This window comes from Pseudomonas juntendi, from assembly GCF_009932375.1.
Classification (GTDB): Bacteria; Pseudomonadota; Gammaproteobacteria; order Pseudomonadales; family Pseudomonadaceae; genus Aquipseudomonas; species Aquipseudomonas juntendi.
The window spans coordinates 1-56,056 of record NZ_BLJG01000049.1 but is presented as its reverse complement, the minus strand read 5'-3'; the positions used below and the strand labels follow the sequence as shown (position 1 = coordinate 56,056).

General features: G+C 59.7%; 52 protein-coding genes, 1 tRNA gene and 4 pseudogenes (1 of these 57 cut by a window edge). 25 read left to right on the top strand and 32 right to left on the bottom strand.

What is annotated here, in order from left to right; all coding sequences use genetic code 11:
- A protein-coding gene (locus tag GYA94_RS07860) for a TolC family protein (RefSeq protein WP_161892070.1) crosses the window boundary here: on the top strand, positions 1-418 show its 3' portion. 1,058 nt of this gene lie to the left of the window's left edge; the window shows 418 of its 1,476 coding nt (coding positions 1,059-1,476); the start codon falls outside the window, past its left edge; the stop codon is at positions 416-418.
- 118 nt (positions 419-536) lie between these two features.
- Here the strand turns inward: GYA94_RS07860 and GYA94_RS07855 are convergent, their stop codons facing one another.
- The 3 genes from GYA94_RS07855 to GYA94_RS07845 form a co-directional block, all read right to left on the bottom strand.
- On the bottom strand, positions 537-1,832 hold the full coding sequence (locus GYA94_RS07855) for an NAD(P)/FAD-dependent oxidoreductase (RefSeq protein WP_161892069.1): 1,296 nt from the start codon (positions 1,830-1,832) through the stop codon (positions 537-539).
- Positions 1,833-1,916: 84 nt separating this feature from the next.
- Complete coding sequence (locus tag GYA94_RS07850) at positions 1,917-2,090, bottom strand: DUF3094 family protein (protein WP_033744188.1); 174 nt, start codon at positions 2,088-2,090, stop codon at positions 1,917-1,919.
- Positions 2,091-2,223: 133 nt separating this feature from the next.
- Entirely contained in the window at positions 2,224-2,853 is a 630-nt protein-coding gene (locus GYA94_RS07845; protein ID WP_009683003.1) for a DUF1780 domain-containing protein, read from the bottom strand.
- Between the two features lie 131 nt (positions 2,854-2,984).
- On the opposite strand from GYA94_RS07845, the gene GYA94_RS07840 reads away from it, so the two are divergent.
- Positions 2,985-3,668 carry an energy-coupling factor ABC transporter permease gene (locus tag GYA94_RS07840; protein ID WP_054903879.1) on the top strand — a complete coding sequence of 228 codons (684 nt, stop codon included), beginning with the start codon at positions 2,985-2,987 and terminating at the stop codon, positions 3,666-3,668.
- A gap of 50 nt (positions 3,669-3,718) precedes the next feature.
- Here the strand turns inward: GYA94_RS07840 and yacG are convergent, their stop codons facing one another.
- From yacG to GYA94_RS07820, 4 genes are read right to left on the bottom strand one after another with little or no spacing between them, the layout of a single operon-like run.
- On the bottom strand, positions 3,719-3,919 hold the full coding sequence (gene yacG / locus GYA94_RS07835; protein WP_009683001.1) for a DNA gyrase inhibitor YacG: 201 nt from the start codon (positions 3,917-3,919) through the stop codon (positions 3,719-3,721).
- The gene (coaE, locus tag GYA94_RS07830; RefSeq protein WP_161892068.1) at positions 3,916-4,539 is read right to left on the bottom strand and encodes a dephospho-CoA kinase; all 624 of its coding nucleotides are present in this window, start codon (positions 4,537-4,539) and stop codon (positions 3,916-3,918) included. The genes yacG and coaE overlap by 4 nt, the downstream gene beginning before the upstream one ends.
- Positions 4,539-5,405 (bottom strand): prepilin peptidase, encoded by an 867-nt coding sequence (locus GYA94_RS07825; protein WP_161892067.1) that lies wholly within the window; start codon positions 5,403-5,405, stop codon positions 4,539-4,541. The genes coaE and GYA94_RS07825 overlap by 1 nt, the downstream gene beginning before the upstream one ends.
- Positions 5,406-5,407: 2 nt before the next feature.
- Positions 5,408-6,616, bottom strand: coding sequence for a type II secretion system F family protein (locus GYA94_RS07820; RefSeq protein ID WP_161892066.1), 1,209 nt, complete (start codon positions 6,614-6,616; stop codon positions 5,408-5,410).
- 215 nt (positions 6,617-6,831) lie between these two features.
- Between GYA94_RS07820 and GYA94_RS07815 the strand changes: the two genes are divergently transcribed.
- Positions 6,832-7,242 carry a pilin gene (locus GYA94_RS07815; protein WP_029884908.1) on the top strand — a complete coding sequence of 137 codons (411 nt, stop codon included), beginning with the start codon at positions 6,832-6,834 and terminating at the stop codon, positions 7,240-7,242.
- A 71-nt stretch (positions 7,243-7,313) separates the two neighbouring features.
- Positions 7,314-7,389, top strand: a tRNA-Thr gene (locus GYA94_RS07810).
- A 1,103-nt stretch (positions 7,390-8,492) separates the two neighbouring features.
- Here the strand turns inward: GYA94_RS07810 and GYA94_RS07805 are convergent.
- The 9 genes from GYA94_RS07805 to GYA94_RS07765 all read right to left on the bottom strand — a co-directional run bounded on the left by GYA94_RS07805 (position 8,493) and on the right by GYA94_RS07765 (position 14,965).
- Positions 8,493-8,810, bottom strand: coding sequence for a phage head closure protein (locus GYA94_RS07805; protein WP_161892065.1), 318 nt, complete (start codon positions 8,808-8,810; stop codon positions 8,493-8,495).
- Complete coding sequence (locus GYA94_RS07800) at positions 8,810-9,091, bottom strand: head-tail connector protein (RefSeq protein ID WP_161892064.1); 282 nt, start codon at positions 9,089-9,091, stop codon at positions 8,810-8,812. Before GYA94_RS07800 ends, GYA94_RS07805 begins: the two co-directional genes overlap by 1 nt.
- Positions 9,088-10,584 carry a terminase large subunit gene (locus GYA94_RS07795; RefSeq protein WP_161892063.1) on the bottom strand — a complete coding sequence of 499 codons (1,497 nt, stop codon included), beginning with the start codon at positions 10,582-10,584 and terminating at the stop codon, positions 9,088-9,090. Before GYA94_RS07795 ends, GYA94_RS07800 begins: the two co-directional genes overlap by 4 nt.
- The gene (locus GYA94_RS07790; protein WP_161892062.1) at positions 10,581-11,036 is read right to left on the bottom strand and encodes a phage terminase small subunit, hendrixvirinae-type; all 456 of its coding nucleotides are present in this window, start codon (positions 11,034-11,036) and stop codon (positions 10,581-10,583) included. The genes GYA94_RS07795 and GYA94_RS07790 overlap by 4 nt, the downstream gene beginning before the upstream one ends.
- Before the next feature lie 45 nt (positions 11,037-11,081).
- Positions 11,082-11,345 carry an HNH endonuclease signature motif containing protein gene (locus GYA94_RS28560; RefSeq protein ID WP_369008865.1) on the bottom strand — a complete coding sequence of 88 codons (264 nt, stop codon included), beginning with the start codon at positions 11,343-11,345 and terminating at the stop codon, positions 11,082-11,084.
- A 77-nt stretch (positions 11,346-11,422) separates the two neighbouring features.
- The gene (locus tag GYA94_RS07780) at positions 11,423-12,655 is read right to left on the bottom strand and encodes a phage portal protein (RefSeq protein ID WP_255326906.1); all 1,233 of its coding nucleotides are present in this window, start codon (positions 12,653-12,655) and stop codon (positions 11,423-11,425) included.
- The gene (locus GYA94_RS07775) at positions 12,652-13,173 is read right to left on the bottom strand and encodes an HK97 family phage prohead protease (protein ID WP_161892060.1); all 522 of its coding nucleotides are present in this window, start codon (positions 13,171-13,173) and stop codon (positions 12,652-12,654) included. Before GYA94_RS07775 ends, GYA94_RS07780 begins: the two co-directional genes overlap by 4 nt.
- A complete protein-coding gene (locus GYA94_RS07770) occupies positions 13,173-13,760 on the bottom strand; it encodes a tail assembly protein (protein WP_161892059.1) in 588 nt (195 codons plus the stop codon). The genes GYA94_RS07775 and GYA94_RS07770 overlap by 1 nt, the downstream gene beginning before the upstream one ends.
- Positions 13,761-13,762: 2 nt before the next feature.
- Positions 13,763-14,965, bottom strand: coding sequence for a phage major capsid protein (locus GYA94_RS07765; protein WP_161892058.1), 1,203 nt, complete (start codon positions 14,963-14,965; stop codon positions 13,763-13,765).
- Positions 14,966-15,114: 149 nt separating this feature from the next.
- On the opposite strand from GYA94_RS07765, the gene GYA94_RS07760 reads away from it, so the two are divergent.
- On the top strand, positions 15,115-15,333 hold the full coding sequence (locus GYA94_RS07760) for a hypothetical protein (RefSeq protein ID WP_161892057.1): 219 nt from the start codon (positions 15,115-15,117) through the stop codon (positions 15,331-15,333).
- A gap of 193 nt (positions 15,334-15,526) precedes the next feature.
- Here the strand turns inward: GYA94_RS07760 and GYA94_RS07755 are convergent, their stop codons facing one another.
- The 5 genes from GYA94_RS07755 to GYA94_RS07740 all read right to left on the bottom strand — a co-directional run bounded on the left by GYA94_RS07755 (position 15,527) and on the right by GYA94_RS07740 (position 16,853).
- Positions 15,527-15,928: a helix-turn-helix domain-containing protein gene (locus GYA94_RS07755; RefSeq protein ID WP_161892056.1), complete on the bottom strand. Its 402-nt coding sequence runs from the start codon at positions 15,926-15,928 to the stop codon at positions 15,527-15,529.
- Positions 15,929-15,996: 68 nt separating this feature from the next.
- Complete coding sequence (locus GYA94_RS07750) at positions 15,997-16,320, bottom strand: hypothetical protein (protein ID WP_161892055.1); 324 nt, start codon at positions 16,318-16,320, stop codon at positions 15,997-15,999.
- Complete coding sequence (locus GYA94_RS07745; protein WP_161892054.1) at positions 16,317-16,529, bottom strand: hypothetical protein; 213 nt, start codon at positions 16,527-16,529, stop codon at positions 16,317-16,319. Before GYA94_RS07745 ends, GYA94_RS07750 begins: the two co-directional genes overlap by 4 nt.
- Positions 16,522-16,656 carry a hypothetical protein gene (locus GYA94_RS28125; protein ID WP_255326905.1) on the bottom strand — a complete coding sequence of 45 codons (135 nt, stop codon included), beginning with the start codon at positions 16,654-16,656 and terminating at the stop codon, positions 16,522-16,524. Before GYA94_RS28125 ends, GYA94_RS07745 begins: the two co-directional genes overlap by 8 nt.
- Complete coding sequence (locus GYA94_RS07740; protein ID WP_161892053.1) at positions 16,653-16,853, bottom strand: helix-turn-helix domain-containing protein; 201 nt, start codon at positions 16,851-16,853, stop codon at positions 16,653-16,655. Before GYA94_RS07740 ends, GYA94_RS28125 begins: the two co-directional genes overlap by 4 nt.
- Before the next feature lie 150 nt (positions 16,854-17,003).
- Here GYA94_RS07740 and GYA94_RS07735 point away from each other — a divergent pair, with 150 nt between their 5' ends.
- Entirely contained in the window at positions 17,004-17,720 is a 717-nt protein-coding gene (locus GYA94_RS07735; protein WP_161892052.1) for a hypothetical protein, read from the top strand.
- Here the strand turns inward: GYA94_RS07735 and GYA94_RS07730 are convergent.
- The gene (locus GYA94_RS07730; RefSeq protein WP_161892051.1) at positions 17,689-18,900 is read right to left on the bottom strand and encodes a site-specific integrase; all 1,212 of its coding nucleotides are present in this window, start codon (positions 18,898-18,900) and stop codon (positions 17,689-17,691) included. The genes GYA94_RS07735 and GYA94_RS07730 overlap by 32 nt on opposite strands.
- A gap of 517 nt (positions 18,901-19,417) precedes the next feature.
- Here GYA94_RS07730 and GYA94_RS07725 point away from each other — a divergent pair.
- The 3 genes and pseudogenes from GYA94_RS07725 (at position 19,418) to GYA94_RS07715 (ending at position 22,839) form a co-directional block, all read left to right on the top strand.
- Positions 19,418-20,722: pseudogene (locus GYA94_RS07725) on the top strand (tyrosine-type recombinase/integrase).
- Between the two features lie 893 nt (positions 20,723-21,615).
- A pseudogene (locus GYA94_RS07720) lies at positions 21,616-22,208 on the top strand (site-specific integrase); the annotation flags it as partial.
- 319 nt (positions 22,209-22,527) lie between these two features.
- Positions 22,528-22,839 carry a hypothetical protein gene (locus GYA94_RS07715; RefSeq protein WP_144187525.1) on the top strand — a complete coding sequence of 104 codons (312 nt, stop codon included), beginning with the start codon at positions 22,528-22,530 and terminating at the stop codon, positions 22,837-22,839.
- Between the two features lie 385 nt (positions 22,840-23,224).
- On the opposite strand, the gene GYA94_RS07710 is transcribed toward GYA94_RS07715, so the two are convergent.
- The 3 genes from GYA94_RS07710 to GYA94_RS07700 all read right to left on the bottom strand — a co-directional run bounded on the left by GYA94_RS07710 (position 23,225) and on the right by GYA94_RS07700 (position 29,784).
- Positions 23,225-24,949 (bottom strand): ATP-dependent nuclease, encoded by a 1,725-nt coding sequence (locus GYA94_RS07710; protein WP_161892050.1) that lies wholly within the window; start codon positions 24,947-24,949, stop codon positions 23,225-23,227.
- Between the two features lie 630 nt (positions 24,950-25,579).
- On the bottom strand, positions 25,580-27,991 hold the full coding sequence (locus GYA94_RS07705; RefSeq protein ID WP_161892049.1) for a DUF262 domain-containing protein: 2,412 nt from the start codon (positions 27,989-27,991) through the stop codon (positions 25,580-25,582).
- On the bottom strand, positions 27,988-29,784 hold the full coding sequence (locus tag GYA94_RS07700) for a DUF262 domain-containing protein (protein WP_161892048.1): 1,797 nt from the start codon (positions 29,782-29,784) through the stop codon (positions 27,988-27,990). The genes GYA94_RS07705 and GYA94_RS07700 overlap by 4 nt, the downstream gene beginning before the upstream one ends.
- Positions 29,785-30,557: 773 nt before the next feature.
- Here GYA94_RS07700 and GYA94_RS07695 point away from each other — a divergent pair.
- The 9 genes and pseudogenes from GYA94_RS07695 to GYA94_RS07665 form a co-directional block, all read left to right on the top strand.
- Positions 30,558-30,707 (top strand): annotated as a pseudogene (locus tag GYA94_RS07695) (Fic family protein); the annotation flags it as partial.
- Between the two features lie 455 nt (positions 30,708-31,162).
- Positions 31,163-31,390 (top strand): hypothetical protein, encoded by a 228-nt coding sequence (locus GYA94_RS07690; RefSeq protein ID WP_054903892.1) that lies wholly within the window; start codon positions 31,163-31,165, stop codon positions 31,388-31,390.
- A gap of 455 nt (positions 31,391-31,845) precedes the next feature.
- On the top strand, positions 31,846-32,310 hold the full coding sequence (locus GYA94_RS07685) for a helix-turn-helix domain-containing protein (protein WP_125854783.1): 465 nt from the start codon (positions 31,846-31,848) through the stop codon (positions 32,308-32,310).
- A pseudogene (locus GYA94_RS28120) lies at positions 32,310-32,540 on the top strand (PIN domain-containing protein); the annotation flags it as partial. The gene GYA94_RS07685 and the pseudogene GYA94_RS28120, both read left to right, overlap by 1 nt.
- Positions 32,541-32,926: 386 nt before the next feature.
- Positions 32,927-33,154, top strand: coding sequence for a hypothetical protein (locus GYA94_RS07680; RefSeq protein ID WP_054903892.1), 228 nt, complete (start codon positions 32,927-32,929; stop codon positions 33,152-33,154).
- Between the two features lie 304 nt (positions 33,155-33,458).
- Positions 33,459-33,914, top strand: coding sequence for a GFA family protein (locus GYA94_RS07675; protein WP_161892047.1), 456 nt, complete (start codon positions 33,459-33,461; stop codon positions 33,912-33,914).
- A gap of 354 nt (positions 33,915-34,268) precedes the next feature.
- Positions 34,269-34,397 (top strand): hypothetical protein, encoded by a 129-nt coding sequence (locus tag GYA94_RS28115; protein ID WP_255326904.1) that lies wholly within the window; start codon positions 34,269-34,271, stop codon positions 34,395-34,397.
- Positions 34,390-34,617 (top strand): hypothetical protein, encoded by a 228-nt coding sequence (locus GYA94_RS07670; RefSeq protein WP_161892046.1) that lies wholly within the window; start codon positions 34,390-34,392, stop codon positions 34,615-34,617. Before GYA94_RS28115 ends, GYA94_RS07670 begins: the two co-directional genes overlap by 8 nt.
- A 400-nt stretch (positions 34,618-35,017) precedes the next feature.
- Positions 35,018-35,716, top strand: coding sequence for a hypothetical protein (locus GYA94_RS07665; RefSeq protein WP_009686076.1), 699 nt, complete (start codon positions 35,018-35,020; stop codon positions 35,714-35,716).
- 47 nt (positions 35,717-35,763) lie between these two features.
- Here the strand turns inward: GYA94_RS07665 and GYA94_RS07660 are convergent, their stop codons facing one another.
- Both GYA94_RS07660 and GYA94_RS07655 read right to left on the bottom strand, forming a co-directional pair.
- Positions 35,764-37,149: a GntP family permease gene (locus GYA94_RS07660; protein ID WP_161892045.1), complete on the bottom strand. Its 1,386-nt coding sequence runs from the start codon at positions 37,147-37,149 to the stop codon at positions 35,764-35,766.
- 229 nt (positions 37,150-37,378) lie between these two features.
- A complete protein-coding gene (locus tag GYA94_RS07655) occupies positions 37,379-38,854 on the bottom strand; it encodes a PAS domain S-box protein (protein WP_009686078.1) in 1,476 nt (491 codons plus the stop codon).
- A gap of 204 nt (positions 38,855-39,058) precedes the next feature.
- Between GYA94_RS07655 and GYA94_RS07650 the strand changes: the two genes are divergently transcribed.
- Together GYA94_RS07650 and GYA94_RS07645 are read left to right on the top strand one after the other, a co-directional pair.
- Complete coding sequence (locus GYA94_RS07650; RefSeq protein ID WP_009686079.1) at positions 39,059-40,045, top strand: hypothetical protein; 987 nt, start codon at positions 39,059-39,061, stop codon at positions 40,043-40,045.
- Between the two features lie 76 nt (positions 40,046-40,121).
- Positions 40,122-40,301 (top strand): CsbD family protein, encoded by a 180-nt coding sequence (locus GYA94_RS07645; RefSeq protein ID WP_029884902.1) that lies wholly within the window; start codon positions 40,122-40,124, stop codon positions 40,299-40,301.
- Positions 40,302-40,377: 76 nt separating this feature from the next.
- Here GYA94_RS07645 and GYA94_RS07640 read toward each other — a convergent pair whose 3' ends face one another.
- Both GYA94_RS07640 and GYA94_RS07635 read right to left on the bottom strand, forming a co-directional pair.
- Positions 40,378-41,199: an amino acid ABC transporter permease gene (locus GYA94_RS07640; RefSeq protein ID WP_161892044.1), complete on the bottom strand. Its 822-nt coding sequence runs from the start codon at positions 41,197-41,199 to the stop codon at positions 40,378-40,380.
- Positions 41,196-42,017 (bottom strand): ABC transporter substrate-binding protein, encoded by an 822-nt coding sequence (locus GYA94_RS07635; protein ID WP_009686082.1) that lies wholly within the window; start codon positions 42,015-42,017, stop codon positions 41,196-41,198. Before GYA94_RS07635 ends, GYA94_RS07640 begins: the two co-directional genes overlap by 4 nt.
- 118 nt (positions 42,018-42,135) lie before the next feature.
- Here GYA94_RS07635 and GYA94_RS07630 point away from each other — a divergent pair, with 118 nt between their 5' ends.
- Both GYA94_RS07630 and GYA94_RS07625 read left to right on the top strand, forming a co-directional pair.
- Positions 42,136-43,020 carry a homocysteine S-methyltransferase family protein gene (locus tag GYA94_RS07630; protein WP_174824174.1) on the top strand — a complete coding sequence of 295 codons (885 nt, stop codon included), beginning with the start codon at positions 42,136-42,138 and terminating at the stop codon, positions 43,018-43,020.
- A 164-nt stretch (positions 43,021-43,184) separates the two neighbouring features.
- Entirely contained in the window at positions 43,185-45,158 is a 1,974-nt protein-coding gene (locus GYA94_RS07625) for a BCCT family transporter (protein ID WP_161892042.1), read from the top strand.
- 6 nt (positions 45,159-45,164) lie between these two features.
- On the opposite strand, the gene GYA94_RS07620 is transcribed toward GYA94_RS07625, so the two are convergent.
- The 3 genes from GYA94_RS07620 to GYA94_RS07610 form a co-directional block, all read right to left on the bottom strand.
- The gene (locus GYA94_RS07620) at positions 45,165-46,121 is read right to left on the bottom strand and encodes an arsenic resistance protein (protein WP_161892041.1); all 957 of its coding nucleotides are present in this window, start codon (positions 46,119-46,121) and stop codon (positions 45,165-45,167) included.
- 319 nt (positions 46,122-46,440) lie between these two features.
- Positions 46,441-47,694: a serine hydroxymethyltransferase gene (glyA, locus tag GYA94_RS07615; protein WP_009686086.1), complete on the bottom strand. Its 1,254-nt coding sequence runs from the start codon at positions 47,692-47,694 to the stop codon at positions 46,441-46,443.
- A gap of 370 nt (positions 47,695-48,064) precedes the next feature.
- Positions 48,065-51,895 (bottom strand): sensor domain-containing protein, encoded by a 3,831-nt coding sequence (locus tag GYA94_RS07610; RefSeq protein ID WP_161892040.1) that lies wholly within the window; start codon positions 51,893-51,895, stop codon positions 48,065-48,067.
- A 248-nt stretch (positions 51,896-52,143) separates the two neighbouring features.
- Here GYA94_RS07610 and GYA94_RS07605 point away from each other — a divergent pair, with 248 nt between their 5' ends.
- From GYA94_RS07605 to gdhA, 3 genes are all read left to right on the top strand, one after another.
- Positions 52,144-52,548 carry a hypothetical protein gene (locus GYA94_RS07605; protein WP_161892039.1) on the top strand — a complete coding sequence of 135 codons (405 nt, stop codon included), beginning with the start codon at positions 52,144-52,146 and terminating at the stop codon, positions 52,546-52,548.
- 238 nt (positions 52,549-52,786) lie between these two features.
- Positions 52,787-54,454 carry an energy-dependent translational throttle protein EttA gene (ettA, locus tag GYA94_RS07600; protein WP_054913280.1) on the top strand — a complete coding sequence of 556 codons (1,668 nt, stop codon included), beginning with the start codon at positions 52,787-52,789 and terminating at the stop codon, positions 54,452-54,454.
- Positions 54,455-54,684: 230 nt separating this feature from the next.
- The gene (gene gdhA / locus GYA94_RS07595) at positions 54,685-56,025 is read left to right on the top strand and encodes an NADP-specific glutamate dehydrogenase (protein WP_161892038.1); all 1,341 of its coding nucleotides are present in this window, start codon (positions 54,685-54,687) and stop codon (positions 56,023-56,025) included.
- Positions 56,026-56,056: the final 31 nt, after the last annotated feature.

Here is a 56,056-nt window from a genome sequence, read left to right as displayed (position 1 = left end):
TTCGGCCCCCACAGCCATCAAGGTTGCCGAAGCCGGTGAAGACGTGGCCGCCGCGCGGCGCCAGGCGATGTCGATGGCGGTGCTTGCGCAGTTGTATGTGGCCAACGCCAACTACCAGGAGTCGGTGCGGCAGTTCCGTACCAGTGAGGAGCTGGCCACGCTCGATGGCGAGATTGCCGGCCAGTTGCGCAACCGCTTCCAGACCCAGAACATCGGTGAGCTGGAGCTGATCCAGGGCGAGTTGAACAACCTGCAGACGCAGTTGAAGCGCGACCTTGCCTACGCAGAACTACGCAACGCCTACGCGCAACTGTATGTAAGTTCGGGCACCGACCTGCTGCCGGATACCTTGCCGGACAGCAACCTGCAGACCATCGCCACGGCGTTGCAGAACGGCGAGGCGAACTGGAACCACTGATCGCTGTAGGAGCGGCCTTGTGTCGCGATGGGCTGCACAGCAGCCCCGGGGATACCGGCCAAAATCCGGCCCCCGGGGCCACCGCACCAAGCAAGGGCTACACCTGCAAATCGCCCATTCAGTGCAATTTCAACCGCGGCTCGGTACCCCGGCCAATCTTGCTGCCCAACATCATCAATGCCGTACGGAAGAACCCGTACAACGCCATCTGGTGCATGCGGTACAGCGACACATAGAACATCCGCGCCAGCCAGCCTTCCAGCTTCACGCTGCCCATCAGGTTACCCATCAGGTTGCCCACCGCGGAGAAGCGCGACAGAGAAACCAGCGAGCCGTAGTCCTTGTAGGCATAAGTGGGCAGCGGCTTGTTCTCCAGCCGCGCTTTAAGGCTTTGCGCCAGCATCGACGCCTGCTGGTGCGCCGCTTGCGCCCGTGGCGGTACATTGCGGTCGCTGTCTGGCTGCGGGCACGCCGCACAGTCGCCAAAGGCGAAAATGTTGTCGTCGCGGGTGGTTTGCAGGGTAGGGCGTACCACCAGCTGGTTGATGCGGTTGGTTTCCAGGCCATCGATGTCCTTGAGGAAACCGGGCGCACGGATACCGGCCGCCCACACCTTCAAACTGGCCTGGATCACCTCGCCGTCCTTGGTTTTCAGGCCGTCTTCGGTGACTTCGCTGACAGCGGCGTTGGTCATGACCTTGATCCCGAGTTTTTCCAGGGTCTTGTGCACCGGTACGCTGATGCGCTCCGGTAGCGCCGGCAGAACGCGCGGGCCGGCCTCGATGATGGTGATGTGCATGTCCTTGGGCTGGATGCGGTCCAGGCCATAGGCCGCCAGCTCGTGGGCCGCGTGGTGCAGCTCGGCCGCCAGCTCCACACCGGTGGCGCCCGCACCCACAATGGCTACGCTGATTTTCTCGCTGGCCACGTCGCCGGCGTGGGCGCGCAGGTAGTGGTTGAGCAGTTGCTGGTGGAAGCGCTCGGCTTGCTTGCGGGTGTCCAGGAACAGGCAGTGCTGCGCCGCGCCCAGGGTGCCGAAGTCGTTGGTATTGGAGCCCACGGCAATGACCAGGGTGTCGTAGCCCAGGGTACGTGCAGGCAACAGCTCGCGCCCCTCTTCGTCCAGGGTGGCGGCCAGTTGGATCTGCTTGCCCTCACGGTCCAGGCCGCTCATGCGCCCCAGCTGGAAGTTGAAGTGGTTCCACTTGGCCTGGGCCACGTAGTTCAGTTCGTCTTCCGAGGAGTTCAGCGAGCCGGCGGCCACTTCGTGCAGCAGTGGCTTCCAGATGTGCGTGAGGTTGGTGTCGACCAGGGTGACGTCGGCCTGCTTGCGCTTGCCCAGGCTTTTACCCAGGCGGGTCGCCAGTTCCAGGCCGCCGGCGCCGCCGCCGACAATCACGATGCGATGAGTCATGGGGATATCTCATAAGGTTTACGGAATGCTTGCCCTTTGGGGGCGGCCGCAAACTGCACGAGGGGAGGGCGAGCGCAAGGCAGCTCATAGCACCAGTCCACTCAGCAGGCGGCTGACAAGGCCCAACCCGATGGTCACGGCCACCACCAGCACAAGGAGCAGCCATGGCCGGAAGGGCCGGCGCTCGACTTGGTGCTGGGGGGCTCGCAGATACTCATCGACACGACGCTGATCTTCCGGGTTCAGGCGGCTGGTCATGGTAGGGCCTCGTCAGGTAGACGTAAGAGACTGCACAAACGCTACAGCGTTCGTGCAAGCGCTTGAAACAAATGATAATGCTTTCTATCCCTGGCGCCGAGTGTACGCCATCGCAAACACTCGCTGCACAGGATCAAAGACTGATGCCAACGTCGAAGACGATGCTGCGCCCCAGGTTGCTGCGCAGGAAATCCGGCGCATCGGGGTGGGCGAACAGCACGCGGGCAAAGGTTGGCCCGACCAGCGACAGCGAGCGCCAGCCCTGGCGCAGGTATTCGGTGGGCGGCGGGAAGTGGGTGTTCAGGTCCAGCACCTCGCGCTTTAGGCTGGAAAACGCAATGATGTCCAGCTCGTTCAGCTCCAGCCCGCGCTCGCGATAATTGCGCGCCTTCTTGCGCAAGGTGGGCGCCAGCCGCCCGAGCAGTTCGGTGGCACTGATGCGCCGTGGGCGGGCTTCGCGGCGCACCAGTTGCGCCAGGGAAAATGCACTGCGCCGGCGCTGCAGCTCTTCGCGCCATTCATCATTCAGGCGGCGGCCCTCGTCGAGCACGAAAAACACCTCGAAGGCGGCGTCGCGAAACAGCACGTCGGGCGGCTCTTGCCCGGCCGGGGTGAAGTCTTCGCTGCGGTAGGGAATGTTCAGCCCCTGCAACAGGCGCTGGCACACCCACCGCTCCCGCTCCCACTTGCGGGCGTTGGAGAGGAAGGCATTGGCTTGTTCGGCCTGAATGGTCAGCAGGCGCAGGTAGTCGGAGTCATCCATGCACACAAGCTTAGCCGTTAATCGATGACAGCAAGAGGCGCGCATGCGGCCGCAGGCCGTCCGCTGCAGAGGGGCCGGGAAGTTTGCGTGTACACTGCCCTTATCCACAAGCCGGCAAGGGGCATTATTCAGTGATCAGCGCACAGGTGTTGTCTGGCACCACCCTGAGCCTTGGCTGGCTGGGTTACGTGCCGCTGCTGGCCTGGGCCGCCAGCCAGGTTCGCTGGGTGGAACTGCTTGCCGACCGGCGCCGCCAGCACCTGCTGTTTGGCACGGTGTTCTGCCTGTTCGCGTTGTGGCTGGTAAGGCGCGATTTCGATACCGGCGTGGCGTACCACTTCATCGGCATGACGGCGGTTACCCTGTTGCTGGACTGGCCACTGGCCGTGCTGGGCGGTTTCATGGCCCAGCTTGGCCTGCTGGTGCTGGGGCGCCAGGACCTGGCGGCGTTGGGGGTCAATGGTCTGTTGCTGGTGGGTTTGCCGGTGCTGATCACCGAGGTGTGCGCCCTTGTGGTGGAGCGGGCACAACCGCGAAACCTGTTCGTTTACATCTTCTGCTCAGGGTTTTTCCCTGCCGCACTCACGGTGCTGGTCTGCGTGCCGGTGGCGCTAGGGCTATTGTGGCTGGACGGGCGCTTTGCGCTGCCAGAGTGGCTTGGCGACTTTGTCGGTTACCTGTGGCTGATGATGTTCCCCGAAGCGTTCATCAACGGCATGGTGATCAGTGCGCTGGTGGTGTTTTGCCCGGACTGGCTGGAAACCTTCAACCGCACGCGGTATTTGCAGGCGCCGTGGAAGGACGATGAGCACTGAGCCCGCAGGCTAGGCCGGTGCATCATCGCCTGGCCGGCAGGTGGATCAGTTCAATGCCGCGACTCCAGGTCGCCTGAATACAGCTCGTCCTCGGACTCCTGCGCCCCAGGAATCTTGTGTTCCTCCGCAGCCCAGGCACCCAGGTCGATCAGCTTGCAGCGGTCTGAGCAGAACGGCCGGAACGCGCTTTTCTCGGTCCATTCCACAGGTGCGCCACAGGTCGGGCAATCGACGGTCAATGGCTGGCTCATGGCTGGCCTCCTTTCAAAGTCAGGTAAAAGTGGTGCAGGCGGTCAATCTGCTCATGCAGCGCGGCGAGGTCGCCGTCATTGACCAGCACATCGTCGGCATGGCGCAAGCGTTCCTCACGGGCCAGTTGGGCCTTCAGGATCGCCTGCACCTGCTCGGTACTGGTGTTGTCCCGGGCCAGGGTACGCGCCACTTGCAGCGCCTGCGGCGCATCGATCACCAGCACGCGCTGGGTCTTGTGGTGCTGCCCCGACTCGATCAGCAGCGGCGATACATAAATCGCATACGGCGACTCTGCCTTGGCCAGGTAGCTGAAAATCTCTTGCCCGATCAGCGGGTGCAGCAGTTGCTCCAGCCATTTGCGCTGCGCGGGGTCGGCGAAAATCAGCTGGCGCAGCGCGGCACGGTCGAGCTGGCCATCGGCCTGCAGCACCCCCGCGCCAAAGCGCTCGACAATGCTGGCCAGGGCCGGGCGGCCAGGCTCGACCACCCAGCGCGCAGCCTGGTCGGCGTCGACCAGGTGCACGCCAAGCTCGACGAAGCGCCCGGCGGCGGCGCTTTTGCCGCTGCCAATGCCGCCAGTCAGGCCGAGAATCCAGGGGGTAAACGCCGCAGTGGTCATCAGTATCCCAGCAGTTGCAGGTAAGAGGCGTATATTTCATCACCCCAGAGCACGGCAATCCACCCCGCAATGGCCAGATAAGGGCCAAACGGCATCGCCGTGCCTAGTGCGTGCCGGTGCAAATGCAACAAGCTCAGGCCCACCAGCGCCCCGACCACCGACGACAGCAGCAGCGTCAACGGCAGCACCTGCCAGCCACCCCAGGCGCCGATCAGCGCCATCAGCTTGAAGTCGCCATAACCCATGCCTTCCTTGCCGGTGACCAGCTTGAACAGCCAGTACACCGACCACAGGCAGAGGTAACCCGCCACCGCCCCCCATACCGCACTGCCCAGCGGTACATAAACGGCAAAGGCGTTGACGATCAGCCCCAGCCACAGCATCGGCAGCACCAGTACGTCCGGCAGCAGTTGGTGATCGGCATCGATCAGGCTCAGGGCCAGCAGGCACCAGGTCAACGGCAATGCCAGCAATGCCTCGGCTGACGCACCAAAACGCCAGGCCACCAGCAGCGACAGCAGCGCACTGGCCACTTCCACCAGTGGGTAACGCGGGCTGATGCGGGCCTTGCAGGCAGAGCAGCGCCCACGCAAGGCCATGTAGCTGAGCACTGGAATGTTTTGCCACGGGCGAATCGGGTGTGCGCACTGCGGGCAGCGCGAAGCGGGCAGGCACAGGTCGAAGCGCGGGTGCTGCGTAGTCGGCAGCCCCAGAACCTGCTGCGCTTCACGCTGCCATTGGCGCTCCAGCATGATCGGCAGGCGGTACACCAGCACATTCAGAAAGCTGCCTGCCAGCAGGCCGAGCACGCTCGCCAGGGTGTAGAAGTACGCCGGCTGTTCAGCCAGCAAGGTCCATAAAGTCATGTTCAGATCAAGCTACCCAACTGGAAGATCGGCAGGTACATCGCCACTACCAGGCCACCCACCAGCAATCCCAGGACCAGCACGATGGCCGGCTCCAGCAAGCTGGTCAACTGGTCCAGCGCCTGGCTGACCTGTTCCTCATAATGGCTGGCGGCTTTGTCCAGCATCGTGTCCAGCGTGCCGCTGGCTTCACCGATGGCCGTCAGTTGCACCAGCAAGGGTGGAAACAGCGGCTCACCCGCCATCGCCTGGTTCAGCCCCTGCCCATTGGCCATACCCTGGCGCAAGCGCAGCACCGCCTGTTCGTGCAACTGGCCCCCGGTTACCCGCGCCACCGTACCCAGGGCATCCAGCAAGGGCACCCCGGCCGCATAAGCGGTTGCCAGGCTACGCGCAAAGCGCGCCAACGCCGCCTGCCCCAGCAGCGTGCCGAATACCGGCAAGCCCAACACCAGGCGCCCGAGCCACAACCGCGCAGGCGCATGCCGGCGGCACAGCTGGCGCCCGGTAAAACCTAGCACCAGGCCCAGCGCCAGCAACATCGGCGCAAACCGGCCGAACCCTGTGGACAAGTCGATCACCCACTGGGTAAATGCCGGCAATTGCGCGCCCATGCCTGCGAACATGTCCTCGAACCTGGGTATTACCTCCAGCAACAGCACCGCCGACACGCCCAGCCCGGTCAGCAACAGCAGCAACGGGTAGACCATCGCCTTGCGCACCTTCTTCTGCAGCGCCCGCCGCAGTTCCAGCATGCCTGCCAGCTGCTCCAGCTGCCGGTCCAGCGTGCCCGACTGTTCGCCCACCCGTACCAGGTTGCAGTACAGCGCATCGAACCAGCCCGGGTGGCGTTGCAACGCATTTGCCAGCCCCAGGCCCGCAGCTACATCCTGTTTCAATCTAACCAGCAGCGCAGCCAGGGCGGCACCACAGCCACTGCGCCCCATCACCTCGAACGCCTGCAACAGCGGCACCCCGGCCTTGAGCAAGGTCGCCAACTGCCTGCTGAAACCCGCCGGGTCCGCTTTTTCCCGCCGCTTTGGCAGCTTGAGGCCAAGCCCGCTGGCCGGCCGCAAACTGGCCACGTTGATGCCTTGGCGAATCAACCCGGCACGTACATGGGCCGGGCTGGGCCCAGGCGTTTGGCCACTGACCGGCGCGCCATTGGCGTCGGTGCCGTGCCAGCTGTAGAGGGGGGTGGTAGTGGTCATGCGAAGGTCCTTTTGTTGCCCGTGCGACAAGCCTGGAAACAGCTTGCCGCGCCTATGCCAGGGCGCGCGTCCATGATGCTCACTAGAGTAGTTCAGCGATGATGCAGCCCAAGCAGGCAGGGGTGACAAAAGGTGACTGTTCAGGCCTACTGCGCCGCTGTCGCTTGGGGCGAGATTGACCCTAACGAGTACGCGTATCAAAAAGGAAACTGTTCATGAAAGGGCAACGCGGTATCACCCTGATCGAACTGATGATCGTTGTGGCGATCATCGGCATTCTGGCGACCATCGCCTTACCGATGTACACCAACCACCAGGCCCGCTCCAAGGCCGCGGCCGGCTTGCTGGAAATCAGCGCCCTGAAAACGGCGATGGACCTGCGCCTGAACGACGGCAAGGATGTAGCCGGCGTAGCCGAACTGGGCGGCCAGCCGGCAACGGCGCATTGCGCGATCACCGCCAACGGCAAGGCGGCCGATAGCAGCGGCAGCCTGGTTTGCACCCTGGTGGACGCACCGGCCACCGTACTGGGCAAGGCCCTGACGTTGACCCGCTCGGCAACGGGCTGGGCGTGCACCACCGACATCGAAGAAGACCTGGCGCCGAAGGGCTGCAAGGGGGCCTGAGGGCAGGGCAATAAAGTAGTGGAAACAGGGGTTTGCGTAACGGGTGCGAGCAGTGGTACGTTGCGCTACACGCCGGTGTAGCTCAGTCGGTAGAGCAGCGCACTCGTAACGCGAAGGTCGTAGGTTCGATTCCTATCCCCGGCACCAGAAAAATCAAGGCATCCAGCCGAATTACCGTGACAGCAGCGAGCGGTGTGACAGCAGGGTGACAGCAAAGCGCAGCCCCGTACAGAGGCGATCTGGCGGGGCTTTTTCGTGGGCGCCACAAAATGGCGGTGTCGGGTTTCGTGGCGCGGGGTTTTACGAACACCTCGTAAAACCTGCCGGGCGCCGGTTTTAGATACCCGGAATTCCGGGTATCTGACCGATGCATCGCCCAGTGCGTCGAACCTGCGATTTGCCGGTTTGGTCAGGCGGTCTTGGTACGATTTGAAATCGAGCCAAGATGGGGTGATCGCTAACCAGCGGATTTCGCGGTTTTGACTTCGTACGGCGTTCGTACGAAATGAGGTTGGTACGGAAAGCGTCCCGACCTACTACGAAATTTTCGTAGTGGAACCCAGGCGGAACCCAGTTGGTTTTGTGCGGACGAACTTCGGATGCCAGGCGTACGCTTGGCCAAAAGAACGTTTGGCGTTGTTTTGCCGAACAACTCCCGGACAAGAACGCCGGACAAGGAATCGGCTCCAGCCCAGGCGCCATACGGCTTGCAGCGATATCTAACTACGTGTGTCGCGAACCCATACACAGAGCCAGAATCGAGAGCCGATTGGTGTTCATGAAGGCACAATATCAGGGCACAAGGTTTTCGCTCCAGGCCATGCGCCATGCGGCCTGTAGCGTATTCAAACTACGTGCGTTGCAAACCCCATGTGGATTTGAAATCTGGATGGCTCAGAACCGAGCCATGACCCAGAACTGGACCATCCAGAAATGCCCTCGGTTTTCAGGACATCTCATTCAGATGAATGAAATGCGGGATTTTCCCGGATTACCTGACCCGTCAGATCGACGGGGTAGGCTTCCTCAAATTGAGGGAGTTGTGGCTTCCTGCAATGCAGGGAGTTGAGACTTCCACCAACGGTGGGAGTTGGCGGTCAATTCTGTCAGCCTGCCAGAATTGTCTTACCCCGCTGGGGGATCACATTGGATGTGACCCCTTCAACCCCCAGCGGGGGTCGGACGCCTCAATTTTGAGGAGGCGGGGTAGCGGATCGCTAGGGCATGGGGATCGGGAAACGCTACCCCCTTCAATCCCGGCCAGTCTTGCACATGAGTTCGATCCGTCGGCGGCGAGCGTCTGGCAGCACGGCGGTGATTTCGTACACCTTCTCCCCTTCGCGTATGCGCCAGCTCGATACCATGTCGTCGCGGTACCGGATGCGGATGCGGAACACGGTCTGCGACTGAGGCGCCTGGGCGGCGATGAACTCGCTGCCGCTGATGCTCTCGATATCGGCCCACTCCCGGCTTACTGGCTCCCAGGTGCGAATGAAACCGCCACCGGGTGTTCTGGTGTCCACCGGGCGCTCAATCGTCACTGGGTAGCGCAGCTTACCGGCCAGCATCACAGCACCGCCATCGAGCGATACGGAGCCAGCAGCATGGAATAGGCAGTGCCCTCGGTCAGCGTGCGGTCGCCCTGGCGCTCCCGATTCTCGTACAGGTCGCCCACCAACAGCAGCACGGCGGCCTTGACCGGAGCGGGCATCGGATCGGGTAAGCCGTCTCCCAGAAAGTTGCTGACGTGAGTTTCGGCGGCAGCGATCAAGCCTAGGATGTGGCCGTCTTCCTCGTCGTGATCGACGCGCATGTGCAGTTTGGCTTCTTCAAGGGTCACGGTAGTCATACGAAAAATACCTCGGTATCAAGATCGGCGGGGGCCTCGGCCACCTGGGCGGCGCCGAACGCCATAGCCAGGGCCTGCAGGCCGTCGATGCGGCCGGTGCGGCGGCTCTTGTCCAGCTTGCGATTGCCGCTGGGGTCTTTCACCGCCACCGCGTTGGCAGCGCACAGGGTCAGTACGGGGTGGCCACCGTGGGCGACGCGGCCATTCAGCAGCTCCGCCTCCAGAGCGTCGAGGGCTGGCGCCATGTCGCGGAAACCTTGCCCGTGGGGCACCAGCGGCAGCTCCAAGCCCAGCCGCTCCAATTCCTTCTTGAGCACGTCGATGCGCCAGCGGTCATAGGCGATTGCCGCCACCTCGCAGTCGCTCAGAATCTCGGCCATGTCCAGGGCCACCGCTTCCAGATCAACCGTGGCCCCAGGCGTAGTGCGGATGTAACCCTGGCGCACCCACATGTCATACGGGGCGCGGTCCTTCTGCGCTCGGTCGAACAGGCCCTGCTCGGGCGTCCAGAAGTACGGTCGCACCTGCCACACGCCGTCCACCCTGCCGATCAGCACCAGCGCCGTCAGGTCGGTTCGGGCCGACAGGTCGAGGCCCGCGTACACCAGGCCCTCGAAAGGGTCAGGCGCGGTGTCGCAGGCCATCCACACGTCAGGGCTGATGAAAGGGCTGTCGAGGCTCACGCGCTGGTTGAGCAGCAGGTTGCGGGCAGTGTTGCTCATGCTCGGCATGCGCTCGGCTTGCTGCATCTGCTCCCGCAGGTCTGTCTCCGACCGGAAGATGCCCAGGGCCGGGTTGGCCGCTCGCCAGCCGTCTTCGTCCATCAGGTCGCAGCCCGCTGGCGCCGCGTACAGGCGGCACACGATCTTGGGGTCATTGCTGCGCAGGGCGTCGTCAATCCACTGGCTCAGCAGATCGGCGTCGTTGGCTGCCTGGGTACTGATGGCGATCAGCAGCGGTGCCGAGTGAGCGCCCTGGCTGGTGGTGATAGCGTCCACGAAGTCGGACTGCGGGCCGCGAATCTGGCCAATCTCGTCCAGGATAGCCAGCACCGGGGAAAGGCCATGCGCGGTTTTGCCATCGGCGGCCAAGGCGCGGAACTCGGTGTTCAGGTTCAGCCCCAGCAGCCGCTTGCCGCTGGGCACGATGCGGACGATCTTCGACAGGGCGGGCGATAGCTGAACCATCTTGGCGGCCAGGTTGAACACCAGGGCGGCTTGGTCGCGGCTCATGGCACCCGACACAAGCTGGCTGTTTTGCTTCGCCTCGGGGCCGACCAGGTGCGCCAGCAGCAGGCCCGCGATCAGGCCCGACTTGCCGTTCTTCCTGGCCACACTGAGGATGGCCCGGCGAGTGCCCACCGGGTTGTCGTACACGTCGCGGATGAACTGGCGCTGGAACTCAGCCAGGCATAGCGGCTTGCCCACGTCTGCGCCTTCGGGCGTCACGCAATAGCGCTCGATGAACGCGACGATCTTTTCGGCGCGGGTCATTGCAGCGTGCTCAGGGTCGGGATCAGGTCGTCATCCACATGCTGCCGAGCCTCACGCTCGAGCGCAGCGGATTTGCGGCCATCCTCAGACCGCCCCACGGTGGCAGCCGCGTGGATGTGCAGGAGCCTGGACAGGGTGATTGCGCGACGGCTCATGGTGTCTAGAATTGCGCAAGCGGGGTTGGCCTTTCCGTCAACGACAAAGCCGTCCACGTCGATACTCTGCTGTAGCGCTTCGATATCCGCATTGGTTCGCGCAAGGTTTCCCGCCAGTACCAGATCGTTATCGGTCCAGGTGTCCCGTGGTCGCGTCTGTATCACAGCGTTCCAGAACGGCCAATCCTGCGCACGAAGTCGGACATGGGGAGGCGGTGCGATAGGGCCAAGCGCGACAGCCTGGGCCGCTGCTATGGCGGCCTTGGCGCTATCGGATCGGGGGCGGCGGGTTTTCATGGTCGTTTTTTGCGGTTAGCGATGAAAGAGAGGGTCGGGGGCGGTCTAGGTCCAGCCGGTTCCTGGTGATCTTTTGGCCCTATTCCAGTGGTGGTTTGGGTCAAGCGGGATGCCGTTCGCATCGCACCCCCGCGTGGTGCGCTTTCCCATGTCCTCGGCTGTCTTGATCGAGTGACACGAGTGGCACAAAGGCGCCAGATTGGTGCGCGCGTTGTTGTCGCCGTTGTTGTCCATGTGATCCACATCAGTAGCAGGTATGACCAGGCCACGGGCCGCACAGTCGCGGCACAGTGGTTCCTCGGCCAGCACCTGTGCACGCAGGCGCTGCCATGCAGCACTACCGAGAGGAATCGCCCTCTTCTTGGGTCTGTACCTGCTCACCCTGCTCACTCTTCTTCTCCTTCGCCTGGCGCTGCCTTTCCTCCAGGTGGGTTCCCAGCACCCGTACCCGGGGCTTTAGGGTCTGGAGCCTTGGTTTTTTGCTCATCATCAATACCTTCGACGGTGGGTAGGTTTTCCATGCGACGTACCTCGGACGGCAAAAGCCATCGATCCTCGATGCCGCGCTGATAGAACTGCGCACGGTTGAGACTATCACCACGCAACAGGCCTTCCACGTTGTGCTCAGCGAAGAAGCCGCTGCCCAGTAGGGTGCGGTTGATAGCCTGCTCCCATGCGACCAGGTGGCGGCGCAGGGTGTGAGTGACGAAGTACCGGCCCAGCTCCACGGCGTTAGAGTAGTTGGCCTCGCGCAGATCACCGATCAGCACAGGCGGTACACGGAACAGGCGGGCCACTTCCTCGACCGACAGGCGCCGCGCCTCGATCCACTCAGCATCCTCCAGGGTCATGGATACTGCGCTGTACTTCGCGCCCTGGGGCAGCACTGGGGTCTTGCCGTGGTTGTTCACGCCAGCCTGGCCAGCCGCCCAGCTCTCACGAATCTGCGCGGCCTGCTCTTTGGTGGTGCCGGGTGCTGTCTCGATCACGCCCGACAGCTTGGTGCCCTGCTCGAACATCTTGGCGCCGTGGGTACGTTCGGCCAGCGCCAGCCCGAGGGTGTCCCTGGCCACCTGAATAGGGCTGCGCCCGAGCACACCGTCTTCGGTGTGATAGCGGATGTGCAACATCTCGTCGGCGGTCAGTCGCTGCAGCTTGCCGTGGCGGTCGGTGTACTCGTAGACCAGGCGCTCGCTGGCTGAACTGCGCAGGATCGAAACGCTGTCCGGGTTGACCGGCTCCAGCGCCTGCACACGACCGGCACCACTCCAGCGGATGCGAGCATAGGCATTGCCGCGCAGCAGGATGTGGCGTTGCAGTTGCTCGCGGAATTCCAGGGCGGTTTGCCACTCGTTCGGGGCGTCGTGCAGCAGCGCGTACAGGGGATGAGTACGGGCCTTGTCACGCCCGTCATCGGTGCGGCGGTACACGTCCAGCGGCAGGCTGCCCACGCTCTCGCTGATGGCCGCGACAGCCGCGTATACGGCACTGATCGACTCGGCGGTCTGTACCGTAATGTTGACCCCTGCCGAGTTACCGGCCTGGCTGAACTGGTCGAAGTACCGATCATAGGCCGGGGTGTTGTTGGAGCGCGTGAACAGGCTGAACAGCTTTTTCACCGGATGCACTCCAGGAACTCAAGGTATCGACGGGCATTGGCCAGCGCCAGCATTGGCTTGCGGCTGCGCACCGATACGGTGGTGGTCGGGTAGGCCGGATTCGCCGTGATGGTGATTTCGTGCAGGTCCACGTCCTGCAGGCTGCGCAACTCGCCTTGCCAGTCCTCCTTCACCGGCACGAAGCCGAATGAGCACCCGGCCACGTCGCCGCGCTTCACCAGCTCGGACAGGTCACGACCCAAGCTGGTGTCGGGCAGGTCCAGTTCGAACGCAAGGCCCACGTCATCCTCAGTAAGGCGCAGGGTGCCAGCTCCGACACGGCCCAATAGGGCTGCATCATCGTGCTCGTAAACGGCGCGGATGCTGGCGGCGGCTGGGCCTGCAAGGGAGCGCTTGAAAGCCCCCGGAAGGATGATTTCGGTAAAGCCCTCGATGGGCGCTGGCTGGCCGAAACGTGCGGCATAGCCGAACAACGTCCGGCCTTTCCGTTCCAGGCTTGCGGCTACTCGGCGTTCCATCAAGCCTTGTCCTCTGCAACGATCGAAGCGGAGATAATCGCGCCGCCCCAGCGCCGCTCGCCGATGCAGATCGGCACCGGCAAGCCGCTGGCGGTAGTGTTTTTGGCGCTGCCAAAGGCGTACGACGGAAGGTTTTCAGGCGCACCGCTTTGTGCCAGCCCCTTGGCCTGCGGGCTGAGCATCTGGATGACACCGCCAGCAACCAACGCGATCCCAGGACCATAAGTTGCGCCGCCCGTGAAAGGCCCAGCGATGAGCAAAGCAACGCCCACAATGGTCTGCAGCAGGCCGGCACGTTTGCTTCCCTCGATCACAGGCACAAAGCGAAGCTCGCGAGCACCGCCAAACCCAAGTTCTTCCTCCTTGATGTTCTGGCCGTTCTTGAAGATCGCGAAGCGAAGCCCACGGCTCTGCGCCTTGGCCAACTCATTGGCGAATCCCGGATGATTGACGTCCATGGCCTTCACCGCTTCCCTGGGATCGCCACGGTCCAGCACAAAATGGTGCTCTTTACCAAACAGGCGGCGCAGGAATCCGCACAGGATGATCTTGGTCTTAGGGGTGTAGTCGATCGCCAGGGCAGCCATGGTTACGCCTCCGAAGCAACTACGAAACCTTCGGGATGGCGCACGGCGGTGTCGACAGTGGCCATCGCACGGACCTGCACACCGCCACGGCTATAGGCCGGTTCGGCGTATGGGTTCACCAGAATGTCCACCTCGGACCAGACGCCCAACATGACCTGGCTCCAGTCGCCCAGGATCAGCTTGCCGGTCGGGACGTTCTTCGACGCTGCCAGCGCCAGCCCAGCCAGCGAACCGTTGTCGTACAGGAAGCCACTGCCAGACCCGGCCACCTTCTCGGTGCTGCCCAGAATGGTGCGGATCGCGGCGGTGGTCAGCCAGCGGGCGTTGGTGATGTTCACGTCATCCAGCTTCTCCAGCAGCGCCAGCACCTCGGCCCAGGTGGCGGGCATGGTGGCGGTCTGGATACCGGCAGTCTTCAGCACGCCCAGCGGTTCACCAGCAGCGCCGCTGCCGTTGATGATCGCGCGGTCGATCTGGCGGGCGATCAGGAACGACAGGTCTTCGCGTACCAGTTGCTCGATGCCTGGCGACGATTGCTGCAGGAGCTGGCGCGACATTTCGGTCTTGCCGCCAACATGCTTCGGCGTCAGGGTCACACCGTCGAACGACATTTGGCCCTCAGGCACGGCCTGGCCCTCAGTAACCCATCCGGTTTCTAGGCCGCTGCCGAACTTCGGCACGCTCACATTGCCCACCAGGCCGGTCAGGGTGCGGATGCCCAGCGAACGCGCCAGCAGCGCCTCACGCAGCGGCCCGATGTATTGGTCTGCCCGGTGGTCGGTGCCCACCAGCTCGGGTGCGGTCGTGGTGGTGTTGGCGCGGCGCTCCAGGGCGGCGAACGGAACGAATACGCCCTCAGCCTTGCGACCAGTGCGGCGCTCGGCCTCTTTGGCATACTCGGCCTCGGCGCCGTCCAGAGTACGCCCCTCCATCTGCGCACGCAGGACACGCACGACCGATACGCGCTTCTCCAGGTGCTCAGGGGTGTCGGTGGCGGCGGGAGCGGCGGTGCGCTTCTCCAGATCGGCCAGGTGTTCGTGGCGGGTGATCTGGTCGGCCAGCGAGCGCTCCTCGGCCTTGAAGGTTTCAAACTGGGTGGATTCGTCGGTGGTCAGGTCACGGCCAGCAGCGGAAGCGGTGTCCACCAGCTTTCTCATGCCCTCGACGGCGGCGGTGCGCTTCTCGCGCAGTTCGTGAAGTTTCATCAGGGAAAAGTCCTGTGGATGGGGTTTTCGAGTACCCACCATAGGCCTGTTTTCCCTGTCAAAACAGTGGCTTACCGTTCGCTTGATTGAGGCTCTGTCCTATTGTGTATGGGTGTATCTGTAGGGACATTGAGGCTTGAGAGTTTCCGATGAACGGTCGTCTTGCCGTCTCGCTCGACTTGGTAGATCAGGTCGGGGCGAACCTCTACGGCACACAAGCGGCACAAGCCAATTTGCGTCCAAGGAAGGAACTCTACGACCAGGAAAGTATGGCCGCTGACTCGGGCGCATCGTCCTGCAACTCGATGCTGGCACCGGCCTTGGCGGTAGGTTTGTGGTCCCATTTAAATGACCCCTTGGTGGTGTAATTAAATAAGAGTGGGATTTTTTCCCATCAGCCCTATCGCTGGAGGCCGCATGTTTCCTGTGGACCAGTAGGAAAAATTCCCATAGGTCCACCTGACGACCGACGCACCCGGACATAACCGGACTAATGTCTGGTCGGCTACTGGGAAAAAATCCCATAGGTTTGCGGAAAAAATCCCACTGGAAAAATCGAAATCAGATGAACTTGAACCTAGGTGGGCCAGCAGGAACCTCAAGGTTCTTACCCACGCACTCGTCGATCTTCGCCCAAGTGATCGCATACAGCGTGGGCTGCCTTTTGCCGTCGGCTGAATACGGGCCAGGCTCTCGCGTCTTGATGATCAGCCCGGCCTCTAACAGCTCATCCAGAGCGCTCCTGAGCGTCTTCGCATCCATGGACCGCCCAGTGGAAAGCATGGACGTGGTAATGGCCAGGTCGCCGTTGTTCTTGCCGTTGTAGTTCCTGGCAAGCTTCACCAAGACGGCGATGGCCTTGGGCGAAAGGTTGTCGAACGCGGGATGGATCAGCAGCCGGTATGGAAGCGCCAGCGCACGCCCACCGCCGAAGTCCACCTTGTAGTTTTTCTTCCTAGCCATTCATGAACTCACAATAAGGCGCAAAGGGGTCGATCTGAAATCGACCCCCTGCATGGGGCAGTGGGTTGTCAGGCTGCGCGGCGCGTGCCAGACTTGCCCCCGATATTGCTTTCCCGAGCCATGTCTTGATCCTTGCGGCGCTGCAACGCCGCTTGGGCCTTCTCTTCTTCCTTCCAGACAAGCTCGCTCAGGTTCTCACTGCGTTCGCACAGGCTGTGCGCGACCAGCTTCAAGCCGTTCATGAGCCCAGCCAGGCGATAGCCGTTCAAGAACGGGCTCCCTTCGCTGTCTTCTTCGGTGGCGTTGTCGTTCACCAGGTCAGCAACTACGTTCATGAAAGTGCCAGCATCCATCAGCAGCTTGGCGTCGGTTTCCGTAATCTGCAGGTTCATGCTGCGCTCCCCTCGAAAAACTCAATGATCTGCTCGGCACCCATGTCGTAGCGGTGACCTGCCTCGATGCGGTTGGTGGCTTGTTCAATGAGCATGAACTCGCCGTAGTTGTCGCTGGAGTAGTGCGACTCAGAGCGCTCAGCCCGGTAGCCGTGCTTCTCTGCGATCCGCTTAGCGCGGGCGTCCAAGGCGTTCTGTTTCTTAGGCATTTGCAATTACCTCGATGCGATGCGCGCCCAGTCGGCGCAGGGTTTCCAGATCGACCAGGCGGGTGCTGGCCGGGAGTTGAAGGGTGCCCAGGATTTTCTGGTCACCGCCGATGATGCGAACGGTCATCGGGCGTTCTCCGATGCCAGGCGGTTGATCCACGACTGCAGCTCACTCACCAAGATCAGGCGGCGTTTTCCGGACTTGAACGATGCCAATTCGCCGCGGGCTATCGCGGTGTAAATGGCACTCCGGGTGTGGCCTGTCATTTGTCCGGCCTCTTCAGGGCCGACTGACAAAGGCATTAGGGTGTGGGATTGATTCACTGTGCTCTCCTTTCGTAGGCAAATGCGGCGGGTGGGATAAATCTAGAACGCAAAAAAGATATGTGCAAGCAAAAACTGCACGAAACCAGACAATTGACAGCGTTTGCGTTCGCGTAGAGTATTTGCAGCAAATCTAGGAGGAGTGTGCCTATGGCCAGGCCAAAGAAAACTGCGGATCAGAGCTCGACCGTTAGCGTCTCGCTGCGCGTTGATCCAGCCATCAAGTACGCAATTGACATCGCAGCGCGTATCCAGAAGCGGACTGTGACCGGGGTGGTTGAATGGTCGGTTGAACAGGCTCTAACCGATGTGAAGATGCCGGTAGATTTCATGGTGCTCAATGAGAAGCACAAGCCGGAGATGCCCGAGCCACAAAGTGTCATGGATGCCGTCAAGGAGCGGTTGTGGTCGCCAGACGAAGCGACACGGGTCGTCCGGCTGGCATTTGAGTACCCGAGCCTCCTGACGTTTGAAGAGGGTCTGTTGTGGGAGTCTCTACGCCTCTCGCCGCCTTTTTGGCGCTTCACCCCTAGAGTGGTTGCAGAGGCAAGCCCATGGAAGAACGCGCGGCTGGAGGTTATCTCTAACTATTGGCCCGAGTTAATTCGTCGGGTTCGCGAGGCGGGCGGGATAGTTCAGGTTAGCTATGAGGACGTTGGACTTCCAACTCCCAAGGAACTTGAGGAGAAAAAAGCTGAGGCCATTCAGCAAGGCGGTTACTTTGAAGAGATTGCCATGGAGAATGAGCGTCTAAGAAGTGAAAACGAAGCACTTCGAGTCTTAAGCGATGGCTTGCGCACAATTCTGATGAAGATTGACCCTAAGACTGCGAAGTTTAAAGAAGAAGATCTACCGCCGCCGCTTTAGAGTCTGGCGCAAGGTGGGCGTAACGCAGGGTCATCTTGAGGTCTGCATGCCCCAGCAGATCCCGGATCGTATTGAGCGGCACGCCCTTCATTGCCAGTTTTGAGGCGAAGGTGTGTCGAAGGTCGTGCCAGCGGAATGCGCTAATGCCTGCCGCCTTCAATACGGCATCCCATGACTTTTTGACGTTGTCCATACGCCCGCCAGTTTGGCTTGGGAAGACAAGGTCAGAACTTGATGACTGTTCTTTCCAGCCTTCGATAGTTGCTAGGGCATCGGCGTTTAAAGGGATATGTCGAGTCTGATCGGATTTGGCACCTTCACCAACTACCGTCAGATTCTTGCGCAGAGTATCAATGTCTGCCCAAGTCAAGTTAAACAACTCGCCCCTACGAAGTCCGGTGTTCAGGCTGATAATTACCATTGGCTTGAGGTGATCGGCAAATGCGAATTCACGCAAGTTAGGCAGCTCTTCTTTCTTCCTGTCTCGGCGCCAACGGTTAGCGGTGTCGCGCTCGGCACGTATGCGCTCCTCACGGTCGCCCAGGGCTTTGCGCAGTCGCTGTTCCTCTTCCCCTGATAGGAATCGAACCCGGCCACGAGTATCGAGGCGCAACGGCTTCAGCTTGGTCATTGGATGATCTTCAAGCACGCCCCATTCCACGGCCTTGGAGAGGGCGCCCCTGAGAGCTGCGAGCTTCCTATTGGCTGTTGCATCCTTCAAGCCTGCCGCCAGCCACTTCACCCGCATAGCCTCCAGATCGCGCTGATTGAGGTCTGAGAGGGGCTTGGTCATCAGGGCAGCAAAGCTGTGCTCTATCGCGTGCCGGGTTTTCTGGTGCGCCTTGTGGTGCGTTTCCAGCCAGGGGTAATAGCTCTCGGCCAAGTAGCTTGCCAGGGTGTGGGCGGCCCTGCGCTTGTTCTTGGTGGCAACCAGTGGCGCACCATGCTCATGCGCTTCTGCCAGCCACCTGGCCGCTTCCGTCCTGGCCTGATCGAGCGTCATCATGCCGACCCTGCCCAACGTGGCGGCTTGATTCCTGCCCCAGCTCACCATGTAGCTGGAGTGGCCACTAGGTAGTACCCTGATCGACAGGCCGGGCTGAGCGGTGTCGTGGATGCGGTAGGGCTTATTCTGCGGCTGGATGCCCGCAAGAAGCTTAGCGGTAATCTTGGTTTTCATGGCTGGGCGTCCGTGACAGCAGGGTGACAGCAAAATAGACTATACGGACGTGTTTCAAAAGACAAAACCAGACGCTAAAGCCCCGTATTTACTGGGCTTGCCCCGGATTTGCTGGGTTCCATAACGCACTCGTAACGCGAAGGTCGCAGGTTCGATTCCTGTCTCCGGCACCACATCCAGCTCCACTGCATTCCGCTGAATGCTTTGGAAGCCCTCTAAACCGGCCTTATGGCTAATGCCAGTCAGTTACATAATTTGGGGCCGCTTTACGACCCTTCGCGGGCACGCCCGCTCCCACAGGGGATCGCGCATTTCTTGAGTTCAGCGCCAAACGTGTGGGAGCGGGCATGCCCGCGAAGGGCTGCAAAGCAGCCCCAGTAACGCTCAACTGACAGGCATTACCCTTCTGGCCGGTTTGTCGTCTCCAAGACCCACCGTCGCGAACCAGCTAAAACCCCAATAACCGGGGGTGTTTTTTGGGGTACAGCGTCTTTCCTGAATGGGAGAGCGTACCCCAATGCCACGCCTAGCCACTCCGCTCAGCGACCTCAAATGCCGCACGGCCAAACCGAGTGATCGCGCCTACAAACTGTTCGACGGCGGGGGCATATACCTGTACGTCACGCCCGGTGGCTGTAAGACTTGGCGGCTGCGGTATTTCAAACCCAGCGGCAACGAAGGCACGCTGATCATCGGAAAGTGCCGCATCGTTTCGTTGGCCATCTCGAGAACCAAGCGCGATGAGGCCAAGGCTCTGTTGCTCGACAACCTCGATCCGATGGAAGAAAAGCAGAAGGCCAAGATTGCAGCTCAGTGGGCGAGTCTTCTCTTTGAAACTGTCGCCTTGGAGTAGCATTTCGAAATGTTTAGGCGGGAGCTGAGCAGGTTACGCACCCATGTGTTTCCACTGATTGGCCAGCGGCCTATTGCTGAACTCGACACCCATGATCTGCTTGAGGTCACCCAGCGGATCAAGGGTCGCGGCACCATGGATGTTGCGCTGCGTGTGCAGAACTATCTATCCACGATCATGCGGGGTGCGAAGCGGGCGCGGCAGATCACTCAAAACCCAGCGCTCGATCTGACCGGCTCGATTCAAGCGCCGCGCACCGTGCACCGTCCTGCACTCTCGCTGAACTGCCTTCCTGAGCTGTTGGACCGAATCGACAACTACACCGGTCGCGAGCTGACTCGGCTCGCAGTGCTGCTGACGCTGCATGTGTTCGTGCGCTCCAGCGAACTGCGCTTTGCACGGTGGGATGAATTCGATCTGCAGCGGGCAATGTGGGAGATCCCCGATACCCGCAAGCCGATTGAAGGCGTCCGCTATTCCACGCGCGGGACCAAGATGAGTGGGGACATTCAGATAGTGCCGCTGTCGCCTCAAGTCATCGAGATCCTTGAACGGCTGCGCAGCTTGAATCGGTTCTCTGAACTGGTGTTGCCCGGTGACCACAGGTACTGGAAACCCTTGTCGGAGAATACGGTTAACCAGGTGCTGGGCAATATGGGCTACGACACCACCAAGGACGTGTGCGGGCATGGTTTCAGGACCATGGCCTGTAGCGCCTTGCTCGAATCGGGGCTGTGGACGGACGCGGCGATTGAGCGGCAGATGAGCCATCAGGAGCGTAACCGCGTGCGCGCTGCGTACATCCACAAGCCCCAATTTCTGGAGCAGCGTCGGTTGATCATGGCGTGGTGGAGTAACTACATCAATGCCAACAGATCGGGCCATGTCACCCCGCATGAGTCTGCCCATCCGGTAGGCGACAACGTCACCGACTTGCCAAATAGGCATGGCGCATTCAATCGCGGGTGAGCCTGAAAGATGGGTGCTGGCTGCTCTTTCACGCGGGTCCATCCAAACAGGGCTGCAAAGCCGCCCTGTTTGGATGGACCTCACTTTGAAGAGCTAAAAGCCACGGCGTTGTCCGGGATTTACCACGGAATTCCACCGGTGGATAACTGCTTTTCACGTCCCCAAGAGCGCTGAATTTCTGCCCTTGACCGGGTTTATCCACAGGCGTAGAACTGGCCGTGCAAAGGCTGTCGATGACAGCATCCCAGGTGGCCCGAACCTTCAAGGTCACGCCGCTCCCGCGGCGGTTCTCCCCAAGGGCGATTCGCATCCGGCAGCTCGCCCGGTCACCTCCCAGGTGATGGATGCTCTTACACATATGGCGCTCGTGCGCCAGCTACACCGTACCTCGCTGTCCTGCAGCAACCTATCCGCTTGGCCGACTATTGCGCCAACCTGTGCCCGTCTCTTTCTGTGGAAAGAGACGGGCACTTCTACCACTCCTGCAGCCCTTATCGCACGTGGCTTTGCGGCATTCCCCCTCGTGACAATCGGCGTGACAAACGCCGATGTCATCTGCAACAGCGATGTAGATGATGGTGCCGCAGACCAAGGAATGGACTGCACCTGACTGACAGTCAGGCATGCCCCGGTCATCGCACTGCTGCGTTCACCCGGCTCAGGATCTCGCGGTGCTGGTCTCGTCAGCCAATGCAGCCTCCACCCGCCCATCGGTAACGGTGCTGAGGAGGCAAGATCATGAGATGCCCTTGCTCCCGGACGTAAGGAGCCGCCAGTCCCGCGTAGTGGACATTCCCCACAGGTCGCAGGGGCCTTGATCCCTGATAACACTCAGCATTCTTGGCGGGATGATGTGGGGCGAGGATCGGAGAAAGGTAGATGAGGTGAACGACATGGCATTGGTAGGTAGACGCGATGGCCGTAATTTCGGCTACGGTAGGCAATTGAGCTATGCAGGGCCGCAGGCGCTGAAAGACATGTTTGGCGGTGACCATTACGGCACGGTCAAGGCGCACTGTGATCGCTGGCTGGCATTCGTGAAGTGGTGCCGCTCAGAACAGGGGCCGGGCATCAATGATGCGCGGCAGATTGATCGAAAAGTGTTGGCCGACTATGCGGCGTATCTGCGTGACGTGTTTGGGAGCGGTGCCCTCGCCATCAGCACCGCGCAAAACCGCCTATCCAGCGTTAACATGACCATGGCGGCGCTTCGCGGAGATCAGCGAGTAAAGTTGCCAAGCCGGAGCAAGGCACTGAGCATGCAGCGCACCGGGGGGGGCGACATTCGGTGCCGCAGGGCCAAGACCGTGCGCAGGTGCAGCAGATCGTCGACGTGCTTTGCCACCAACATCAGCTACGGACCGCCGCAATTGTTCTGTTGGCGCAAGCCTCGGGATGCGCTTGCGCGAGGCAATCTTGGCTGATCTGCCACGACTATGCCGTGAGGCCAATGACCTCGGCAAGCATCCAGGACGGCACCAAGGGTGAATTGCGGTGGACGACCATATTCTATATTGGGTCTATAGCTGCTCGTCGTGTGATCGGCAGATGACTGGCAAGATACACCGTGCATTAAGGGCGTTTAATGGGCAGAGGCAGAGAATTGGCACAGTGCAACTGATGTCGTACTATGCCACTAGCCCTATCGTTCATCCCCGCATCTACTGATCGCGCCCGATCTAAACAATGAGACCAAGCAGGGAATTACGAATAGGCGCAGAGTATTATTTGATATAGGTGAGAATAATTAAGGCTATCAAATCGATTATTTTTGCTAAAATGAAGTGTTGCTTAGAAGGGGGTATATGTTGTTTCGAATCATTGAGCTCACGCAAGGCAATCTAAATAATAATCACCTCTACCTATCCAGCATCATAGATTTATTTCCTGCTGATTCCATTGGTGGCCCTAATGAAAGTGAGCTTGGAGCTCAGCTTGAGATCCACTGCGGCATTGCAGAGCCGATTCTCACTGACATTGCAGGTGACAAAAAAATTTTCAGGAAACGCTCTTGGGTGGGAGATTTTTTCCAGTCCCATTCCCTGTCTGCTGGTAACCGAATAATAATTGAAAAAACTGGGATCAATCGCTACCACATTTACCCAGTACGGGCGTAATGCTCAAATAGGCCAATCGTGACACAGTGCCGCGATCCGCTCAGTTGGTATGAGTTAGATCATTCTAAAAATCATGATTCTACGCGCTTTCTGGGTTAGTTGAGCAGTCAATCTCCTCCAGATTTCGCGTAGCAATGCGATCCTGGAAACTCAGTTGGGGTTTTCACACAGCCTAGGTCGATGACGGATTTCCAAGACAGGCAGCTTTCAACCCAGCATAAATAGTCTGTTCCACCTTCAATGATACTGGTAACGGTTGGCTGGTAACTGTCAACGAAGGTGGAACATTTTTTGTGGTTTACGAGCATCTCGACCAACCGTATGGTGCTCGCATATTTAGCATCGAGCCTTAGCTAGAACATGAGCTTATCATTCGGAGTAATTGTTATCCTGCCGGGTCCTGTACCGCCAGATTTTTAGCGCTTCGAACTTTGGTATGCGTACTATAAATTTTTCTTACCTGAATTTCCAAAGCCTCATCTAATGCATTAAAAAGTTTTTCAAAGCGAACTATCCATGACTCATCAGTAGTGCTTTCGGCTCTTTGAATCAAATGGTTTCGCAGTTTTTCTTTTGCATCGTCGCTAGCGCACTCAAAGGGTAGTAAGTTGTCTTCTAAGTCGCAAGAAAAGCTCTTGAACCAGCCACTATGTTCCTTGTGGGCTTGGATTATCCACTCCCTTGGGAAGAGCCCTTCCAAGGCGAAGCCTGTTGGTAGGATAATAAAGTGCTTATTATGCTCAAATGGTAATTTTTTTTGGCTGCAAAATCCTTGCAGATTTCTTCTGGTCTTGTCACCTGCGTCGTCACCATCTAGTACGCAGACTGCAGGTCTTTCTCTATGGATATATTCCCAAGATGCCTTGATAAAGCCCTCGAGGGCTCCTACTCCTCCGAAATCTAAGAACTCGGCTCGCCTGACATTATCCCAACCATGCTTGCCAGTGGCTTTAATGCTGATTCTAGATAATGCCCACTTGAACACCTCTCTATCAGATTTTCCCTCTACGAAGATATTAAGTAATCCTAAATTACAGAAGTCACTAAATTTAACACCCAGAGAGTCTCGGATCGCTTTCGTGGCCTCTACATACGTAGTGCAAGCGCTGATTTTAGTAGTGCCTTCTTCGATCTCAGTTCTTATTACGCATTTGGGGTCTTTGGGTACAAACCCAAGACTGTGTGTAGTTACCACTACGTGAGATATTTCGCTTAAGTTTCGTAATATCTGAAAGCAGCTTTCCGCTAACTCTGGATGTAGGTATGACTCAGGCTCTTCAATTAGCCAAATTGGAGTCTTGCTCAGTTTTTTTTCTTGTTGCGCAATCCAAACAAAAGAGGCCAGCATCGAGGCAGATTGGATCCCCATCCCTTTCCTATGAATCTCTGTAACAACCGGGTCTGAAAGATGGAACTCAAATCCACCCAGAAGATTTTCCACTGAATTGTTTGGGATGCAAAAGTGGGTTTTTATATTGCCCATCCCTACGGAGTTCAACTGGGAGTCGATAACACCAGAGATTTCGCTAAGTCCGTAATCGATCTCTGTTACAATGTCGCTCAGTCGAGATGATACAGAACGTCTCATGTATGGAAGAAGTAATTCATTGTACAAGTCATCAATGTTTTTGCTTGATGAAACGTAGTGGCATTCAAAGGCCGCAAATAGAATTTCTAAAAATGTCTTCTGATATGAGTTGAATTGCCCCTTCATGTCTTCGTTGTACTTTTCGCCGACAAAAAGCCTATAAGATGGGTTTCCTGCCTTAGTAAAGGTCAGGTAAACAGTGACCTTGTCGGTAAGTTGTTTTGGCTGGTCTAAGCAGGAGTTTAGCAGTCGGTAATATTCCTGGGCGACCTCATCTTTTGTCTCAAGCGTGAACGTAGCTGTCAGCGAGCTTTGTCCGTTATCCACGTTTGCGGGGAAATCTCGTGTTGGCGAGTAATTGTTTTTATTATCAAATCCAGTAAACAGCATTTCTACAGCTTTTAATATGTTTGTTTTTCCGCTGCTATTTGGGCCTACAATGGTAATTCCATTTGTAAATCCAATTGTGGTATCTGCTACTAGTGTCCTAAAATTTTTGATCTTTATATTTTCAAGTATCATTCTTGCATCTGCCAGGTGGTGGTCTTTGCTGCATTCCTTTGCATACTACTGACTAAGACAGAGAATGGTAGAAATCAGCTTCTTGAAGATGGCAATCTGCCATAATTGTGAGCGAGCGTCTATACACTAAATGGGTAAATCTTGCTGCCGGTTTTTTGACGATGGCAGGGGCGCCTGCACCATCCGATTAGCATTGCGCAATGAGATTAAGATCGCGGGTATACACGGGATCTAGATTTCACGATGCAGATACCGATATTGAGTTAACGCAGCAGTTTTAAAAAAGTGGCACTCACTGACGTAAAGGCATTCGATAGGCCCCACCGTAGGGCCGTTGATTTGACTGGGTTTTGAACTCAAGAATCTCATATCTGGAAGCTAAAGAATCGCGGTGGAAAAAGCCTCACTAATGTTCCAAGGCGACCCTTCAAGGGCCGCCTTTTCTAAAGGGGTTTGTGGAGTGGTTACTCCAGATCACGTGACCTTCCGAATTCCATATTTGCCAAACGTTCCTCAAGCTTCCAATGCCTTGAAGGGAACAACAAACTGCCCATGCTATCCAACCGATGTCAGGTGGGATGTCATATAACGATTGAATTTAATAAATTTTAACTAAGCATGAGCGTAATTTCATAAAGTGTCAGTCGCCTGCACCTTTAAGGCCTTGATCGAATTGGATATTTTTTTGAGCGTGATAAATATATGCTCTCGCGAGACGTCTAGTGTGATGTGCTCCTCTTGAGTGTCAAACTTTAGCGCGGCGACTAAAATTTCTTTCAGGTCAGGCACGGGCTTCAAGTCTTTTAAGGAAAATTGAATCCTGAAATTATCAGAGATTGAATATATCAAGGGATACAGACTGATACCCTGGAACGTAAGCGCCAAAAATAAGCACGGTTCGTACTCCGAGCCGCTTGCTGCTTGGTATTCATCTTGTCGCAGTGGCAAGATTTTTTTCTGCAGTTTTTCCGCTTGAAGCTGGAGATGCAGGTGATAGCTGAACAACTCGGCATGCATCCCACTCATGCGACTCTTCTTGAGTAGGTAGATGCGATCGCCATCCCAACGCAGCGCATGCTCACCGCAGTAGCGGAACACCGCCGGCGTATCAATCATAATTTGGCGCCAAGGTTCCAATCCTTCGGCACTGGAAATTAGCCTATCTAGTTGGTCTTCAAGCGGAGCGTCGATATCAATCTGCTCCAACAGCCTGTGCAAAAGAGTACGCGCTTCTTGCGTATTATGTCCGGCACCGCCGCGCAACAACCGTTTCCAACTAGCTTGCTCCGACGCCGAGTTGACTAGGAAAGAATAGTTGGAGCCGCTGAGCAAAAAATAGTCGCCCAACGATAGCAGTGCGCGTTCCCATCGGAAGTCTGCCAGGCTGTTTAGGCCGCGCGCACCGAACATCGTTTCCGCTTTGTCCAAGTATTCTGCAAAGCACTGTTGCAACGTAACATGATCGCTGGGCACCCATTCCACAAGCAGTGCCTTACGCCGCTTGGCAAGGGCGCCACTGAACTCCAACAGGAATTCTATCTGGCCTTTGAAGTAGCCATGTTTTTCCGCACGTTCGATCAGTTCACGCCAACCACTGTGTGCCAGCAACAATTCGGCCTTGAACTGCTCTTCGGTAATCTGCTGTACGTAGAAACCCGCAGTCGGCTTTTCGTTACCGGCGAAGTAGCTGAGGATATCGTTGGCATGCGGCAATAGGCTCTGGACAGCCAGTAGGCTACGCAGCATGTCAGCGGGGCGTTCGTAACTAGAGTTGATCGACAGATTGTAGATCACCCGCATCCATTCAAGTAATGTTTGTCGCTCGATCTGTCCGCCCTCCGTGCGCACGTAGGTTACGTAAGCAAATACCTGTACTAGGTCGGAATAGGCAAGCGCTGCAGGGTCGCTGACTAGGCGCTGGAATATGGCTGCTTCATTGAAGTACGGATTATCTGGTAGCAGCGGTGTAAACTGGTTGTCTTTAGCGCTCCAAGTTTCCAGCAGCAACATCAGGGTAACGGAAAAGTCCCGCTCCAACCATCCGCCTTTGTGGTACAGCGTATAGGCGGATTTCAACGACTTGGTTCTAAAGATGCTTATATCCTCCAGGTACCCGGGAGATTCCGGGTCGCGGCAAATGAATGCCACGGCATGGAAGAAGTTCATGATCGCATCGTCGTAAAGGTTGGTTTCCTTGTCGCGATAGGCCCAGAAGAAGTCGGCCCAGTTGGTGTCCATGCGGCGGGCGAAAAAGTCTGCGACGCTGAACGTCTGGCCGCTGATATCACGCGTCTCACCAGCGAATTGGTTCTTTAGGTCGTGCTCGTAGCGGGCCTTGAATGTCTCGAACGTGGTGAGTGGTTTGCCCCGGGCGTTCATCTTGATATACAAGTCGTCAGACAGCCCGAAATGATTGAGGTCGAGCAACTGGAAGGTGATTACCGGTTGATTGTCGTCCATCAATCGTGCGTAGGCGCCTGTGACGTCTGCGAAAATTCGGTGAATAGCTTCCAGCATGGTCAGGCAGGACTGAATTGTCGGATCTAGGCGCCAGTAACGGAAATACCACGCTTGGTCGGTAATTAGCTTGGACAACGATGACCCGACGGCGGCATCGCGCGCGGGCCAAAAGTTTACTAATGCATTAAAGAACTCGGTGCTGCTTGGACGTACGCTGTAGGAAAAACGAGAGTCTTCACCTTCGCAGAACACCCGCTGAAACTCAGTTTGGCTACCGTCGCGCCAAGCCAAGTACCAATGCAGTAAAAACAAAGTGGTTAGGCGCTGCTGGCCATCAAGTGGCAGAAAACGGGGGGCCTCTTGAGTATCGACGCTACCATATATGAAGTCTAGGTTAAGTGGCAGGGCGTCGCTATTTTGTGCTGATGTGAATGCTTGTAGTAGGGTGCCGAGGAATTCTTCGCGTACGTCTTCGGCGGCTGGACGGCCTTGGGCGTAGTCGCGCTGAATCATCGGGATTTGGATGCGCTGGTGGCGGCCCAGCAGCTGTTTCAAAGTGATCTGGCTGCCAGACTTGCTCATTGGGTGATCTCTTGGGCTGCGCTGAAAAAGCCCACAAGGGCTCGTGTGATTTCGGTTTTGTAGGCTTCGCGGTCGTCCTTGCTCCAGAACATCACGTTGTCGGCCTGCGGGCTATAGCATTTGAGGAAGACATTGCGTGTGCAGAGCGGTACGAAGATCCCAGACTGATCAAGGGTCAGTAGCGCCTTGCGCTTGACCGCGAACACGGCATTCTTGTAGCTACGGTTGGTACCTTTATCCAATAAGGTCAGGTTGCAGATACCATGGTCGGTAGGCATTTCATCCTTTTCTTGGAAAAATGCCAAAAGTTTGTTGTACAGCACCTCGAAGGATTGGTCCGACTGAGCTTTCTTTGGTTGCTCGATGAAGGCACGAATGCTGTTCAAAAGCTGCCTATGTTGTGCGCCTTGTTCTTCGAGTGTCTTGGCTTCCAGGTAACCCAGACAAAGATTCAACCAGTTCAACTGGTCATGCAGGCGCATGGGGCGACTGGAAGCAATCGAGCGTACGTGTTCAATGTCCCATTCACCGTTCTTGAAACTGTCGAACTGGAAGCGCAGGTTGGAGCGAGGGCTATCTAGCAAGGTGGCGATGTTGAAAAGCAACAGCAGCGAGCGAATCTCCGCCGAGTGGCGGCCGTACTCCAGTTCAGCGAGACGTTCGCTGATACTCATTTGTAGCGCTTCGGGCTTTAGAGCGTTGAAGTCTTCGTCGTTTATAGTTCGGACAAACACCGCTTTGCGAAGTTTGCGTTCGAATGCACTCTTGGTTGTCTGCAGTGACAAACTGCAGATTTCCGCGATATCCATGCCTTGATGGATCAGGAAACCGACGATGTGATAAAGGGTGCGGTCTTCAAACCACTCTTCCAGCATCATGAAAGTCTGCTTGATTCGCAGCCATTCCTTCCACGTGGCGCCCGTAACTTTTAATTTTCTACTGTAGGCATGGAAGATGCTGTGTTCATCTTGGTCCATCCTAGTAGTTAGGCCGTCGGCCTTGGCTACCAATTCAAACAACAGGCCGATTCGGTTTTGTGGTCGCCCCTGCTGGTTGCTGAGAAAATACCAGAACTCGTCCGCCTGCAGGGCTTTCTCCAGTTGATCCCACTCGTGTGCGATCTGCAATTGCCGGCTGGAGGTGTCTACTTCGCTGGCATCACCACGCTTGAGGAACAGAGCGCGGATCAGTTCGTCATCGGTCAGTGCTATCTTTCCCACATTAAGGCGGGTGAAGGCATCCACTGCGTTGTCTTGAGCAGCCAGCTCGAACCAGATAACTCGTGTTTTGTTGAGCAATGTTGACTTGATCTCATCCACTTCGTGAGATCGATTTTCGAACCATTCTTCGATGGTGTTGATGGCATTGAACAGATAGAAGTAGTCCACATTGCTTTCGGCAATAACCTCGCTGGGTTGATCAAGAAAGGATAGCAACCGTGGACGAGTTTCGTAGTCGAGGGTGAACAACTTCTGCCGATATTTTTCTGCCAGCCGCTCATTGAAATGTCGCAATATCAGCAGCAAAGTGGTCAGCCGCTGCTGCCCATCGACCACTTCGAGCGGGCCTTGCTCGGTAGCCTTAATCACCAGCGGTTGTAGGCAGTAGAACTCTTCTGGCTGAGGGTTACGGCGCTGGCTGAATTCGCGGATGTCTTCCAGCAACTGGGTAACCTGCAGGGGCTTCCAGCGGTAGCCGCGCTGGTAGGCAGGAATCCAAAACTGAGTCGGCTTGCCGTGCTCATCTGTGAGCAGTTCATGTATCGGTTTGAGGGACAATTCTGAATGATTCATTCGAGTCCTTTCGTCGCAGCGCAGGGGCCAGAGGGATAGAGGCGGTTGGCCATCATTATGCCCATTCGATGTCAGCAATCAATTGGTAGCCCTGGAGCGATGTGTGGAGCAGCCGCTATCCGTTAATTGCGCGAAAAACCGGCATCGAGGCAAACAGTAAGGCTGAGTTTCGGCTATTGGGCGTTTTCTGCTGATCCCACCTGGCGTTTGAAGCGGGTGGTCGTAGCTCTCACTGGAGGCCAAAAATTCCCGATTCGATTCCACGGAAAGCCATAACTAGCTGATTTTTTTATAGAGGTACACCAAAAAATCCACCAAATTCCAGCCCCGCGAAAACCGGGCCCTCACGTCCAACAACCGTCCGTCTGTCTCCGCACCAGTTTTTAATCCGCGATGGTTCACCACCATACGTGGAACCCAATGAAACCGCCGCCTAGGCGGTTTTTGCGCCGACTCCATGGGCGTTAAAACGCCACATTCTGCGGCATTTATGTACATTCGATAGTACATCCTAGTTTCGGTTAGCGAGCGATGTACTCACGCATCGTGCCGGTTGCCTGAGGTTGGGTCTGACGATTCGCCGGCCGCTTTCCTACCTTGCACTGTTCGTCCAAGCCCTCGCCCAATCGACTTATCGCCCCGCCTTTTTTGACTTAATCTTGCAGAGGATTTGAGATAATTCTTTTCTTTGATATGCCCTTAGCCCAGTGTTTACGGGCATAAGAGCAAAAAAATTTGAGATAATGCATTCGCCTCCTAGAGATAATTCCGAGATGCTTCAGTTCTCTCACCACGATCTCCAGCTGTTGAACCCATCCTTTGACTCGCCACTGGTCTACGTGCTGAGCGAGCTTGAGTTCCTGCGTCGCCTGAGGCTGGAGGGCGATACCCCGCAACAGACCAACTTCACACTCATAACCCTGCCTCGCCCCTCGACCGACTATCTACCCACACATTTCCGCGATTTCTCCCACAGCAAACAGCCTTGCTTTTAAGCCCCCGCAGCGCTACCTTCCCCCAGTCGCGGCCAATTCCGCGGCCGGGTTTGGCGACCCGAACGAAAAGGCGCATCGGCGCCCCCAACCACGATTGCAGGCGCTTTTTTTGCGTCGGCAGTTTCGTGTAATGGCGGCTGTGCGTGGGAGACCTTCGGGTCTGCCGAGTTCCTTTTCCTCGGTTCGCCAACCTGCGTACAGCTGCCACCCTAACCGTTTGGCGACGGTGAGGGCGGTGCTTCAATCGAAAAGGAAGGCATGCATGCACACTTCAAATCTATTCAGAATCCCCGCATTCGTTCCCCACCGTCGTTTCTCGAAGGCTTTCAGCGACATCACTGTCAATGCAGCAGGCCTTAGCTTCCTCCACCAGGGGGTGCGCCATGTCTGACCAAGAACGCCTCTCCACCCTCCAAAGCTACGCCTGGACCCTCGAACTGCTAGGTGAAGCCTTGGTCCAGCACGACGAAATGCTGGAATGCGAACACAACCCGCGCCTGAGCTTTCGCAATACGGCCGGCATCCACCAGGCGATCCGGATCATCAGCCGGTTGGCCAGCGAGCAGTGTGGCAAGGTAATGGAGCAAGCCGGGCGCGCCTCGACCGATTAGCGGAGTCATGGCTTGCTGGAGGGCGTAGTGGTCATTTTCACGACCTCGGGCGCCTCGGCGAGAGAGTGCCGTAGCGTGCACATTGTTGATCTGGACGTTTCCAGAGCGTCGAGCCTGATCAAGAAAGGCATGAACATGTGCGCGCGGGATCTCGGCGCCAATGCTCAACAGTCGTCTCTTCCCGACGGTGGTCATCGAGTAAAGCCTTGACCTAGTGGGGTCGCTGATGACCGGCCCTGTCCGTTGATTGGACCGCTTCGGGTCGCACTCTGGCCCTTCACCCTCAGCGGAACCACAGGCCTGAGGAAGCTGTGGGTACCAGCCACTAGCTCATGATCATGCTTGAGCCGGCGCCGAGCCTTGTTTCGTTTGTTGCGTTTCGTTTATTTCGATTATAAGATCTAAACCTGCCGTATGGGACGCCAGGAATTTCAAGTCGCTTTTGGAGACACATCATGACTACCGCCGATCTCGCTCGAAGCATCCTTCCAGATGAGAAAGCGATCGCCGCGGCTACTGAATCAAGCCGCCAGATCGCTGCTTTCGTTTCGACGAAACTGGATATTCAGCGTATTGAGCTGATTGATGAAGCCCAGCAACGCCAAGTCGTTGAGCTACCGACGTTCGCTCTTAGACTGCTCGGGGACATTCTTAACGAACTGGCTCTAGGTAACACCGTGAAAGTAGTGCCGGTTCACGCAGAACTGACTACTCAAGAAGCCGCCGACATGCTCAACGTGTCGCGTCCGCATCTTGTCAAGCTACTGGACGAGGGTCAGATACCACACACAAAAACCGGCAGCCACCGTCGTATCAAGTTCACCGATGTCATGGCGTTCAAGGCCGAACGTGACAGAGTGAGCCAAGCCGCCATGGAAGAACTGGCTGCACAAGCCCAAGTGCTCAATATGGGGTATTAATGAGGCATTCACCGTTCACTGTTATCTATGACGCCTGTGTGTTGTACCCAGCCCCTCTGCGTGATTTGCTGATGCACCTGGCCTTGACCGGCGCTTATCGAGCGCGCTGGTCCGTGCAAATTCATGATGAATGGACGCGAAATGTGCTGAAAAATCGTTCTGACCTGACTAAAGATCAGCTTGGTCGCACTGTTGTAGCCATGAACCGGGCAGTACCTGATTGTCTTGTGAATGTGAGGCTAAATTTCCTGGTCACGAAAAAGCCGTGACCGGGCGTAGGAACCCGTTGGTAAACTTGGCGTACGCACTCGGCGCCGCTGCACCACAGCTGGCGCTTTTTTGTGCTTGCCGTGCTGTGTCATGGCGGCTGTGTGCGGGCAGGCTTCGGCCTGGCCGGGTTTCCAAGTTTCCCGGTATTCCTACCCCGCACACAGCTGCCACCCAATCCCGTAGGAAGGATCGTGGTAGCTCCAATCAAAACTTGGAGCTTCATGCATGTTTATCTCAAGCCTGATCTGGATCCTCGCATCCGTTCCCCTCCGTCATTCATTTGCTGCTATGCGTGACCTCGCTGATAGCAATGCCGGCTGTGTCTCAACCCGTTCAGAGGTGCGCCATGTCTGACCAAGAACGCCTCTCCACCCTCCAAAGCTACGCCTGGACCCTCGAACTGCTAGGCGAAGCCTTGGTCCAGCACGACGAAATGCTGGAATGCGAACACAACCCGCGCCTGAGCTTTCGCAATACGGCCGGCATCCACCAGGCGATCCGGATCATCAGCCGGTTGGCCAGCGAGCAGTGTGGCAAGGTAATGGAGCAAGCCGGGCGCGCCTCGACCGATTAGCAGAGTCATGGCTTGCTGGAGGGCGTCGTGGTCGGTTTCACGACCTCGGCCGCCCCGGCGAGAGAGTGCCGTAGCGTGCACATCGTTGATCCGGACGTCTCCACAGCGTCGAGTCTGGTCAAGGAAGGCATGAACACCTGCAGTGCGCTTGCTGTCGTGGCACAGGATTTTCGATCCATACCGCCTGCTTGGTGGGGCAGGGCGACAAATTAAATTCGTAGTACGCTTCAATGACTAGGTATTTCCAATACATCTGGCTTGTTCCCTGAATCGCCAGGTTTGCCTTTCAAACGGGAGAAACGCCATGACGGATAAAAACAACGATAACCGCCCTGTCTACCAAGCAGCGTGCCATTGCGGCACCGTGCGTTTCTCACTGCGGTTGACCGATGGTCTGCGCACCGCACGCAGGTGCAACTGCTCGCTGTGCCGTATGCGCGGGGCGGTGGCGGTGTCGGTCAATCTGGGCGATATCACGGTCACCCAAGGTGAAGAGGCGCTGACGCTCTATCAGTTCCACACCCGGGAAGCCAAGCACTACTTCTGCTCGAAATGCGGCATCTACACCTTCCACCAGCGGCGTTCCTCGCCGGACCAGTATGGGGTGAACGTTGCGTGTATCGACGGGATGAGCCCGTTCGATTTTGCAGAGGTGGCGGTCAGTGAAGGGCGTGCTCATCCCAAGGATCGGGTGAGTGGTGGCGCCGAGGTTGCGGGGTGGGTGCGGTATGCAGCTAACCCGGCCAGTGATCACGGCTGAGGGATGGTCGCTTGCTCTGCGTGTTGCCTATAGCAGGGCGCTCTCCTACGACGCGCGTGCCCATTTCGTACCTGTAGAAACTTGCGAAAACCATCACCCGGGAATAAAGTCCCCCCCGTCGCCGAAGCATCGGCGATGCGACCTTGGCCGGTCGGAATCGGAAGGCGCATCAGCGCCCAATCATCATCGCAGGCGCTTTTTTGTGCTTGCGATGGCGCGTTATGGCGGTGGTGCGCGGGACACCTTCGGGTGTGCCGGGCTCCTTTCGTCCCGGTCGGCCAACCCGCGTACTGCTGCCACCTTAACTTGCTTGGCCGCGAGCGGTGGCAGTTCCATCACGAAAGGAACTCATGCATGACCACCGTAAATCCGTCGCAGATCCGCGTATCCGTTCCCCGCCGTCGTTTATCGACGGGCCTCAATAATCTAGCTGCCGCCAGGCCAGGCTTCATCTCTGGCTCTCTGGAGGTGCGCCATGCCTGATCATGAACGCCTGTCTACCCTCCAAAGCTACGCCTGGACGCTCGAACTGTTAGGCGAGGCCTTGGTCCAGCATGATGAAATGCTGGAGTGCGAACACAACCCACGCCTGAGCTTTCGCAATACTGCCGGCATCCACCAGGCGATCCGGATCATCAGTCGCTTGGCCAGTGAGCAGTGTGGCAAGGTGATTGAGCAAGCCGGGCGTACGCCGGCTGACTAGCGGGGGCCCTGGCTCGTTGGCGGGCATGGGCATCGCCCATGTTCGCGTGAGCCTTTGAGATCTGACTTGCGCCTAAACCGGGCAGGGGTAGGTTTTCAAACATCCCTGGCAGGCCTTACACAGGTCCAGCCCAGCCCGTGCAGGCCAGCTCGAAAAGCACCAGACTGACGCCATAGCGGGTAATGAACGGCGAGTCCGAGGCTGGCAGTGGGGCCGCTTTGCGGCCCATCGCGACGCAAGGTCGCTCCTACAGGGTGAGGTGGCGACGCAAGGGAATAGCAAATGGCCCAAGTTGAGTGGAACGCTTGCGCCGCTCTCGGGCATGGTAATCAGGCAAGGCGCGCTGCCAGCACTTTGCAGTAACCATTCACTGGCCAATGCCAACTGCCGAGGATTTTGCATGGATCAGAACAGAGACAGCCTGAAAACAACCAACCCTATCGCCGGGCTGCCGGGGGCAGTATTCGAGAAAGCCTGGGAGGTGCGTTGGGCCCTGAAACTCACCTACGTGTGCCTGTTCATGGATATGGCTTTCATGACAGCCCTGGGGACCACTCTGCTGGATTTCTCGGGGGACATGGCTACGGTCTGGGGGAATATCGGGCGGATCTTTGTGAGTGTCGTGGTGTTTTGCCTGGCCGTGTCGGTGTGCGTTCCAGTGCTTGCGCAGGTCGCGGTCATGCTTGGTTCCTACATCCCTTGGCACTGGCTACAGAGCCGGCGCGATTACTCCCTGCTGCACAATCACGTGACCTATAGCGCCTTGAAAGAGCACAGTCTTCGTGAAGGCAATGAGTTCCTGTTCAACTACTGGCGCAGCAAGAGCCAGCAACGGGAGGTGTGGCGTCAGCAGCGCTATCAGGCCGGTGTCCTGGTATTCGGGCTGGTAGTGATGGCCATTGCCAACGCCAATGTCGGGGCGCATTACCAGTTGCCTGGCTTGATGCATCAGGTCACCGAGCTGATTGGCTGGGAGGGCTATCTGGTGCTGGGGGGCATTACGCTCTGCCTGTTGCACTGGGCGTGGTGGGCTGCGGATGAGATTGGCCAGATCTACTACCCGCCCTTGGCAGAAAAGCTGAGGGAGCGTGGCTACTGACGCCAGGGCATGTGAGCCAGGAAAACTGGCTCACCCGCTCACCCGGCTCAGCCCACCGCAACCGCCGCATTCAGCGCCAACACCACGATCAACCCCACCACCGCCACGATCGACTGCACCACCGAGATGGTCTTGGTCGCTTCCCCCATGGTCATGCCAAACGACTCTTTCACCATCCAGAAACCGGCATGGTTGGCGTAGTTGAAGAACAGCGAGCCACAGCCGATGGACAGGGCCAGCAAGGGCAGGTTCAGGCTGGGGTCGGCACCTGCCAAGGGGGCCAGCAGGCCGGCAGCGCCGACGATGCCAACGGTGGCCGAGCCGGTAGACACCGACAGCAGCATGGCGATCAGCCACCCCAGAATCAACGGCGGGAAAGCCGATTGCTGGGTCAGGTGCACGATGGCATCGCCAACCTTGGCGCTGGTCAGCATCTCCTGGAAAGCGCCACCGCCGGCAATGATCATGATGATCGAGGCAATCGGCTTCAGGCTTTTGCCCAGCGCATCGCGCAACTGCTCGGCGTTGCCACCGCGCGCCAGTACCAGGCTGAAGCCTGCGAACAGCACGCCCAGCAGCATGGCGATCAGTGGGTTGCCAAGGAAGCTGGCCAATTCCAGCAGCGCATTGCCCTTGGGCAGCAGCATTTCGGCAACGGCATGCACCAGCATCAGGATCGCCGGCAGCAGCGCGGCCAGCATGCCGATCAATACACCGGGGCGGGGTTGGCCGTCGGCCTGCTCAGCCAGGGTGAACTGGTCCAGCAGTGCCTGATCGGGGCGGGTGCTCATGCGCCGGGAAATGAACATGCCGTACAACGGGCCGCCCAGGATCATGGCAGGGATCGCGGCAAGGAAGCCGTAAAGCATGGTCGGCCCGACCGAGGTCTTGAGCACGGCAATGGCGGTCAGTGGGCCAGGGTGCGGAGGGACCATGCCATGCATGGCCGCCAAGGCGGAAATCACCGGCACCCCCACGTACACATAGGCAGAGCCCTTGAAGCGCGCCTTGCCCTCCAGCTTGCGTGCCACGCTGAAAATCAACGGCAGCATGATCACCAGGCCCACCTCGAAGAACATCGGGATGCCGATGACGAAGGCCACCAGCATCATCGCCCAGGGGATCAGCCGGTCGGGGGTGCGTTTGAGGATCACATCGGCGACCTCTTCGGTAACGCCAGCATCCGCCAGGATCTTGCCCAGCATGGCGCCAAGGGCAATCACCACCCCGACCGCACCCAGTGTCTTGCCCGCACCGGTGAGCAGGTGCGAAACGATACTGCCGGGTTGCATATGGGTCGCGAAGCCCACGCCAATGGACACCACCAGCAGGGCCAGAAGCGGGTGCATCTTCAGGCGCGACACGATCAGCGCCACCAGCACCAGAACACTGACCAGGGCGGTCAGCAACAGCTGAATATCTAAGGGAGTCATGCAAGGAGTCTCTGTTGGGCAGGCGCGTCAGTGGCAAACGGAAGGTGCACGCAGGACAAGCAATTGTGCGGCATGCAAAGGCGTCAGGGCGGGGAGTGCGATCATGAAACGATTCACCTTGTTATTTGGTCATCTATATGAATCTGCCCAGAGTATTTGCGGTCAACCCGGATACTGTCAAGGGTGGGCCCTGGCAGCCGCGGCGCCAAGCCCAGCCGCGAACAACCCATCAGGTACTGAACAAACGCCGTTCCCGCGCCCACACGATCGCTTCACTGCGGCTGTGCACATCGAGCTTGGAATAAACCGTTGCCACGTGGTTGCGCACCGTGTTCAGCGCCAGGTTCAGGCGCGCCGCAATCTCCTTGTCGGCCAGCCCTTCGCAGATAAGCGCCAGCACATCCCGCTCGCGGCGGGTAAGGTCGGTGAACGAGGCATCGGGCAACCGGCCGGTGTTGATACGTTTGGCATTGGCCAGCTTCTCGATCAAGGTCTGGCTGAACCACGATGCATCCTGCATGACGGTCTCGATCGCCTCGACCAGTTCCAGCTCCGAGCGCTTGCGCTCGGTGATGTCCATCAGCACCAGCAGGTAGCACGGGGTGTCCAGCAGGCTCACGGTGTCGGCTTGCAGCATGCAGTCGAGCGGGTCGTCACCTTTCTTGCGCAGCTTCACATCCAGCGCCTCGATACGCCCGCTCTTTTCCAGCGCATCGAACACCTGCGCGGCCACCCCGCGGTCGGCAAAGAAGTCGATTTCGGCCACGGTTTTCCCGATCAGCTCCTGGGCGGTGTAGCCCAGGCTGTCGAGGAACGCTTCGTTGGCATCGATCAGTTGCTGCTTGTCGGCGCTGCACAGCAAGGTCGGCACCGGGCTCAGGCGAAACGCCTTGGCAAAGCGCTCTTCACTCTGGCGCAGGGCGTTCTCCGCCTTGCGCCGGGGCTCCAGGTCGGTGAACGAAAACAGCATGCAATCCTCTTCGTGCATGTCCAGCGGCTGCCCGGCCACGATCACCAGCTTGGTGCCGCCTTCCGGCAAGCGCAGCTCGGCCTGCATCTGCGGGATGGTCGCGCCTTCTATCAGGCGCTCGATCGCCAACTCCTTGCGCTCGGCGTTTTCCAGCACGTCCACTTCATACACCGAGCGGCCAATGACGTTTTCCCGCACATGCCCGGTCATTTCCAGAAAGCCCTGGTTCACCTTGATGAAGCGCAAGTCGCTGAGGCGGCAGATAACGGCGGGGGCAGGGTTGGCGTTGAAGGTTTTTTCAAAGCGCTGCTCTGCGCTGGCCCACTCGGTAGCGTCGGCCAGTATCAGCACCAACGATTCGGCCTCGCCCTTGCTGTCTTCCAGCACCATGCTGCGCACCCGGTGTACCCGGCTGCGCGCCTCCTCATCGCCAACCGGCGAAACCTCGACCACGACATCGCTGAACACCTGCCCCGCCGCCACGCGGGCAATGGGGTACTGGTCGGCTTCCAGTGGATGGTTGTTGCGGTAGCGCAGGGCAAAGCGCTGGCGATAACCCTCGGCGTCCCCGCCCAGCTGTTCCAGGCTGTCGACCCCGTGCATGCGCAGGGCGGCTTCGTTGGCCCAGATGATGGTCTGGTCCACTTCCAGCAGCATCACGCCATCCGAAAGCCCGGCAATTATCTGCTGCAGCTGGCGGCGGTTGGTTTCACGGGCAAGCACGGCGTCGCTCATGGGCGTCCCCCGGTCGGTAGTGGCTGGTGTGGTGACTGGCGTTGAGCATAAACGCAGCAGGCACCGGCAGATTGGTGCCAATGCACTAGTGCGGGTGGGGCAGATGCATCAATACACCCTTGCATGGGACCCGCAAACTGGCCATGACGTTGCATCAGGCACCCGTGGCCGGTGCAGCCAGTTCCCATTGACGAGGATGCATAGATGACTGAAGCCTATGTAAGCACCCCGGCAAATGCCGTGAGCCCGCTGCGGGTGTCGTGGAGTGCAGTTTTCGCCGGGGGGGCCATTGCCTTGGCTACCTACCTGGTACTCAGTGTGCTGGGCACCGCCATCGGGGCCGGGGCCGTTGACGCGATGGCCGATGGCAACCCGCTGCGTGGTTTTGGCACCGGTGCGGGGGTGTGGTTGTTCGTCAGCACCCTGGTTTCGGTCGCCGCCGGTGCCTGGGTTGCCGGCCGCACGGCGCCGGGCCGCGGTGGCCTGCATGGCCTGTTGAGCTGGACGGTGACCACATTGCTGGCGACCTGGCTGCTGGCTTCGCTGGCCGGGGGCGTGGTCGGCACTGCCGGCAATATTGCCGGTAAAGGCCTGTCGCTTGCCGCGGATGGTGTGGCTGCCGCCGCACCGGCAGTCGGCCAAGGCATCAAAGAGCGCCTGGGTAAGCAGGGCATCTCGCTCGACTGGGACAGCCTGGAAGCGGAGCTGAACAAGACTCTGCAACAGTCCGGCAAGGCGGAACTGAACCCGTCGAACCTGGAGCAGCAGGCCGATCAGGCGCAGGCGCAGGGTGAGTCGGCGGGCCGTATTGCCGCCGAGGACCCGACCCAGGCCGTTGACCAGCTCAAGCAATGGTTCGACCGGGTACGCAAGGCCGGTGAGCCTGCGCTGAGCGCGGCAGACAAGCAGGCCCTGGTCAACATCGTGGCGGCGCGCACAGGCAAGAGCCAGCAGGAGGCCCAGCAGATCGTGGATAACTATGCCCGTGCCTACCAGCAAGCCGCCGAGCAGGTGCAAGTGCTCAAAGACCAGGCAGAGCAACAGGCGCGTGAAGCTGCCCAGGTGGCGGCCAGCAACGTGTCCAAAGCCGCCTGGGGCACGCTGGTAACCCTGCTGCTTGGCGCTGCCTTGAGCGTTGTGGCAGGCCGCTTCGCCCTGTCGTCACGCAAGACCCGGGTCGTGAATGTGTGATCACCCGCCCAGGTCTGCCCGTTTCACTGGTGTAACCCCAACCCACATGTACGGATGTCGTTGAAGGAGAAAAACCATGAGCAGCACGTCTGACAAAGTCAAAGGCATGGCCAACGAAGTGGTTGGCAAGGTCAAGCAAGCCGTCGGTAAAGCGACTGGCAATACCGAGCTGGAGGTAAAGGGCAAGGTGCAGGAGAAAAAGGGTGAAGCCCAACAAGTGGTGGGCGATGTGAAGGACGCCGTCAGCAAGGACTAGCCGACTGTCGCCCCTCCCACCAGCGGTCGCCTTCGGGCGACCGCTCTTGCATGTGCCCGCTGCGCCCAGGCACTGCTCAGCGCTGGTACGCCTTGCCGAAGTGCCGTTCCAGGCGCGCTTGCACCAGCTCCAGCAGAATCGACAGTACCCAGTAGATGATTGCCGCGGTGGTCAGCATTTCCAGGTAACGGTAGCTGGAGCGCCCGTACGACTGGGCCAGGAACATCACTTCCCACACCCCCATCACCGAAATCAGCGATGAATCCTTGAGCATCGAGATGAACTGGTTGGCCGTGGGCGGAATGATTACCCGCATGGCCTGGGGCAGCACGATGTAGCAGAACGTCTGCGGCGGGCGCATGCCCAGCGCCAGCGCCGCTTCGCTCTGGCCTCGCGCCACGCCGAGAATGCCGGCGCGGAAGATTTCACTGAGGTAGGCGCCGTAGTTCAGCGACAACGCAATGATGCCCGCGCTGATTGCACCCGGTACCAGGCCGACCTGTGGCAGGCCCAGGTAAATCAGCAGAATCTGGATAAGCAGCGGCGTACCGCGGAAGAACGACGTGTAGAAACTGGCGATACCGACCAGCACCGCACTGCCGGACAAGCGCGCCAGGGCTGCGGCAAAGCCCAGCAGCACCGAGACCACCATCGAGCACAGGCACAGGAACAGGGTCAGCGCTGCGCCTTGCAAAAAGCCGTTAGGGCCCAGTTTGAAGCCGGCGAGGTTGGGGAACTTCTCCACAATGATCGCAAACTTCAGGTCGAAGCTGAGGAAGAACGCCACGAACAGACCGAACAGCGCCAGCCAGGTCAGCAGCAGCCGGGTGCGAAAGCCGAACAGGCTGGCGCCCGTGGCTTTGGCCGCGGGCTTGGGGGAAGAAGGGAAGGTGCTCATTTGCTGATATCGGCGCCAATCCATTTCTGCGACAGCTTGGCCAGCGTGCCATCGGCTTTCAGTTCGGCAAATACCTGGCGCACCTTGGCATCCCATTCAGGGTCGCCTTTTTCGATGGCCACCGAGTTGGGCTCTTCATACAGTGGGGCACCGGCCAGCTTGAAGCGCTTGTCCTGGGTCAGGCGCGGCTGCGCGGTCACCAGGTTGGTAAGAATGGCATCCAGACGTACGCCGGCGCCCAGGCCCAGGTCCTGGAAGGCGACGTTGTCGGTGTCGTAAGGCGCAATCTGCACAAAGTCGAAGGGGTAGTCGATCTTCTGGTCTTCCTTGCCTTCGATCACCAGGTTCTTGTTCAGGTAACTCTCGTAGCTGGAGGCGCTGGTCAAGCCTACCTTGCGCCCATCCAGGTCCTTGGCCCCGTGAATGCGCTCATCCTTGGCATTGACCACGATCACCGCCGGCGATGCGTAGTACTCCACCGGGAAGTCGAACACTTCGGCGCGCGCCTTGCTGGGCGTCATCGAGCAGATGCAGATGTCGTAGCGGCCGCTCCAGCGGCCGGCGGCGATCACGTCCCACGACGGGGTTTCCAGGCGCAGCTTCACGCCAAGCTTGTCGGCCACAGCCTTGGCCACATCCACGTCGAAGCCGTCGAGTTGGTTCTGATCATTGAGGAAGGAGAACGGCGGGTAGCTCTCCATCAACACGTTGACCATTTCCTTGCGCGATTCAACCCGCTCCAGCGTGGTACCTGCCAGGGCCTGGGACGCAGTGGCGAGCAACACGAGGCCCGCGCCGAGCACAGTAGAAAAGCGCATGTACATACCTGAAAAGTTTGCCAAAAAAGAGAAAGTGTATTTAATAGTTATAAACCTTTCTCTCATAATGAATTTTATTCATAAGTACCTTCAGAGTAGTTATATGACACAGCGCGCGATGGTTATTCTCGACGGCGGCATGGGCCGTGAACTGCAGCGCAGCGGCGCACCGTTTCGCCAGCCCGAATGGTCGGCGCTGGCGCTGACCGAGGCGCCCGAGGCCGTGGTAGGGGTGCATGCGGCGTTCATTGCCGCGGGTGCCCAGGTCATTACCAGCAACAGCTATGCGGTCGTGCCGTTCCACATTGGCGAGCAACGTTTTGCTACAGAAGGCCAGCAACTGGCCAATACCGCCGGCCAGCTGGCGCGTCATGCCGCCGATAACGCTGCACACCCGGTCAAGGTAGCGGGTTCGCTGCCACCGCTGTTCGGCTCTTACCGCCCCGACCTGTTCCAGCCTGAGCGGGTCGAAGAAGTATTGAAGCCGCTGCTCGCCGGCCTGGCGCCACACGTTGACCTGTGGCTGGCTGAAACCCAGAGCGCCATCGCCGAAGTACGTGCCATCCACGCGCACCTGCCCAAAGACGACCGCCCGTTCTGGGTGTCGTTCACTTTGCAGGACGAGGACGTGGATACGGTGCCGCGCCTGCGTTCCGGTGAGCCGGTGGCTGATGCCGTGCAAGCGGTAGTCGGGCTGGGCGCCGCAGCGGTGCTGTTCAACTGCAGCCAGCCGGAAGTAATCGGCGCGGCCATTGACGTCGCCCGTGCCGTTATCGGCCAGCAAGGCGCAGAGGTGGCCATCGGTGCCTACGCCAACGCCTTCCCCCCGCAGCCCAAAGAGGCTACCGCCAACGACGGGCTGGACGAGCTGCGAGAAGACCTGGACCCACCGGGCTACCTCGCCTGGGCCAAGGACTGGCGTGAACGCGGCGCCAGCATGGTGGGCGGCTGCTGCGGCATTGGCCCCGAGCACATTGCCGAGCTGAAGCGTCACCTCGGCTGACAGGTTCAAAGCCTTCTGTACGGCAAGCGAAGCGGCTAAGTTTTGGAATTGCTGGAACTGACGGTAAGGTTTCAGCATCTTCCATGCATCATGCGCCACGGGCAGTCGTGTTCGGACTGCCCAATGATGGAGCGCAGCGCTGAACGCCCGAAGGAGTAACGCCTATGCCTGAAAACCAGAAACGCAGGAGCACCATCAACCCACCTGTCTTTTTCACCAGTGCAGTACTGGTGCTGTTACTGGTGTTGTACGCCACAGTGTTCCAGGCGCATGCCCAAAGCGTCTTCGAGCATGTTCAGCAGTGGATCGTCACCAATGCAGCTTGGTTCTACATCCTCACCGTCGCACTGGTGCTGATCAGCGTCGTTTTCCTGGCCGTAAGCCGCTATGGCGACATCAAGCTGGGCCCGGACCATAGCGAGCCCGACTACCCCAACAAAAGCTGGTTCGCCATGCTGTTCTCTGCCGGTATGGGCATCGGCTTGATGTTCTTCGGTGTAGCCGAACCGGTGATGCACTTCATCAACCCGCCGGTGGGTGACCCCAATACCGTAGCCGCCGCCCGCGAAGCCATGAACATCACCTTCTTCCACTGGGGCCTGCATGCCTGGGCGATCTACGCCATCGTGGCGTTGATCCTGGCCTACTTCAGTTTCCGCAACGGGCTGCCGCTTACCCTGCGCTCGGCGCTGTACCCCTTGATCGGCGAGCGTATCTACGGCCCTATCGGCCATGCAGTGGACATCTTCGCCATCCTGGGCACGGTATTTGGCGTCGCCACCTCGCTGGGCTACGGCGTGCTGCAGATCAACAGCGGGCTGAACCAGTTGTTCGGCCTTCCGATCAGCACCTCGGTGCAGGTCATTCTTATTGCCGTTACCTGTGCATTGGCCACGCTGTCGGTGGCCAGCGGCCTGGACAAGGGCATCCGTATCCTGTCGGAGCTCAACCTGGGCCTCGCCGTGGTCCTGATGCTTTTCGTGCTGGCGGTAGGCCCTACGGTATTCCTGCTGCAGGCCTATGTGCAGAACACAGGGGCCTACCTGTCCGATATCGTCAACAAGACGTTCAACCTGTTTGCCTACGAACCCACCGACTGGATTGGCGGCTGGACCTTGCTCTACTGGGGCTGGTGGTTGTCCTGGTCGCCCTTCGTGGGGCTGTTCATTGCGCGCATTTCCCGTGGGCGCACCATTCGCGAGTTTGTGTGTGGCGTGCTGTTCGTCCCTGCCGGCTTCACGTTGCTGTGGATGACCGTGTTTGGCGACTCGGCCATCCATATGATCCTGCACGGCGGTGTCAAGGACCTGGCCACGGTGGTGGATCAGGACAGCTCGCTGGCCTTGTTCGCGTTCCTCGAGCACTTCCCCTGGTCTACGGCCATCTCGATGCTGGCAGTGCTGATGGTGGTCGTGTTCTTCGTTACCTCGGCCGACTCGGGTGCGCTTGTCGTGGATATGCTGGCGTCCTCCGGCAGGGGCCATTCACCGCTCTGGCAGCGCGTGTTCTGGTCGGTCACCATGGGCGCGGTGGCCATTGCCCTGCTGCTGGCCAACGGCCTGAAAGCACTGCAGGCGGCCACCATTGCCAGCGCCTTGCCGTTCGCGATCATCCTGCTGTTTTCCATCTGGGGGTTGTTCAAGGCCCTGGGGCTGGACGCCACACGGCGTGGGCTGCGCACCCAGGCACTGCCAGGTCAGCGGCAGGGCCGTCAGAACCACGGCGGCTGGCAGCGCCGCTTGCGCAACATCGCCATGATGCCGCGCAGGGCGCACGTTACCCGCTTCATCGCCGATGTGGTCAAGCCCGCGTGCGAAGAAGTGGCGCAGGAACTGCGCAAACAAGGCTATGAGGTGACCGTGGATGAGCGTGAAGACGGCCGCGTCACGCTCGAGCTATCCCATTCCGGGGAAGGGCGCTTCAAGTACGAGGTACGCCCCCGGGCATTCAATACGCCGAGCTTCGTCATGCGCGACGCCGATGACAACAGCGATGCGCGCAAATACTTCCGGGCAGAGGTGTACCTGCGCGAAGGCGGGCAGGACTACGATGTGATGGGCTGGAGCCGTGAGGATGTGATCGGCGACATCCTCGACCAGTACGAGCGCCACCTGCATTACCTGCACGTGGTGAGCTGATGCTGTTTACGTGCGGGCGATCGCCGGAATCGCCCGCACGTAGACCAGCTCGCAGACCAGTTCGACCAATGTCTGGGTAATCACCGCCGCTGCCGCCAGCGTGCGCCACTGCTCTGGCAAGGCGAGCGCCAGCGGCAACACCACCAGCGAGTTGCGCGTCGCCGCACTGAACATCACGGCGCGCTTCTGCTGTGCCGGCAAGCCCAGCAGCCTCGCTGCTGCCCAGCCGATGGCCGGTGCCACCAGCGCAAAGCCCAGGTAAACCGGCACTACGGGCAGCAGTTGCGGCAGGTCGTGCAACACGATCCGGATCTGTGAAGCGATCACCACGAACAGCACCAGCGCCATCGCCGGTACGGGCATCCAGGCCCAGGCATCGTTCCATCGGCTCACCCCCCGCCACTTGCCGACCAGGGCACTGGTCCACACGGCCAAGGCCAACGGCACGACGATCATCGCCACGAACGCCTGCACGAAGGGCCCTATCGCCAGGTTCAACGCCTGGCCAGCGTCGAGCATGAGCGCCAGGTAAAACGGCAACAGCAGCAGTTGCAGCAGCAACAGCACGGGGGTGGCGGCCAGCATGAGCCGCGCATCGCCTTTGCCCATGTGTGTGAACACCACCACATAGTCGATGCAAGGTGCCAGCAGTACCAGCAGGGCGCCTGCCAGCAAGGCCGGCTGGCCCGTCAGCCCGCGCGTCAGGCCCCACACCAGCAAGGGCACCAGCACGAAATTGGCCAGCAGCAAGGCAACCGTGAAGCGTCGATTGGCCAGGCTCGCGCGCAGGTGCAGAAAGGGTATCTGCAAGAACATGGCGTACATCAGCACGGCGATGGCGGGTGTGATCAGCACTTCCAGCACTGAAGCACCCCCACTGGCGAAAACGCCGAAAGCGCAGGCCGCCAGCACGGTGGCGAAATAGATGAGCGTTTGCCGGGTTTCGAGTTGGTCTCTGGTCAAGGCGCTACCTGCTGAAAAAAAATGGCAGCGCCGGTCTTGCAATGCGGCGAAGCGCGAACGTGCTGCGCCGCAAGCCATGTGTAAATCCGGCGCGCAAAAAAACCCGGCATTGAGCCTAATGCCTGTCAGTTAAGCGTTACTGGGGCTGCTTTGCAGCCCTTCGCGGGCACGCCCGCTCCCACACGTTTGGCGCTGAACTCAAGAGATGCGCGATCCCCTGTGGGAGCGGGCGTGCCCGCGAAGGGTCGCAAAGCGGCCCCAAATTACTTAACTGACTGGCATTAGGCCTCGAGCCGGGTTTTCCTCTGGCGAGCAGCGATCAGTTGCCGTAAACCGGCAGCTTCTTGCAGATGGCCTTGACCTTTTCACGCACGGCATCGATCACCGCTTCGTTGTTCAGGTCAGCCAGGATGTCGCAGATCCAGCCAGCCAGTTCCTTGCACTCGGCTTCCTTGAAGCCACGGGTGGTGACGGCTGGGGTGCCGAAACGCAGGCCCGAGGTGACGAACGGCGAACGTGGGTCGTTGGGTACCGAGTTCTTGTTGACGGTGATGTAGGCTTTGCCCAGGGCAGCGTCCGCATCTTTACCGGAGATTTCCTGCTTGATCAGCGACAGCAGGAACAGGTGGTTCTGGGTACCGCCAGACACCACGTCGAAACCACGCTCGATGAACACTTCGGCCATGGCCTGGGCGTTTTTCACGACCTGCTGCTGGTAAGCCTTGAACTCAGGCTGCAGGGCTTCCTTGAAGCAGATAGCCTTGGCGGCGATGACGTGCTCCAGCGGGCCGCCCTGGGCGCCAGGGAACACGGCGGAGTTCAGCTTCTTCTCGATTTCTTCGTTCTTGCGCGCCAGGATCAGGCCGCCGCGTGGGCCGCGCAGGGTCTTGTGCGTGGTGGTGGTGACCACGTCGGCGAACGGTACCGGGTTCGGGTACACGCCAGCGGCAACCAGGCCGGCAACGTGAGCCATGTCGACGAACAGGTAGGCACCCACCTTGTCGGCGATGGCACGGAAGCGGGCGAAGTCCAGCACTTGCGAGTAGGCGGAGAAGCCGGCAACGATCATCTTCGGCTTGTGCTCGACAGCCAGGCGCTCGACTTCGTCATAGTCGATCAGGCCGTTGCCGTCGATGCCGTACTGGATGGCGTTGTACAGTTTGCCCGAGGAGCTTACCGAAGCACCGTGGGTCAGGTGGCCACCGTGGGCCAGGCTCATGCCCAGGATGGTGTCACCGGCCGACAGCAGGGCCAGGTAGACAGCAGCGTTGGCCTGGGAGCCAGCGTGCGGCTGGACGTTGGCGTAATCGGCACCGAACAGCTCTTTGGCACGGTCGATGGCCAGTTGCTCGACGACGTCGACGTACTCGCAACCACCGTAGTAGCGCTTGCCCGGGTAGCCTTCGGCGTACTTGTTGGTCAGCACCGAGCCCTGGGCTTCCATGACAGCCGGGCTGGTGTAGTTTTCCGAGGCGATCAGCTCGATATGCTCTTCCTGGCGCAGGGCTTCTTGCTGCATGGCTTCGAAGAGCTCGGCGTCGTACTTGGCAATGGTCAAATCACGGCTGAACATGGCGGTCCTCAAGGATCGGGGTAGTTTGGGGGGGCATTCTAACCGATTGATTCGCGGCTGGCATATGAAGTGGCGTCAAGTCGCGGACCAATGGGTCTCATGTTGCATCCCGCGCCGCGTCTGGGCTGAGCGGGGATTGGAGTTGACTTTGAAGTCCGGTTTCTGGGGGGGCTTTGCGCCCCATCGCCGGCAAGCCGGCTCCCACAGGTTGGCACATGGCTGGAAGTTGGAGCGGTCGGTGTGGGAGCGGGCCCGCCCGCGAAGAACCCGGCGCGGAGGCTGGCACCGGTTACGCCGGTGTTCACGGGCACGCCCGCTCCCACAAGGTCCTCCTAAATCAATAGGTGCGATGAGGCCAGTGCAGGCAGCGTCAATGGAACATGAACAACGTCTCGTTGGCGAACTGGGCCTCGAACTGATGCGCCGGCATCGGGCGCCCGAACAGGTAGCCCTGCACTTCGTCGCACCCGTGCTCGCGCAGGAACTCCAGTTGCTCGTGGGTTTCCACGCCCTCGGCGATGACCGCCAGGTTGAGGCTGTGGGCCATGGCGATGATCGCCCGGGCAATCTGTGCGTCCTGCTCGCCTTCGGGCAGGCCGTCGACGAAGGTGCGGTCGATCTTGAGCACATCAATGGGGAACTGCTTGAGGTAGTTCAGCGACGAGTAGCCGGTGCCGAAGTCATCCACCGCAATGCTCAGGCCAAGGTTCTTCAGGCTGGCCAGTATCTGCAGCGCCTCGTTCACCTCACGCATCAGGATACTCTCGGTCAGTTCCAGCTCCAGGCAGGCCGGCGGTAGCCCGCATTCCTCGAGGATGGTGGCAATCCGGGTGCCCAGCTGGCCATCGGAGAACTGCCGCGCCGAGATGTTCACCGAGACCTTCGGCACCCGCACCTTGGCCTTGTGCCAGGCCTTGAGCTGGCGGCTGGCCTCGCGCAGCACCCAGTCACCCACATCCACCACCAGGCCCAGTTCCTCGATCACCGGGATGAAGTCGCCGGGCGGTACCAGGCCGCGGGTCGGGTGCCGCCAGCGCAGCAGCGCCTCGGCACCGGTCAGGCGTTTGCCATCGCCACTGAACTGCGGCTGGTAGTACAGGATGAACTCGTTCTGCTCCATGGCATGGCGCAAGTCGCTTTCCAGCTCCAGGCGCTCCAGGGCGCTGGCGTTCATCTCGGCCTGGTAGAACTGGAAGTTGTTCTTGCCGCGTTCCTTGGCGTGGTACATGGCGGTGTCGGCGTTTTTCATCAGCTGGCTCAGCTCGCTGCCATCCTGCGGGCTGAGGGCGATGCCGATACTGGCGGTGACGAAGAACTCGCGGTTTTCCAGCACGAACGGCCGCACCAGGCTGGCAAGGATGTTCTCGGCCACATGGATGGCGCGGTTCAAGGCCATTTCCCGGGTCGCGCGCGGTTGCAGCAGCAAGGTGAATTCGTCGCCGCCCATGCGCGCCACGGTGTCGTCGTCGTCCACGCAGGCCAGCAGGCGCAAGGCCATGTCCTTGAGCATGCGGTCGCCGGCGGCATGGCCAAGCGAGTCGTTGATCGGCTTGAAGCGGTCGAGGTCGAGGAACATCAGCACCACCCAGGCCTTTTGCCGCTCGGCCTGTTGCAGGGCGTTGTACAGGCGGTCCTGGAACAGCGTGCGGTTGGGCAGGTGGGTGAGGGCGTCGTAGTAGGCCAGGCGGTGAATGCGTTGCTCGCTGGCCTTGCGCTCGCTGATGTCGGTAAAGAAGCACACGTAGCTGGCCAGATCGCCCTCATCGTCCAGCACTGCGGTGATGCCGACCCAGGCCGGGTAGTGGTCGCCGTCACGGCGCTTGAGCCACACCTCGCCCTCCCAGCTGCCGCGCTGGTGCAGTTGCTTGACCACGTAGCGCAGGTGGCTTTCCTGCTGTTCGTCGACCGTGAGCATGCTGGGCAACTGGTCGAGCACGTCGCTGACGGCGTAGCCGCTGACCCGGCTGAACGCTTCGTTGGCCTGGACGATATAGCCGGCCGGGTCGGTGATGAGAATCGCCGAGGTCGAGTGCTCGAATACCGTCGCGGCCATGCGCAGGTCTTTTTCTGCGCGGCGCTGCTGGCTGATGTCGCGGCCGACCCCCAGCACACCTTCGAAGCGCTGGTCGTCGTCCCACACCAGCACCAGGCGCAGTTCGATCGGGATCTTGCGGCCATCGGCGCGCAGGCAGTCGAACAGGAACAGCTGGGTCGGCAGCTGGCTGCGCAACTGGGCCAACTGCTCGGCGTCGCCCATGGCCTTGCTGACCCGCTCCATCAGGCTGTAGATGCCGGTGAGCTGGGCCGGGTTGGCGATGATCGACTGCCAGCCGTTGGTGAAGATCCACTCGGCCTGGTAGCCCAGCACGCTCTGCACCGACGGGCTGACGTAGTTGAGCTGGAGCAGGCTGTCGGTGGAGAAGATCACGTCGCTGATGCTTTCGGCCAGCATGCGGTAGCGCTGTTCGCTGTCACGCAGCGACTGGCTGGCCTCGATCTGTACGGTGACATCCTTGCCAACGCCGATGATGCGCGTTACCAGGCCTTCGGCGTTGCGGGTCAGTACCTGCTCACGGATGTCGTAGCAGCGCCAACTGCCGTCCCGGTGGCGGAAGCGCAACTGACAGTGCAATTGCTGGTCGTGGCCATTGTTCCGCTGTTGCTGGCGCAAGGCCTGGTAGTGCGCGGCGTCTTCGGGGTGCAGCAGCAGTTCCCAGAAGCGCTCGCCCATGTGTGCCAGCTCGGTACGGTCGTAGCCCAGGGTCTGGCCGAGGTGGCGGTTGCTGAAGATCATCCGCTGGCTGAGCACATCCTGCACGTACAGCTGGTCGGGCACGGTGCGCACCACGTCGGACCAGAAGCTTTCGCGCTCCAGCAGCGACAGTTCGACCTGCTTGCGGCTGGTGATGTCGCTGATGCTCAGGATCACCGCCTGGTAGTCACGCCGTTGTTGCGGCAGGCGCGCCATCAACCACAGGTGCAACTCGCCACCCAGCGGTGACGGCAGGCGTACTTCCAGCTCCAGCACCTGGCGCTGTTCGATCAGCGCGTCGATCAGTTGCATGCCGATGCTGTCGCGGCCATCGCCGGTGCCGTCGATCAACCGCTGCCAGGCGCCTTCATGGCAGTCGATGTTCAGTAACTGGCGGGCCACCTGGTTGACTTCGGTGATCTTCAGTTCCAGCAGCAGGGACCGGCGCAGGCCTGGGTCCAGGGCCAGGCTGTGCTTGAGTGCGGCGCGGTTGCGCAGGTGGTAGCGGTCCAGCTGGCCCGGTAGGCTCGACAAGTCGAGCACGCACAGGGCCACGCCGGTGCCTTCGAAAATTTCCTGGTAGCGCCGGCGGTCTTCCTGCAGCGCACGCTGGCGCCGGCGCATGTTGATCAGGGCCAGCACCGGCAGCAGGGCGCAAAACAACACCAGCAGGCATTTGCCGATCAGCGCCGGCAGCAGCTTCTGTTGCATCAGCTTGGCGTCGAACAGGCCGCGCAGTTGCCAGGTGCTGTTGTCGATGAAGGCCAGCATCACGCTTTGCAGCGGTTCATCGCTGGTAGCGGTGGGGGCATGGCGCTGCAGCACTTCGCCGGTGCGGCTGTTTTCCAGCAGCCACAATGGGTGGGTGCCGCTGTCCAGGTGCAGGGTGAGCTCGCGGTAGTAGTCTGGCGACAGGCGCAGCAGCCAGTAGCCGCGGTCCTGCTCGGTGGCCTGGCGCAGCAGCATGTACAGCGTGTGGTTGTCGGGCGAATTGGAGAAGAAGTACGCACGCCCCTGGTTCAGCGCCAGTAACTCGTCCAGCCACTGCCGGTCCGGGCTGCCGGCCAGGCTGTCGGCGCGCAGCTGCCCGGTGCTGTCCAGCCAGGCCAGGCTTTGCAGGTCGGGCAGGCGCTGGCGCAGGGTATCCACCAGGCTGGGCATGGCTGCGGGCGTCGGCGGGCTGATGTAGGGCTGTACCACATTCACCGCCTGCTGGGCCTTGAACGCCATGTTCAGGTTCAGGTGGTCGGCCATTTCCACGCTGGCATCCAGGCTCTGCGCGCGCAGGTCGGCTTGGGTGTGGTTGAACTGGGCGAACAGTTGCCACAGCAGCAGGCCCAGCAGGATCAGGGCCAGCAGCGCCAACGTGCCCTTGATCGACCCGCGCAGGGTAGAGGCGGGTGCTTCAGGCGCGGAACGCAGTGACGACGGGTGAGTAAGATTGATCAAGCGCTGATCCTGCGATTGGGCTGGCGATGGCAGGGACGAAACGTGCACGGCATGTACCGATGTCCGGCAGTCACACCGTGGTGGCGCACTATAAGGCCGGACACCCGAAACCGGCTAGCATGCCTACGATTATGGCAAAGTGCCAGCCATCTGGACCGATGGCGACTGCCCGCCGGTTCGGCAAGCCCCTGCAACCTGTGCGAGAATGCCGCCCGCTTTACATGACAACGCATCGGAGATGTTCGCTTTTGGTTACTCACTTTTCCTCCAATGGCCTCGATTCCGCCTGTGGGCGTAGCAGTCAGACCCTTGTCAGCACTGCCGTGACCGAGGACGTATCCTGCAAGTCTTGCCAGCGTTCGCTGAGCAAACCTGAAGCGGCCAGTTCGGCCAAGCCCAAGGCCCCGTCGCTGGCTGAACTGCGCAAGACCGCCAAGGCGGCAGCGCCGGCAGTGGCAGTGGCTGCGGCCCACAAGCCTGCAGCCAAGGTGGTCAGCACTGCCCCTGCGGCCGCCAAACCCGCGAATGTTGCCGAGCAGCAGCCTGCCCGCAGCAGTGGCTTCAGCGTGAAGTCTGCCTGGGCCGCGCGCCTGGCCGAGCAGGGTGACCGTTGCCGGTTGCCGCGTGGCAAGGCCCGGCAGCGTCACGTCTGAGCCATCTCGGCAGCTGTGCCGCCCCTTTCGCGGCTAAAGTCGCGAAAGGGCCGCCACAGGCAACACATTCCTCCCATAGATCACACCGGTCCCTGCCCACCATCGCCCCGCCTATGAAACGCCGTGCGATGGCGTAGAATGGTCGCCTTTGTTCACTTACACCCAAACACACATCTCCCTGGCCAGCGCGCCGGGGCGATCGTCGATGTCTTTACTTACCTGATTAGAGGGCTTGGTTTTGGCTCAATACGTCTACACCATGCATCGGCTGAGCAAGGTCGTGCCGCCGAAGCGGGAAATTCTCAAGAACATTTCCCTGTCATTCTTCCCAGGCGCCAAGATTGGCGTGCTCGGCCTGAACGGCGCCGGTAAGTCGACCCTGCTGCGGATCATGGCGGGCGTCGACAAGGAATTCGACGGCGAAGCCCGTCCGATGCCCGACATCAACGTGGGCTACCTGCCCCAGGAACCGCAACTGGACCCGACCAAGACGGTCCGCGAAGTGGTCGAAGAAGCGGTCAGCGTGATCAAGGACGCCCAGGCCCGCCTGGACGAGGTGTACGCTGCCTACGCCGAACCGGATGCCGACTTCGACAAGCTGGCCGCCGAACAGGCCAAGCTGGAAGCCATCCTGCAGGCCGCCGATGGCCACAACCTGGAGCGCCAGCTGGACGTCGCTGCCGACGCCCTGCGCCTGCCGGCCTGGGACGCCCGCATCGAGCACCTGTCCGGTGGTGAGAAGCGCCGTGTGGCCCTGTGCCGCCTGCTGCTGTCGGCCCCCGACATGCTGCTGCTCGACGAACCAACCAACCACCTGGACGCCGACTCGGTGGCCTGGCTGGAGCGCTTCCTGCACGACTTCCCGGGCACGGTGGTGGCGATTACCCACGACCGTTACTTCCTCGACAACGTCGCTGGCTGGATCCTGGAACTGGACCGTGGCGCCGGCATCCCGTACGAAGGCAACTACTCGGGCTGGCTGGAAGCCAAGTCCGAGCGCCTGGCGCAGGAGTCCAAGCAGCAAAGCGCCCATGAAAAGGCCATGAAAGAGGAACTGGAGTGGGTGCGCAAAGGCGCCAAGGCCCGCCAGTCCAAGTCCAAGGCCCGCCTGCAGCGCTTCGAAGAAATGCAGTCGCAGGAATTCCAGAAGCGTAGCGAAACCAATGAGATCTACATCCCGGCCGGCCCACGCCTGGGTGACAAGGTCATCGAGTTCAAGAACGTCACCAAAGGCTATGGCGACCGCGTACTGATCGACAACCTGTCGTTCGCCATGCCAAAAGGCGCGATCGTCGGCGTGATCGGTGGTAACGGTGCTGGTAAGTCCACCCTGTTCCGCATGCTGATGGGCAAGGAACAGCCGGATTCGGGCAGCATCGAAATCGGCGAAACCGTGCAACTGGCTTGCGTCGACCAAAGCCGCGAAGACCTGGACGGCAGCAAGACCGTGTTCCAGCAGGTGTCCGACGGTTCCGACATGATCAAGATCGGCAACTACGAGATCCCGTCGCGTACTTACGTTGGCCGTTTCAACTTCAAAGGCGGCGACCAGCAGAAGTTCGTCAAGGACCTGTCCGGTGGTGAGCGGGGTCGCCTGCACCTGGCGTTGACGCTGAAGGAGGGCGGTAACGTCCTGCTGCTCGACGAACCGTCCAACGACCTGGACGTGGAAACCCTGCGTTCGCTGGAAGAAGCCCTGCTGGACTTCCCGGGCGCCGCGATCGTGATTTCCCACGACCGTTGGTTCCTGGACCGTGTGGCGACCCACATCCTGGCGTACGAAGACGACTCGAACGTGGTGTTCTTCGAGGGTAACTACACCGAGTACGAAGCCGACCGCAAAAAGCGTCTGGGTGACGCTGCTGCCCAACCGCACCGGGTACGGCACAAGAAACTGGCCCAGTAAGCCAGTGTCTTGATGCACAGGAATGGGGCCCTTGGTGGCCCCATTTTTGTGCCTGACGTTTACGGGCCTGGCTGTTTGAAGGTCAGTATTGCGGCCTTTTTTGTATACACTTATATAAAACGCACCAAATAAATTCAAAAAAACGACATGTCGCCCTGTTCCGGTGCGATTGCTTCTTGGTACATTCCCGAAAAACCAATAAGTCCAAAATCTTCGGTGAGATGTCTACCATGATCGAATCTGTCGACAGTTTCCTCGCGCGCCTGCAACTGCGCGACCCAGGCCAGCCCGAGTTTCATCAGGCAGTGGAAGAAGTGCTGCGCACGCTGTGGCCCTTCCTTGAGGCCAACCCTCATTACCTGCAGTCCGGCATCCTGGAGCGTATGGTCGAGCCGGAGCGTGCGATGCTGTTCCGCGTGTCGTGGGTCGATGACCAGGGCAAAGTGCAGGTCAACCGCGGCTACCGTATCCAGATGAGCAGCGCCATCGGCCCGTACAAGGGCGGCTTGCGCTTCCACCCCTCGGTCAACCTCAGCGTGCTGAAATTCCTGGCCTTCGAGCAGGTCTTCAAGAACTCCCTGACTTCGCTGCCCATGGGCGGTGGCAAGGGCGGGTCGGACTTCGACCCCAAAGGCAAGAGCGACGCCGAAGTGATGCGCTTCTGCCAAGCGTTCATGAGCGAGCTGTACCGCCACATCGGCGCCGACTGCGACGTGCCGGCCGGTGACATCGGCGTGGGTGCCCGCGAAATCGGCTTCATGTTTGGCCAGTACAAGCGGCTTGCCAACCAGTTCACCTCGGTACTGACCGGCAAGGGGATGACCTACGGTGGCAGCCTGATTCGCCCCGAAGCCACCGGCTACGGTTGTGTGTATTTCGCCGAGGAAATGCTCAAGCGCCAGGACAAGCGCATCGACGGCCGTCGCGTGGCGGTGTCGGGCTCGGGCAACGTTGCCCAGTATGCCGCGCGCAAGGTCATGGACCTGGGCGGCAAAGTGATCTCCATGTCGGACTCCGAAGGCACGCTGTATGCCGAAGCCGGCCTCACCGATGCCCAGTGGGAAGCATTGATAACGCTGAAAAACGTCAAGCGGGGCCGTATCAGCGAGCTGGCCGAGCAGTTCGGCCTGGAGTTCCGCAAGGGCCAGACCCCTTGGAGCCTGGCATGCGACATCGCCTTGCCGTGCGCCACGCAGAATGAACTGGGCGCCGAAGACGCCCGTACCTTGCTGGCCAACGGCTGTATCTGCGTGGCCGAAGGCGCCAACATGCCGACCACCCTGGAAGCGGTGGATATCTTCCTGGAAGCCGGCATCCTCTATGCCCCGGGCAAAGCATCCAACGCCGGCGGTGTGGCCGTGTCTGGCCTGGAAATGTCGCAGAATGCCATGCGCCTGCTGTGGACTGCCGGCGAAGTGGACAGCAAGCTGCACAACATCATGCAATCGATCCACCATGCTTGCGTGCATTATGGTGAAGAGGCGGATGGCCGGGTCAATTACGTGAAAGGTGCGAACATCGCCGGCTTTGTCAAAGTGGCGGATGCGATGTTGGCTCAGGGCGTGGTTTGATCCGGGATCGCAGGGGGCCGCTTTGCGGCCC

Excerpts from the sequence above, each read along its gene's own strand:
- GYA94_RS07855 (WP_161892069.1), bottom strand. The coding sequence starts at position 1,832 with ATGACTCATCGCATCGTGATTGTCGGCGGCGGCGCCGGCGGCCTGGAA.
- GYA94_RS07850 (WP_033744188.1), bottom strand. The coding sequence starts at position 2,090 with ATGACCAGCCGCCTGAACCCGGAAGATCAGCGTCGTGTCGATGAGTAT.
- GYA94_RS07845 (WP_009683003.1), bottom strand. The coding sequence starts at position 2,853 with ATGGATGACTCCGACTACCTGCGCCTGCTGACCATTCAGGCCGAACAA.
- yacG (WP_009683001.1), bottom strand. The coding sequence starts at position 3,919 with ATGAGCCAGCCATTGACCGTCGATTGCCCGACCTGTGGCGCACCTGTG.
- coaE (WP_161892068.1), bottom strand. The coding sequence starts at position 4,539 with ATGACCACTGCGGCGTTTACCCCCTGGATTCTCGGCCTGACTGGCGGC.
- GYA94_RS07825 (WP_161892067.1), bottom strand. The coding sequence starts at position 5,405 with ATGACTTTATGGACCTTGCTGGCTGAACAGCCGGCGTACTTCTACACC.
- GYA94_RS07820 (WP_161892066.1), bottom strand. The coding sequence starts at position 6,616 with ATGACCACTACCACCCCCCTCTACAGCTGGCACGGCACCGACGCCAAT.
- GYA94_RS07815 (WP_029884908.1), top strand. The coding sequence starts at position 6,832 with ATGAAAGGGCAACGCGGTATCACCCTGATCGAACTGATGATCGTTGTG.
- GYA94_RS07805 (WP_161892065.1), bottom strand. The coding sequence starts at position 8,810 with ATGCTGGCCGGTAAGCTGCGCTACCCAGTGACGATTGAGCGCCCGGTG.
- GYA94_RS07800 (WP_161892064.1), bottom strand. The coding sequence starts at position 9,091 with ATGACTACCGTGACCCTTGAAGAAGCCAAACTGCACATGCGCGTCGAT.
- GYA94_RS07795 (WP_161892063.1), bottom strand. The coding sequence starts at position 10,584 with ATGACCCGCGCCGAAAAGATCGTCGCGTTCATCGAGCGCTATTGCGTG.
- GYA94_RS07790 (WP_161892062.1), bottom strand. The coding sequence starts at position 11,036 with ATGAAAACCCGCCGCCCCCGATCCGATAGCGCCAAGGCCGCCATAGCA.
- GYA94_RS07775 (WP_161892060.1), bottom strand. The coding sequence starts at position 13,173 with ATGGAACGCCGAGTAGCCGCAAGCCTGGAACGGAAAGGCCGGACGTTG.
- GYA94_RS07770 (WP_161892059.1), bottom strand. The coding sequence starts at position 13,760 with ATGGCTGCCCTGGCGATCGACTACACCCCTAAGACCAAGATCATCCTG.
- GYA94_RS07765 (WP_161892058.1), bottom strand. The coding sequence starts at position 14,965 with ATGAAACTTCACGAACTGCGCGAGAAGCGCACCGCCGCCGTCGAGGGC.
- GYA94_RS07760 (WP_161892057.1), top strand. The coding sequence starts at position 15,115 with ATGAACGGTCGTCTTGCCGTCTCGCTCGACTTGGTAGATCAGGTCGGG.
- GYA94_RS07755 (WP_161892056.1), bottom strand. The coding sequence starts at position 15,928 with ATGGCTAGGAAGAAAAACTACAAGGTGGACTTCGGCGGTGGGCGTGCG.
- GYA94_RS07750 (WP_161892055.1), bottom strand. The coding sequence starts at position 16,320 with ATGAACCTGCAGATTACGGAAACCGACGCCAAGCTGCTGATGGATGCT.
- GYA94_RS07745 (WP_161892054.1), bottom strand. The coding sequence starts at position 16,529 with ATGCCTAAGAAACAGAACGCCTTGGACGCCCGCGCTAAGCGGATCGCA.
- GYA94_RS28125 (WP_255326905.1), bottom strand. The coding sequence starts at position 16,656 with ATGACCGTTCGCATCATCGGCGGTGACCAGAAAATCCTGGGCACCCTT.
- GYA94_RS07735 (WP_161892052.1), top strand. The coding sequence starts at position 17,004 with ATGGCCAGGCCAAAGAAAACTGCGGATCAGAGCTCGACCGTTAGCGTC.
- GYA94_RS07730 (WP_161892051.1), bottom strand. The coding sequence starts at position 18,900 with ATGAAAACCAAGATTACCGCTAAGCTTCTTGCGGGCATCCAGCCGCAG.
- GYA94_RS07715 (WP_144187525.1), top strand. The coding sequence starts at position 22,528 with ATGTTGTTTCGAATCATTGAGCTCACGCAAGGCAATCTAAATAATAAT.
- GYA94_RS07710 (WP_161892050.1), bottom strand. The coding sequence starts at position 24,949 with ATGATACTTGAAAATATAAAGATCAAAAATTTTAGGACACTAGTAGCA.
- GYA94_RS07705 (WP_161892049.1), bottom strand. The coding sequence starts at position 27,991 with ATGAGCAAGTCTGGCAGCCAGATCACTTTGAAACAGCTGCTGGGCCGC.
- GYA94_RS07700 (WP_161892048.1), bottom strand. The coding sequence starts at position 29,784 with ATGAATCATTCAGAATTGTCCCTCAAACCGATACATGAACTGCTCACA.
- GYA94_RS07690 (WP_054903892.1), top strand. The coding sequence starts at position 31,163 with ATGTCTGACCAAGAACGCCTCTCCACCCTCCAAAGCTACGCCTGGACC.
- GYA94_RS07685 (WP_125854783.1), top strand. The coding sequence starts at position 31,846 with ATGACTACCGCCGATCTCGCTCGAAGCATCCTTCCAGATGAGAAAGCG.
- GYA94_RS07680 (WP_054903892.1), top strand. The coding sequence starts at position 32,927 with ATGTCTGACCAAGAACGCCTCTCCACCCTCCAAAGCTACGCCTGGACC.
- GYA94_RS07675 (WP_161892047.1), top strand. The coding sequence starts at position 33,459 with ATGACGGATAAAAACAACGATAACCGCCCTGTCTACCAAGCAGCGTGC.
- GYA94_RS28115 (WP_255326904.1), top strand. The coding sequence starts at position 34,269 with ATGACCACCGTAAATCCGTCGCAGATCCGCGTATCCGTTCCCCGCCGT.
- GYA94_RS07670 (WP_161892046.1), top strand. The coding sequence starts at position 34,390 with ATGCCTGATCATGAACGCCTGTCTACCCTCCAAAGCTACGCCTGGACG.
- GYA94_RS07665 (WP_009686076.1), top strand. The coding sequence starts at position 35,018 with ATGGATCAGAACAGAGACAGCCTGAAAACAACCAACCCTATCGCCGGG.
- GYA94_RS07660 (WP_161892045.1), bottom strand. The coding sequence starts at position 37,149 with ATGACTCCCTTAGATATTCAGCTGTTGCTGACCGCCCTGGTCAGTGTT.
- GYA94_RS07655 (WP_009686078.1), bottom strand. The coding sequence starts at position 38,854 with ATGAGCGACGCCGTGCTTGCCCGTGAAACCAACCGCCGCCAGCTGCAG.
- GYA94_RS07650 (WP_009686079.1), top strand. The coding sequence starts at position 39,059 with ATGACTGAAGCCTATGTAAGCACCCCGGCAAATGCCGTGAGCCCGCTG.
- GYA94_RS07645 (WP_029884902.1), top strand. The coding sequence starts at position 40,122 with ATGAGCAGCACGTCTGACAAAGTCAAAGGCATGGCCAACGAAGTGGTT.
- GYA94_RS07640 (WP_161892044.1), bottom strand. The coding sequence starts at position 41,199 with ATGAGCACCTTCCCTTCTTCCCCCAAGCCCGCGGCCAAAGCCACGGGC.
- GYA94_RS07635 (WP_009686082.1), bottom strand. The coding sequence starts at position 42,017 with ATGCGCTTTTCTACTGTGCTCGGCGCGGGCCTCGTGTTGCTCGCCACT.
- GYA94_RS07630 (WP_174824174.1), top strand. The coding sequence starts at position 42,136 with ATGGTTATTCTCGACGGCGGCATGGGCCGTGAACTGCAGCGCAGCGGC.
- GYA94_RS07625 (WP_161892042.1), top strand. The coding sequence starts at position 43,185 with ATGCCTGAAAACCAGAAACGCAGGAGCACCATCAACCCACCTGTCTTT.
- glyA (WP_009686086.1), bottom strand. The coding sequence starts at position 47,694 with ATGTTCAGCCGTGATTTGACCATTGCCAAGTACGACGCCGAGCTCTTC.
- gdhA (WP_161892038.1), top strand. The coding sequence starts at position 54,685 with ATGATCGAATCTGTCGACAGTTTCCTCGCGCGCCTGCAACTGCGCGAC.